Origin of the sequence: Streptomyces sp. NPDC047130 (genome assembly GCF_040643475.1) — a bacterium.
Classification (GTDB): Bacteria; Actinomycetota; Actinomycetes; order Streptomycetales; family Streptomycetaceae; genus Streptomyces.
In genome coordinates this window covers 267893-324153 of record NZ_JBEYUK010000001.1, presented here as the reverse complement: position 1 = coordinate 324153, position 56261 = coordinate 267893, and the positions used below count along the sequence as shown (strand labels likewise).

General features: G+C 73.6%; 48 protein-coding genes, 2 pseudogenes and 1 riboswitch (2 of these 51 running past the window's edge). Of the genes and pseudogenes, 15 read left to right on the top strand and 35 right to left on the bottom strand.

What is annotated here, in order from left to right:
- Nucleotides 1–210 carry the start of an adenosine deaminase gene (locus ABZ836_RS01445; protein ID WP_361138249.1) on the bottom strand. The gene continues 906 nt to the left of window position 1, outside the view, so only the first 210 of its 1116 coding nucleotides appear in the window; it begins with the start codon at nucleotides 208–210; the stop codon falls past the left edge of the window.
- Nucleotides 211–296: 86 nt separating this feature from the next.
- On the opposite strand from ABZ836_RS01445, the gene ABZ836_RS01440 reads away from it, so the two are divergent.
- On the top strand, nucleotides 297–1091 hold the full coding sequence (locus ABZ836_RS01440; protein ID WP_361138247.1) for an alpha/beta hydrolase: 795 nt from the start codon (nucleotides 297–299) through the stop codon (nucleotides 1089–1091).
- Nucleotides 1092–1129: 38 nt separating this feature from the next.
- On the opposite strand, the gene ABZ836_RS01435 is transcribed toward ABZ836_RS01440, so the two are convergent.
- Entirely contained in the window at nucleotides 1130–2083 is a 954-nt protein-coding gene (locus ABZ836_RS01435) for a LysR substrate-binding domain-containing protein (RefSeq protein WP_356129009.1), read from the bottom strand.
- A gap of 63 nt (nucleotides 2084–2146) precedes the next feature.
- On the opposite strand from ABZ836_RS01435, the gene ABZ836_RS01430 reads away from it, so the two are divergent.
- Nucleotides 2147–3439 carry an MFS transporter gene (locus ABZ836_RS01430; RefSeq protein WP_361138245.1) on the top strand — a complete coding sequence of 431 codons (1293 nt, stop codon included), beginning with the start codon at nucleotides 2147–2149 and terminating at the stop codon, nucleotides 3437–3439.
- Between the two features lie 126 nt (nucleotides 3440–3565).
- Nucleotides 3566–4609, top strand: a complete 1044-nt coding sequence (locus ABZ836_RS01425; RefSeq protein ID WP_361138243.1) for a sigma-70 family RNA polymerase sigma factor — start codon at nucleotides 3566–3568, stop codon at nucleotides 4607–4609.
- A gap of 30 nt (nucleotides 4610–4639) precedes the next feature.
- On the opposite strand, the pseudogene ABZ836_RS01420 reads toward ABZ836_RS01425, so the two are convergent.
- From ABZ836_RS01420 to ABZ836_RS01380, 9 genes and pseudogenes are all read right to left on the bottom strand, one after another.
- Nucleotides 4640–4849: pseudogene (locus ABZ836_RS01420) on the bottom strand (hypothetical protein); the annotation flags it as partial.
- Between the two features lie 44 nt (nucleotides 4850–4893).
- On the bottom strand, nucleotides 4894–5481 hold the full coding sequence (locus ABZ836_RS01415; RefSeq protein WP_361138241.1) for a Uma2 family endonuclease: 588 nt from the start codon (nucleotides 5479–5481) through the stop codon (nucleotides 4894–4896).
- A 116-nt stretch (nucleotides 5482–5597) separates the two neighbouring features.
- A complete protein-coding gene (locus ABZ836_RS01410) occupies nucleotides 5598–6875 on the bottom strand; it encodes a thymidine phosphorylase (RefSeq protein ID WP_356128997.1) in 1278 nt (425 codons plus the stop codon).
- A 71-nt stretch (nucleotides 6876–6946) separates the two neighbouring features.
- A complete protein-coding gene (locus ABZ836_RS01405) occupies nucleotides 6947–7375 on the bottom strand; it encodes a cytidine deaminase (protein ID WP_356128994.1) in 429 nt (142 codons plus the stop codon).
- Nucleotides 7372–8637, bottom strand: coding sequence for an ABC transporter permease (locus tag ABZ836_RS01400; RefSeq protein WP_356128991.1), 1266 nt, complete (start codon nucleotides 8635–8637; stop codon nucleotides 7372–7374). The genes ABZ836_RS01405 and ABZ836_RS01400 overlap by 4 nt, the downstream gene beginning before the upstream one ends.
- Nucleotides 8634–9779 carry an ABC transporter permease gene (locus ABZ836_RS01395; RefSeq protein WP_356128988.1) on the bottom strand — a complete coding sequence of 382 codons (1146 nt, stop codon included), beginning with the start codon at nucleotides 9777–9779 and terminating at the stop codon, nucleotides 8634–8636. Before ABZ836_RS01395 ends, ABZ836_RS01400 begins: the two co-directional genes overlap by 4 nt.
- Nucleotides 9776–11383 carry an ABC transporter ATP-binding protein gene (locus ABZ836_RS01390; protein ID WP_356128985.1) on the bottom strand — a complete coding sequence of 536 codons (1608 nt, stop codon included), beginning with the start codon at nucleotides 11381–11383 and terminating at the stop codon, nucleotides 9776–9778. Before ABZ836_RS01390 ends, ABZ836_RS01395 begins: the two co-directional genes overlap by 4 nt.
- 355 nt (nucleotides 11384–11738) lie before the next feature.
- On the bottom strand, nucleotides 11739–12767 hold the full coding sequence (locus tag ABZ836_RS01385) for a BMP family ABC transporter substrate-binding protein (RefSeq protein ID WP_356128982.1): 1029 nt from the start codon (nucleotides 12765–12767) through the stop codon (nucleotides 11739–11741).
- 354 nt (nucleotides 12768–13121) lie between these two features.
- Nucleotides 13122–14393, bottom strand: coding sequence for an amidohydrolase (locus ABZ836_RS01380; protein ID WP_356129218.1), 1272 nt, complete (start codon nucleotides 14391–14393; stop codon nucleotides 13122–13124).
- Between the two features lie 401 nt (nucleotides 14394–14794).
- Here ABZ836_RS01380 and ABZ836_RS01375 point away from each other — a divergent pair, with 401 nt between their 5' ends.
- Nucleotides 14795–16138: an APC family permease gene (locus ABZ836_RS01375; protein ID WP_356128979.1), complete on the top strand. Its 1344-nt coding sequence runs from the start codon at nucleotides 14795–14797 to the stop codon at nucleotides 16136–16138.
- Nucleotides 16139–16205: 67 nt separating this feature from the next.
- On the opposite strand, the gene ABZ836_RS01370 is transcribed toward ABZ836_RS01375, so the two are convergent.
- The 4 genes and pseudogenes from ABZ836_RS01370 to ABZ836_RS01355 form a co-directional block, all read right to left on the bottom strand.
- Nucleotides 16206–17258: a hypothetical protein gene (locus tag ABZ836_RS01370; protein ID WP_356128976.1), complete on the bottom strand. Its 1053-nt coding sequence runs from the start codon at nucleotides 17256–17258 to the stop codon at nucleotides 16206–16208.
- 41 nt (nucleotides 17259–17299) lie between these two features.
- Entirely contained in the window at nucleotides 17300–18229 is a 930-nt protein-coding gene (locus ABZ836_RS01365; protein ID WP_356129216.1) for an N-acetylneuraminate synthase family protein, read from the bottom strand.
- Nucleotides 18230–18583: 354 nt separating this feature from the next.
- Nucleotides 18584–18967, bottom strand: a pseudogene (locus ABZ836_RS01360) (NTP transferase domain-containing protein); the annotation flags it as partial.
- Nucleotides 18968–19047: 80 nt separating this feature from the next.
- Nucleotides 19048–20355: a DUF6716 putative glycosyltransferase gene (locus ABZ836_RS01355; protein WP_356128973.1), complete on the bottom strand. Its 1308-nt coding sequence runs from the start codon at nucleotides 20353–20355 to the stop codon at nucleotides 19048–19050.
- Between the two features lie 248 nt (nucleotides 20356–20603).
- On the opposite strand from ABZ836_RS01355, the gene ABZ836_RS01350 reads away from it, so the two are divergent.
- Nucleotides 20604–21584: a glycosyltransferase family 2 protein gene (locus ABZ836_RS01350; RefSeq protein ID WP_356128970.1), complete on the top strand. Its 981-nt coding sequence runs from the start codon at nucleotides 20604–20606 to the stop codon at nucleotides 21582–21584.
- On the top strand, nucleotides 21581–22918 hold the full coding sequence (locus ABZ836_RS01345; RefSeq protein ID WP_356128967.1) for a polysialyltransferase family glycosyltransferase: 1338 nt from the start codon (nucleotides 21581–21583) through the stop codon (nucleotides 22916–22918). The genes ABZ836_RS01350 and ABZ836_RS01345 overlap by 4 nt, the downstream gene beginning before the upstream one ends.
- A gap of 120 nt (nucleotides 22919–23038) precedes the next feature.
- On the opposite strand, the gene ABZ836_RS01340 is transcribed toward ABZ836_RS01345, so the two are convergent.
- The 3 genes from ABZ836_RS01340 to ABZ836_RS01330 all read right to left on the bottom strand — a co-directional run bounded on the left by ABZ836_RS01340 (nucleotide 23039) and on the right by ABZ836_RS01330 (nucleotide 28730).
- Nucleotides 23039–25405, bottom strand: a complete 2367-nt coding sequence (locus ABZ836_RS01340; protein ID WP_361138236.1) for a glycosyltransferase — start codon at nucleotides 25403–25405, stop codon at nucleotides 23039–23041.
- Nucleotides 25402–26883, bottom strand: coding sequence for a glycosyltransferase family 29 protein (locus tag ABZ836_RS01335; protein WP_361138234.1), 1482 nt, complete (start codon nucleotides 26881–26883; stop codon nucleotides 25402–25404). Before ABZ836_RS01335 ends, ABZ836_RS01340 begins: the two co-directional genes overlap by 4 nt.
- Before the next feature lie 266 nt (nucleotides 26884–27149).
- Nucleotides 27150–28730 carry a methylmalonyl-CoA mutase family protein gene (locus ABZ836_RS01330; RefSeq protein WP_361138232.1) on the bottom strand — a complete coding sequence of 527 codons (1581 nt, stop codon included), beginning with the start codon at nucleotides 28728–28730 and terminating at the stop codon, nucleotides 27150–27152.
- 230 nt (nucleotides 28731–28960) lie between these two features.
- On the opposite strand from ABZ836_RS01330, the gene ABZ836_RS01325 reads away from it, so the two are divergent.
- Complete coding sequence (locus ABZ836_RS01325) at nucleotides 28961–29899, top strand: L,D-transpeptidase family protein (RefSeq protein WP_361138230.1); 939 nt, start codon at nucleotides 28961–28963, stop codon at nucleotides 29897–29899.
- Between the two features lie 264 nt (nucleotides 29900–30163).
- Here the strand turns inward: ABZ836_RS01325 and ABZ836_RS01320 are convergent, their stop codons facing one another.
- From ABZ836_RS01320 to ABZ836_RS01300, 5 genes are all read right to left on the bottom strand, one after another.
- The gene (locus tag ABZ836_RS01320; protein WP_356128949.1) at nucleotides 30164–30937 is read right to left on the bottom strand and encodes a succinate dehydrogenase iron-sulfur subunit; all 774 of its coding nucleotides are present in this window, start codon (nucleotides 30935–30937) and stop codon (nucleotides 30164–30166) included.
- Nucleotides 30937–32691, bottom strand: coding sequence for a succinate dehydrogenase flavoprotein subunit (gene sdhA / locus ABZ836_RS01315; protein ID WP_361138228.1), 1755 nt, complete (start codon nucleotides 32689–32691; stop codon nucleotides 30937–30939). Before sdhA ends, ABZ836_RS01320 begins: the two co-directional genes overlap by 1 nt.
- A gap of 19 nt (nucleotides 32692–32710) precedes the next feature.
- Entirely contained in the window at nucleotides 32711–33205 is a 495-nt protein-coding gene (sdhD, locus tag ABZ836_RS01310) for a succinate dehydrogenase, hydrophobic membrane anchor protein (RefSeq protein WP_356128943.1), read from the bottom strand.
- 8 nt (nucleotides 33206–33213) lie between these two features.
- Nucleotides 33214–33594, bottom strand: a complete 381-nt coding sequence (gene sdhC / locus ABZ836_RS01305) for a succinate dehydrogenase, cytochrome b556 subunit (RefSeq protein WP_356128940.1) — start codon at nucleotides 33592–33594, stop codon at nucleotides 33214–33216.
- Between the two features lie 137 nt (nucleotides 33595–33731).
- Nucleotides 33732–34379, bottom strand: a complete 648-nt coding sequence (locus ABZ836_RS01300) for a 2-oxo-4-hydroxy-4-carboxy-5-ureidoimidazoline decarboxylase (RefSeq protein WP_361138529.1) — start codon at nucleotides 34377–34379, stop codon at nucleotides 33732–33734.
- 348 nt (nucleotides 34380–34727) lie between these two features.
- On the opposite strand from ABZ836_RS01300, the gene ABZ836_RS01295 reads away from it, so the two are divergent.
- From ABZ836_RS01295 to ABZ836_RS01285, 3 genes are all read left to right on the top strand, one after another.
- Complete coding sequence (locus ABZ836_RS01295; protein WP_361138526.1) at nucleotides 34728–36296, top strand: glycoside hydrolase family 20 protein; 1569 nt, start codon at nucleotides 34728–34730, stop codon at nucleotides 36294–36296.
- A 271-nt stretch (nucleotides 36297–36567) separates the two neighbouring features.
- Nucleotides 36568–37314 (top strand): RNA polymerase sigma factor, encoded by a 747-nt coding sequence (locus ABZ836_RS01290; RefSeq protein WP_361138226.1) that lies wholly within the window; start codon nucleotides 36568–36570, stop codon nucleotides 37312–37314.
- Entirely contained in the window at nucleotides 37314–38474 is a 1161-nt protein-coding gene (locus ABZ836_RS01285) for a hypothetical protein (protein WP_361138224.1), read from the top strand. Before ABZ836_RS01290 ends, ABZ836_RS01285 begins: the two co-directional genes overlap by 1 nt.
- Before the next feature lie 102 nt (nucleotides 38475–38576).
- On the opposite strand, the gene ABZ836_RS01280 is transcribed toward ABZ836_RS01285, so the two are convergent.
- Nucleotides 38577–39056 (bottom strand): NUDIX domain-containing protein, encoded by a 480-nt coding sequence (locus tag ABZ836_RS01280; RefSeq protein ID WP_356128931.1) that lies wholly within the window; start codon nucleotides 39054–39056, stop codon nucleotides 38577–38579.
- A 131-nt stretch (nucleotides 39057–39187) separates the two neighbouring features.
- Between ABZ836_RS01280 and ABZ836_RS01275 the strand changes: the two genes are divergently transcribed.
- On the top strand, nucleotides 39188–39961 hold the full coding sequence (locus ABZ836_RS01275) for a TetR family transcriptional regulator (protein ID WP_356128928.1): 774 nt from the start codon (nucleotides 39188–39190) through the stop codon (nucleotides 39959–39961).
- Nucleotides 39962–40039: 78 nt separating this feature from the next.
- On the opposite strand, the gene ABZ836_RS01270 is transcribed toward ABZ836_RS01275, so the two are convergent.
- The 3 genes from ABZ836_RS01270 to ABZ836_RS01260 form a co-directional block, all read right to left on the bottom strand.
- The gene (locus ABZ836_RS01270; RefSeq protein WP_361138221.1) at nucleotides 40040–41593 is read right to left on the bottom strand and encodes an ABC transporter substrate-binding protein; all 1554 of its coding nucleotides are present in this window, start codon (nucleotides 41591–41593) and stop codon (nucleotides 40040–40042) included.
- Between the two features lie 131 nt (nucleotides 41594–41724).
- Nucleotides 41725–43179 carry a metallophosphoesterase gene (locus ABZ836_RS01265; protein ID WP_361138219.1) on the bottom strand — a complete coding sequence of 485 codons (1455 nt, stop codon included), beginning with the start codon at nucleotides 43177–43179 and terminating at the stop codon, nucleotides 41725–41727.
- Nucleotides 43180–43223: 44 nt separating this feature from the next.
- On the bottom strand, nucleotides 43224–43466 hold the full coding sequence (locus tag ABZ836_RS01260) for a hypothetical protein (RefSeq protein WP_356128920.1): 243 nt from the start codon (nucleotides 43464–43466) through the stop codon (nucleotides 43224–43226).
- A 139-nt stretch (nucleotides 43467–43605) separates the two neighbouring features.
- Here ABZ836_RS01260 and ABZ836_RS01255 point away from each other — a divergent pair, with 139 nt between their 5' ends.
- Nucleotides 43606–45378: a serine hydrolase gene (locus ABZ836_RS01255; protein ID WP_361138217.1), complete on the top strand. Its 1773-nt coding sequence runs from the start codon at nucleotides 43606–43608 to the stop codon at nucleotides 45376–45378.
- A gap of 136 nt (nucleotides 45379–45514) precedes the next feature.
- Here the strand turns inward: ABZ836_RS01255 and ABZ836_RS01250 are convergent, their stop codons facing one another.
- The 4 genes from ABZ836_RS01250 to ABZ836_RS01235 are packed head-to-tail and all read right to left on the bottom strand — an operon-like array spanning nucleotide 45515 to nucleotide 48432.
- A complete protein-coding gene (locus tag ABZ836_RS01250) occupies nucleotides 45515–46381 on the bottom strand; it encodes a YihY/virulence factor BrkB family protein (RefSeq protein WP_361138215.1) in 867 nt (288 codons plus the stop codon).
- Nucleotides 46369–46869 carry a GtrA family protein gene (locus ABZ836_RS01245; protein ID WP_361138213.1) on the bottom strand — a complete coding sequence of 167 codons (501 nt, stop codon included), beginning with the start codon at nucleotides 46867–46869 and terminating at the stop codon, nucleotides 46369–46371. Before ABZ836_RS01245 ends, ABZ836_RS01250 begins: the two co-directional genes overlap by 13 nt.
- On the bottom strand, nucleotides 46866–47846 hold the full coding sequence (locus ABZ836_RS01240; RefSeq protein ID WP_356128909.1) for a decaprenyl-phosphate phosphoribosyltransferase: 981 nt from the start codon (nucleotides 47844–47846) through the stop codon (nucleotides 46866–46868). The genes ABZ836_RS01245 and ABZ836_RS01240 overlap by 4 nt, the downstream gene beginning before the upstream one ends.
- Nucleotides 47839–48432 (bottom strand): phosphatase PAP2 family protein, encoded by a 594-nt coding sequence (locus tag ABZ836_RS01235; protein ID WP_356128907.1) that lies wholly within the window; start codon nucleotides 48430–48432, stop codon nucleotides 47839–47841. Before ABZ836_RS01235 ends, ABZ836_RS01240 begins: the two co-directional genes overlap by 8 nt.
- Nucleotides 48433–48572: 140 nt before the next feature.
- Here ABZ836_RS01235 and ABZ836_RS01230 point away from each other — a divergent pair, with 140 nt between their 5' ends.
- Together ABZ836_RS01230 and ABZ836_RS01225 are read left to right on the top strand one after the other, a co-directional pair.
- Nucleotides 48573–49955: an FAD-binding oxidoreductase gene (locus tag ABZ836_RS01230; RefSeq protein ID WP_361138210.1), complete on the top strand. Its 1383-nt coding sequence runs from the start codon at nucleotides 48573–48575 to the stop codon at nucleotides 49953–49955.
- Nucleotides 49956–49974: 19 nt separating this feature from the next.
- Nucleotides 49975–50736, top strand: coding sequence for a decaprenylphospho-beta-D-erythro-pentofuranosid-2-ulose 2-reductase (locus tag ABZ836_RS01225; protein WP_356128902.1), 762 nt, complete (start codon nucleotides 49975–49977; stop codon nucleotides 50734–50736).
- Nucleotides 50737–50785: 49 nt separating this feature from the next.
- Here ABZ836_RS01225 and ABZ836_RS01220 read toward each other — a convergent pair whose 3' ends face one another.
- The 3 genes from ABZ836_RS01220 to ABZ836_RS01210 all read right to left on the bottom strand — a co-directional run bounded on the left by ABZ836_RS01220 (nucleotide 50786) and on the right by ABZ836_RS01210 (nucleotide 54137).
- Nucleotides 50786–51358, bottom strand: a complete 573-nt coding sequence (locus ABZ836_RS01220; protein ID WP_361138208.1) for a 2'-5' RNA ligase family protein — start codon at nucleotides 51356–51358, stop codon at nucleotides 50786–50788.
- 223 nt (nucleotides 51359–51581) lie between these two features.
- On the bottom strand, nucleotides 51582–52595 hold the full coding sequence (gene trpS / locus ABZ836_RS01215; RefSeq protein ID WP_361138206.1) for a tryptophan--tRNA ligase: 1014 nt from the start codon (nucleotides 52593–52595) through the stop codon (nucleotides 51582–51584).
- Nucleotides 52596–52694: 99 nt separating this feature from the next.
- Nucleotides 52695–54137, bottom strand: coding sequence for a glycine hydroxymethyltransferase (locus tag ABZ836_RS01210; RefSeq protein ID WP_361138204.1), 1443 nt, complete (start codon nucleotides 54135–54137; stop codon nucleotides 52695–52697).
- A gap of 25 nt (nucleotides 54138–54162) precedes the next feature.
- Nucleotides 54163–54252: riboswitch (ZMP/ZTP riboswitch) on the bottom strand.
- A gap of 295 nt (nucleotides 54253–54547) precedes the next feature.
- Between ABZ836_RS01210 and ABZ836_RS01205 the strand changes: the two genes are divergently transcribed.
- Complete coding sequence (locus ABZ836_RS01205; protein WP_361138202.1) at nucleotides 54548–55786, top strand: acyltransferase family protein; 1239 nt, start codon at nucleotides 54548–54550, stop codon at nucleotides 55784–55786.
- Here the strand turns inward: ABZ836_RS01205 and ABZ836_RS01200 are convergent.
- Nucleotides 55776–56261 carry the end of a glutathionylspermidine synthase family protein gene (locus ABZ836_RS01200; protein WP_361138200.1) on the bottom strand. It continues 705 nt past the right edge of the window, so the window shows 486 of its 1191 coding nt (coding positions 706–1191); its start codon lies off the right edge, out of view; its stop codon occupies nucleotides 55776–55778. The genes ABZ836_RS01205 and ABZ836_RS01200 overlap by 11 nt on opposite strands.

Genomic DNA, 56261 nt, shown 5'->3' with positions numbered 1-56261 from the left:
CCGCTCCAGGGAGCCGGAGTCGGCGGCCTCCCGGAACCAGGAGCCCAGCTTGTCGACGTCCTCGTACGGCAGGGCCCGGTACCCGTTCTCCCGGGCGAGTGCCACGACGGTGCCGGGGCGCAGGCCGCCGTCGAGGTGGTCGTGCAGCACGACCTTCGGGGCCCGGCGGATCTGTTCCACGGTCGGGGTGTTGATGGTCTGGCGATTCATCGCTGAACCATAACGCGCAATTCCCTACGCGCGTAGATCCCGCGCGGAAGGGTGGCGTGGGCGCGGTGTTCTGCCAGTGTGGGCGCATGGCACACCAAGGGACCCCGGACCGCCCGGCCCGGCTCGGAAAGCCGTTCGCCGCGCACGCCCTGCGGCGGCCGGACCAACGGGGCGCGCCGGCCGGAGTGGTGCTGCTGCTCCCCCGGGGCAAGGAGGTGTCCGGCCGGCCGCCCTCCCCGGTGGCGGGGTGGGCCTCGATGCGGGCCCTGGGCCGCCGGCTGGCCCGCGCCGGGGAGCCGCACGGGCTCGCGGTCCACCTGGTGCGCTACCGGCGCGGCGGCTGGAACGGCGCGGAGGCGGCGCTCGCCGAGGAGGCGACCCGGGCGGTGGAGGAGGCGGTGCTGCTCCACGGCGACGTGCCGGTGTGCCTGGTGGGCGTCGGCATGGGCGGCCGGGCGGCGCTGCGGGCGGCCGGGCACCCGGGGGTGGTCTCGGTGGTGGCCCTCGCGCCGTGGCTTCCGGCGGGCCCGGAGCACGGGGCGGCGGGGCCGGAGCCGGAGCCGGTGAAGCAACTGGCGTCGCGTCAGGTGCTGATCGTGCACGGGACGGACGACGCGCGGGTCGCGCCCGACCGGTCGTTCCGGCTCGCCGAGCGGATCAAGAAGACGAACCGCGAGGTGTGCCGGTTCGAGGTGCACACCGACGGGCACGCGCTGCGCGGGTACCGGTGGGAGGTCCACACGCTGACCGCCGACTTCGCCCTCGGCACGCTCTTCGGCACGCCTCTGCCGCGCGCCGTCCGCGACGCGCTCGCCGCGCCGCCGCCGCTGGGGCTCCGGATGCCGCTGGCGTCCGGCTTCGGACGGGTCCGCGAACGCTGACGGGCCCCGGACCCGTCCCAGGGCGCGCGGGCCCCCGTTCAGTGCGGCAGGAGGTGGCCGCGGCGGGAGAGGAGGAACTTCTTGAAGGCGGCCACCGGCGGGGTGTCTGGGTGCCCGTCGAGCCAGGCGACGCCGATCTCCCGGACCGCGCGGGGCGCCGTGACGGTGAGCTCGGCGACCCCGGGCCGGGGGAAGGCGGGCGGCGGCAGCAGCGCGACCCCCAGGCCCGCGGCGACCAGGCCTCGCAGGGTCTCCGCCTCCTCGCCCTCGAACGCGATCCGCGGCCGGAACCCCGCCTGCGCGCACAGGTCGTCGGTGATCCGCCGCAGCCCGTACCCGGCCTCCAGCGTCACGAAGGTCTCCTCCGCCGCCTCCGACAGCCGGATCCGCCGCCGGGTGGCGAGCCGGTGGCCGGCCGGCACCACCAGCCGCAGCTTCTGCTCGTCCAGGCGCCGCGCCACCAGGTCCGGCGCGTCCGGCACCGGGGAGGTGAGGCACAGGTCCAGCTCGCCGCGCCGCAGCCCCTCCAGCATCGCCTCGCCGTAGTTCTGGACCAGGCTGAACCGGATCCGGGGATGGTCCTCGCGGAAGGCGTGGATCAGCCCCGGCACCGTCTCCGCGCCCATGGTGTGCAGGAACCCGAACGCCACCTTGCCCACCGCCGCGTCGGCGTCCGCGCGGACCTCCTCGGCGGCCCGCTCCAGGTCGGCCAGCGCCCGTTCCACGGAGGCCAGGAACGTCCGCCCGGCGGGCGTCAGGGAGACCGTGCGGCCCCGGCGGGCGAAGAGGTCGACCCCCAGGTCCTCCTCCAGCCGGGCCACCGCCCGCGACAGCGTCGACTGCGGCACCCGCATCTCCTGCGCGGCCCGGGTGACGTGCTCGGTCCGGGCCACCCCCGCGAAGTAGGCGAGCCGCGGGACGAGCACGGTGACAATGTCTTCCACGTCACCGGTCTGTGACAGCCACTCCCGTGACCTCTGCTGATGCGCCATGGGAACGATTATGGCGAATCCATGCATTGGACGGATGAGCCCGGCCGTCCCTACGGTCGAACCATGCCTGCCAGTACCGGGGCGTCCACCCGCGTGGGCGCCGGAACCCCCGTCACCGACCACTCCCCCGCACCCGCCGCCGCCTCCCGTGCCGCCGACTCCCGTGTCGACCTCGGCACCCCCGCGTACCGCCGGATGAGCCTCGCGCTCTTCCTCGCCGGTGTCGCCACCTTCGCCCTCCTCTACTCCACGCAGGCCCTCCTCCCGCTGATCTCCGCCGACTACGGCTCCTCGGTGAGCGACGTGTCGTGGACGGTGGCCGCCGCCACCGGCGGGCTCGCGCTGTTCGTCATCCCGATGAGCGCGCTCTCCGAGCGGTTCGGCCGGCGCGCCACCATGACCGGCGCGATCGCCGTCGCGGTCGGCATCGGCCTGGTGGTGCCCTTCGCCCCCTCGCTGGGCGTGCTGGTGGCGCTGCGCGCGGTCCAGGGCGCGGCCCTGGCGGGCCTGCCGGCCTCCGCGACCGCCTACCTGGCGGAGGAGGTGCGGCCGCGGGCGCTGGTCACCGCGATCGGGCTGTACGTGGCCGGCAACAGCGTCGGCGGCATGAGCGGCCGGGTCATCACCGGCTGGGTGGCGCAGGAGTGGGGCTGGCGCGTGGCGCTGGCGGTGCTGGGCGTGCTCGCGGTCGCCTGCGCGGTGGCGTTCCGGATGCTGCTGCCGGCGCCGCGGCACTTCACCCGCGGCTCGCTGCGCCCCGGCGTGGTGGCCCGCACCGTCAAGGACCACCTGGGCAACCCGCTGCTGCGCCGGCTGTACGCCATCGGCGCGCTGTTCATGACGGTGTTCGGCGGCGTGTACACGGTGATCGGCTACCGGCTGACCCAGGAGCCGTTCTCCCTGCCGCAGGGCGTGGTGGGCTCGATCTTCCTGGTCTACCTGGTGGGCACCGTCGCCGCCTCCGGTTCCGGCCGGCTGGTCGGGCGGTTCGGCCGCCGGGGCACGCTCTACCTGTCCGGCGCGCTGACGGCGGCGGGTCTGCTGGTCTCACTGTCGGACCGGCTGCCGCTGGTCCTGCTCGGCCTGGTCCTGGTGACCGGCGGGTTCTTCGCCGGGCACTCGGCGGCGTCCTCCGCGGTGAGCGGCACGGCCCGGCACGGGCGGGCGCAGGCGGCGGCGCTGTACCAGTCGGCGTACTACATCGGGTCCAGCGTGGGCAGCACCGCCGGCGCGGTGGCCTTCCACGCCGCGGGCTGGGGCGGCACGGTCGCCGTGGGGCTGCTGGCCGTGGCCGGCGTCGCCGGGATCACCCTGCTGGGCACCCTGGCCGCCCGCCGGACCGCCCTGGCGGCCTGACCTCCGCGCCGGCCCGGGCAACCCGCCCACCCGCCTTTTCCCCCGATCACCGGCTGGCTGTCGGTGCCCTGCGGTAGCTTCCGAAGTGAGGACCGAGCAGGCGAAGAGGCCGAGGGGCGGGTTGCCATGACCGACGTATCCACCGCGACCGGGGCGGCGGGGGCCGACGCGGCCATCGAGAGGTACCGCACCGAGCTCACCGGCTACTGCTACCGCATGCTGGGCTCCTCGTTCGAGGCCGAGGACGCGGTGCAGGACACGATGATCCGTGCCTGGCGGAGCCGGGACAAGTTCGAGGGCCGCTCCAGCCTCCGCTCCTGGCTCTACCGCATCGCCACCAACGTCTGCCTGGACATGCTGTCGGCGGGCAACAAGCGGGCCAGGCCGGTGGACCTGACGGCGTCCACCCCGCTCGCGCAGGCCGCGCTCACGCCCCGCCCCGACCACACCTGGCTGGAGCCGATGCCGGACGCCCGGGTGCTGCCGGACGTCTCCGACCCCGCCGAGCGGGCCGTCGCCAAGGAGTCGGTGCGGCTGGCGTTCATGGCGGCGCTGCAGGAACTGCCGCCCAAGCAGCGGGTGGTGCTGATCCTGCGCGAGGTGCTCGCCTGGAAGGCCAGTGAGGTCGCGGAGCTGCTCGACACCACGGTCGCCTCCGTCAACAGCGCCCTCCAGCGCGCCCGGGCCACCCTCTCCGAGCGCGCGCGGGAGCGGCCCGGCGAGGTCTCCGACCCGCTGGACGAGGAGCAGCAGAAGCTGCTGGAGCGCTATGTCGCCGCCTTCGAGGGCTACGACATGGCCGCGCTGACGGCGCTGCTCCACGAGGACGCCATCATGACCATGCCGCCGTTCGACCTGTGGCTGCGCGGCCCGGGCGACATGGCCGGCTTCATGACCACGATCGGCGCCGCCTGCGCGAACTCCCGGCTGCTCCCGGTGGAAATCAACGGCCTGCCCGGGTTCGCGCACTACAAGCCGGACCCGGAGAACGGGGGCTACACCCCGTGGGCGGTGCAGGCGCTGGAGATCTCAGAGGGGCGGATCACCGGGATGCACTGCTTCCTGGACTCCTTGGAGATGATGCCCGCCCTGCGCTGGTTCCCCCTCTTCGGCCTCCCCGCCCACCTCGACGAGGACGGGAAGCCCGACGAGGTCCAGCAGGGCGAGTAGGCCGGGGTCGGGGCCGCGCAGCAGGACGCGGCCCCCGGCCCGCCGGGCGGTGAGCCGGAGCCGGGCGATCAGGTCGACGGCGGCGAGCGTGGGCCGCCGCAGTGCGCGGACGTCGCAGACGACGACCGCCGCGCCGCCCTCCAGCCCGCCGCGCGCCACGTCGCAGAGCCGGGCGGTCACGTCCTTCCCGACGACCTCGCCCGGCACGCGCACGACGACGACTGCCTTCGCGTCCCTCATGAACGGATGGACCGCGCGCGGGCGCGGAACTCATCGGGCGGGCGTCACTCGGTCGGGTAGTCCGCGGTGTCCAGCACGCACCCGAAGGGCTCGGGAAGGTCGACCGGGTCACCGAACTTGCCGGCGCTCAGCACCCGGTAGGTGTCGCCCTGCGGCTCCCCGTAGAGGATGATCGCGGGACCGCCGGGCGCCCACCGGTCGATGAGCAGGTAGAGCGGCACCCCGGCCTGCGCGTAGCCGGCGGGCTTCTTCAGCCGGTCGTGCGCGGCGTTGCCCGGCGAGGTGATCTCCACCACGAGTTCCGCCACGGACGCCAGGACGTACGGGTCCCCGTCCGTTCGCAGTTCGCCCTCCGGCACGACCACGAGGTCGGGGATGTACAGACCGCTCCGGGACGGAACGGCCGTGCCCAGTGTCTGGCAGACCGCCCACTCCGTGGGAACGCCACGGAGCAGGCTCCGGTGAACCAGGTGGGCGATGAGGTTGTGGGTCTTGGACGGCGGTGGAGCCACGGTGACGATGCCCTCGATGATCTCCACCTTGCTGCCCTCGGGCCCGCATGTGCCCTCCCAGGTCCGGACGAGTTCGTCCCAGTCCGGGGAGAGGTCGTGGCTCACGGTGAGTGCGCTCATGGCGGTTCTCCTATCGGTGCGTCACCGATCCCAGCATGCCGAACCGGACCGGCGGGGGTCCACCGATCCGGTTCCCCCGGACGGATGACCGGGGATGACGCAGGAGAACGCGCAGGTCAGCCGATCCGCTCCAGCACCACCGGCGAGGCGGTGAACTCCGTGCCCGCGGCGGCGACCTCGTACGCGCCCTCCAGGGACTCCAGGGCGTAGGCGAACCGCTCCGGGGTGTCCGTGTGGAGGGTCATCAGCGGGGCGCCCGCGGTGACCGTGTCGCCGGGCTTGGCGTGGAGTTCCACGCCGGCCGCCGCCTGCACCGGGTCCTCCTTGCGGGCGCGGCCCGCGCCGAGACGCCATGCGGCGACGCCCACGGCGTAGGCGTCCAGGCCGGTGAGCACGCCGGAGGACGGCGCGGTGACCACGTGCTGCTCGCGGGAGGTGGGCAGCGGGGCGTCCGGGTCGCCGCCCTGGGCGCGGATCATGCGGCGCCAGGCGTCCATCGCGGAGCCGTCGGCGAGCGCCTTGGCCGGATCGGCGTCGGGGAGGCCTGCCGCGGTGAGCATCTCGCGGGCCAGGGCGAGGGTCAGCTCGACCACGTCGGAGGGGCCGCCGCCCGCCAGCACCTCGACCGACTCGCGGACCTCGAGCGCGTTGCCGGCGGTGAGGCCGAGCGGGGTGGACATGTCGGTGAGCAGCGCCACCGTGTTCACGCCGTGGTCGCGGCCGAGGCCGACCATGGTGGTGGCCAGTTCGCGGGCGTCGTCCAGGGTCTTCATGAAGGCGCCGGAGCCGACCTTGACGTCCAGGACCAGGGCTCCGGTGCCCTCGGCGATCTTCTTGGACATGATCGAGGAGGCGATCAGCGGGATGGCCTCCACGGTGCCGGTGACGTCGCGCAGCGCGTAGAGCTTGCGGTCGGCGGGGGCGAGGCCCTCGCCGGCGGCGCAGATCACGGCGCCGACGTCGTCGAGGACGGCGAGCATCTCCTCGTTGGAGAGCGCGGCGCGCCAGCCGGGGATCGACTCCAGCTTGTCGAGGGTGCCGCCGGTGTGGCCGAGCCCGCGGCCGGAGAGCTGCGGGACGGCGGCGCCGCAGGCGGCGACCAGCGGGGCGAGCGGGAGGGTGATCTTGTCGCCGACGCCGCCGGTGGAGTGCTTGTCGGCGGTGGGGCGGGACAGGGAGGAGAAGTCCATCCGCTCGCCCGAGGCGATCATCGCGGCGGTCCAGCGGGCGATCTCTCGGCGGTTCATGCCGTTGAGGAGGATCGCCATGTTGAGGGCGGCCATCTGGTAGTCGGCGACCTCGCCGCGGGTGTAGGCGTCGACGATCCAGTCGATCTGCTCGTCGGTCAGCTCCGCGTGGTCGCGCTTGGCGCGAATGACGGTGATGGCGTCCATGACGCCCCCTTCTTCTCGCTTCGTTGCTGTGGTGGTGCCCGTCCCGGCGGGGTGGCCGCCCCGCCGGGACGTCAGGCTCCGGGTCCCTGGGTGAGGTGACCGGGGCCGAAGGCCTGGGGGAGCATGGCGGACAGGGGCAGGACGCCCTCGGGGGTCTCCAGCAGCATGCCCGGGCCGCCGAACTCGTACAGGAGCTGCCTGCACCGTCCGCAGGGGACCAGCACGGCCCCCTCCCCGTCGACGCAGGTGAAGTGGGTGAGCCGCCCGCCTCCGGTCCGCTGGAGTTCGGACACCAGCCCGCACTCGGCGCACAGCCCGAGGCCGTACGAGGCGTTCTCCACGTTGCAGCCGGACACGATCCGCCCGTCGTCCACCCGGGCGGCGACCCCGACGGGATACCCCGAGTAGGGGGCGTACGCGCGGGTCATCGCCTCGTGCGCCACCCTCCTCAGGGCGTCCCAGTCGTGGCCGGCCCCGGCCGCCGGGGCCGGGCCCGTCATCCGCCCTGGCCCTTGCGGTAGGGCAGGCCGTCCGCCTTGGGCATCCGCAGGTGCTGCGCGGACAGCGAGAGCACCAGCAGGGTGACCAGGTACGGGGTGGCGGACACCAGCTGCGAGGGCACCTCGTTGGTGTTGGCGTACCAGGCGAACACCACCGCGGCGATCACGGCCGTGACCAGCGCCGGCAGGTACCGCTTGCGCCACACCAGGTAGACCACGCCCACCAGGAGCAGCAGGGCGACCAGCAGCAGCAGCGCGTGCACGTTGGTGGTGCCGCCGCGCAGGTTGAGGCTGTCGGTGTAGCCGAACAGGCCCGCGCCGAGGGCGAGACCGCCCGGCATCCAGTTGCCGAAGATCATCGCCGCGAGGCCGATGTAGCCGCGGCCGGCGGTCTGCCCGTCGAGGTAGACGTTGGACGCCACGATCGACAGGAAGGCGCCGCCCATGCCGGCGAGGCCGCCGGAGATGATCACCGCGATGTACTTGTACTTGTAGACGTTGACGCCCAGCGACTCGGCGGCGACCGGGTTCTCGCCGCAGGACCGCAGGCGCAGGCCGAAGGCGGTGCGCCACAGGATGAACCAGGTCAGCGGGATCAGCGCGACCGCGACGACGGTCAGCGGCGACAGGTTGGTGATCATGCCGCCGAGCAGGCCGGCGACGTCGGAGATCACGAACCAGTGCTTCTCGTTGAGGGTCTGCAGCCAGCCGGACAGGCCTGGCACGTCGAAGGTGCCCAGCGACTCGATCGGCGGCGACTGCTTGGAGGTGCCGCCCTCGACGCCCTCGAAGGCGTACTTCGACAGGTAGCGGGCCAGGCCGAGGGCCAGGATGTTCAGCGCCACACCGGAGACGATGTGGTTGACGTTGAAGGTGACGGTGGCGATGGCGTGCAGGATGCCGCCGAGGCAGCCGCCGATGACGCCGAAGGCGACGCCGACCCACGGGCCCCACTGGTAGCCGGCCCAGGCGCCGAACCAGGTGCCGAGGATCATCATGCCCTCGAGGCCGATGTTGACCACGCCGGCGCGTTCGGCCCACAGGCCGCCGAGGCCGGCCAGGCCGATCGGCACGGCGAGCCGCAGCGCGGTGGACATCTGGCCGGTCGAGGTGATGCCGTTCACCCCGGTGATCATGCGGACGACGGAGACCAGGACCAGGGCCCCGGCGATCATCAGCAGCACCACGGGCAGCGACATCCGGCGGCGGCCGGGCTTCGCGGCCTTGGCGGGCCGGGACTTGGCGACGGTCGCGGTACTCATCGGGCCGCCACCTCCTTCTCGGTCGTGTCACCGTTGTCGGACTTGGCGGTCGCGGCCGCCGCGGCGAGCTCCTCGCCGACGCGCCGCTGCTGGCGGCGCAGACCCCAGACGCGGACCACCTCGTAGGAGATGACGACCGCGAACACGATCACGCCCTGCATGATCATCGCGATCTCCTTCTCGTACGGCTTCGGCTCGGCGTAGTCGAGCGCCTGGGAGGCCTTGTCGAGGAAGGCCCACAGCAGCGCCGCGAGCGCGATGCCGCCGGGGTGGTTGCGGCCCAGCAGGGCGATGCCGATCGCGGTGAAGCCGAGGGTGGCGGGGAAGCTCAGGTCGTAGGTGTGGGCGTCGCCGAGCAGCAGCGGCAGGCCGGAGAGGCCGGCCACGCCGCCGGAGATCAGCATGGCCATCAGCGTCATCCGCTTGGCGTCGACGCCGGAGGCCTTCGCGGCGTCCGGGGACTGGCCCGAGGCGCGCAGGTCGAAGCCGAACCGGGTGCGGTTGAGGACCAGCCAGTACAGCAGGCCGAGCACCACGGCGAGGAAGACCAGGCCGTAGACCTCGCCGACGTCGGGGCCCAGGTCGATGCCCGGGATCCAGCCGGAGGGGTGCATCTCGCCGGTGGTCCGGTTGTTGCTGATCTCGACGCCCCAGTTGTCCTTCTGGGTGAGGTAGAGGATCAGCGCGGTGGCGATCGAGTTCAGCATGATCGTCGCGACGACCTCGCTGACCCCGCGGGTCACCTTCAGCACGCCCGCCACGCCGGCCCAGAACGCGCCGGTGAGGACGGCGACCAGCAGCAGCAGCGGCACCTGGAGGAACGCCGGCAGCGCCACGTGGGCGCCGACCACGGCGGTCATCATGGCGGCGAGGCGGTACTGGCCGTCGACGCCGATGTTGAACAGGTTCATCCGGAAGCCGAGGGCGACCGCGAGGGCGGCGATGTAGTACAGCGTCGCCTGGTTGACGATCTGCACCTGGACGTCGGAGAAGACCAGTTGCTCGCCCATCAGGACGTACGGCTCGATGGGGCTGCGGCCCGAGGCCAGCAGGACCACCGAGGTCAGCAGGATCGCCGCGACCAGGGCCATGACCGGCCCGGCCAGGGCCAGGAGCAGCCGCTCCTTGTCGAACTTCTTCATCGTGCCTCGTCCTCCGGGGCGGCGGGGGCGGCGGAGTCCGCAGGCTCCGTGTGTTCCAGGTGGCCCGAGGCCGCGCCGGTCATCGCGGAGCCCAGTTCCTCCGGGGTGACGGAGGCGGGGTCGGCGTCGGCGACCAGGCGGCCGTTGTAGATCACCCGCAGGGTGTCGGACAGGCCGATCAGCTCGTCCAGGTCGGCGGAGATCAGCAGCACCGCCAGGCCCTCGCGGCGGGCCTCGCGGATGACGTCCCAGATCGCGGCCTGCGCGCCGACGTCCACGCCGCGGGTGGGGTGGGCGGCGATCAGGAACCGCGGGCCGTGGCTCATCTCGCGGCCGACGATCAGCTTCTGCTGGTTGCCGCCGGACAGGGAGCCGGCCGTGACGTCGATTCCGGGGGTGCGGACGTCGTACTGCTCGACGATGCGCCGGGTGTCGGCCTGCGCGCCCTTCGGGTCCAGCCGGACGCCCTTGGCGTTGGGCCTCTCGGTGACGTGGCCGAGGATGCGGTTCTCCCACAGCGGGGAGTCCAGCAGCAGGCCGTGCCGGTGGCGGTCCTCCGGGATGTAGCCGATGCCGGACTCGCGGCGGCGGCGGGTGGCCCAGGAGGTGATCTCCTCGCCGTCCAGCGTGATGGTGCCGGAGTCGGCGTGCTCCAGGCCGATCAGGGCCTCGATGAGCTCGGTCTGGCCGTTGCCCTCGACGCCCGCGATGCCGAGGACCTCGCCGGCGTGGATGGTGAAGCTGATGTCGTCGAGGACGGCACGGCCTCCCTCGGCCTCCAGCCGCAGGCCCTCCACGGTCAGGACCGGGCGGTCGGTGACGGTGGACTCGGCGGTCTCCGGGGTGGGGAGCTGGCTGCCGACCATCATCTCGGCCAGCTTGCGCGGGGTGGTGGTCCTCGGGTCGGCGGTGCCGACGGTGGTGCCGCGGCGGATCACGGTGATCTCGTCGGCGACCGAGAGGACCTCGCCCAGCTTGTGCGAGATGAAGATGACGGACAGGCCCTCGGAGGTGAGCTCGCGCAGGTTGTCGAAGAGCGCGTCGACCTCCTGCGGGACCAGCACGGCGGTCGGCTCGTCCAGGATCAGGATGCGGGCGCCGCGGTAGAGGACCTTGAGGATCTCCACGCGCTGCCGGTCGGCGACGCCCAGGTCCTCGACCAGCGCGTCCGGGCGGACGCCCAGGCCGTACCGCTCGGAGATCTCCAGGATCCGGCGCCGGGCCGCGCCGCCGATGCCGTGCAGCTTCTCGCTGCCCAGCACCACGTTCTCCAGCACGGTGAGGTTGTCGGCCAGCATGAAGTGCTGGTGCACCATGCCGATGCCTCGGGCGATGGCGTCGGCGGGCGACGAGAAGGCGACCTCCCGGCCGCCGACGGTGATGGTGCCCTCGTCCGGCTTCTGCATGCCGTAGAGGATCTTCATCAGCGTCGACTTGCCGGCGCCGTTCTCGCCGACGAGGGCGTGGACGGTGCCCTCGTGGACGCGGAGCCGGATGTCGTGGTTGGCGACGACGCCGGGGAACCGCTTGGTGATGCCCGCCAGCTCGACCGCGGTGGCCCGCTCGGTCTGCGGAGGGCTGCTGGACGCGTCGATGGCGCACACTCCTTGGAGAAAACCTGGGGGAGAAGGGCGTCCGCCGCGCGCTGCGTCCGGCGCCCCTGCCGTTCCGGGTGGTACCGCGGCCCGGGTACGGGGCCGAGGCTGCCCGCACTCCGTTCCGCGGCCGTAACGCTGCCATTACAGCGCTCTTTTGGCCATGCCTCCCGGTACCGCTGTGTCCGGGAGGCGTACCGGGTGGTGTTTCGCGCGCAAGGGTAACGCGCGTAGACCCGCCGGTGAACCGGTGCTCCCGGTGCGCTCGCGCACCGTCCGGCGTGGCCGGGGAGCACCGGTCGGGTTCACAGCGCTGCGCCCCTCACCGGGGGCGAGGGGCGCAGCGCACGCGAGTGCCCGTGCGTCAGGAGGTCTTGACGGTGACCTTGCCGTCGACGATGTCCTTCGATGCCTTCTCGACGGCCTCGACGACCTCGGTCATCTCCTTGTACTTCGGGTTCGTGTCGGAGAAGCCGACCGCGCCCGACTTCAGGTCGCCGCGGATGACGCCCGACAGCGGCTTGCCGTCGTGGACGGACTTGGCGAGGTCGTACACCGCGCCGCCGACGTTCTTGGTGGCGGAGCCGAGGATGTAGTCCTTGTACTCCTTCAGCGCGTCCTGCTGGTACTGGTCGGAGTCGACGCCGATGGCCCAGACCTTGTTCTTGGCGGCCTCGGAGATGACGCCCTGACCGGAGAGGCCCGCGGCGTGGTACAGCACGTCGGCGCCCTGCTCGATCTGGCCGTTGGCGGCCTCACGGCCCTTGTCGGGGCTGTTGAAGCCGCCCTCCTGCGGGGTGGAGGTCAGGATCTTCTTGATGACCTTGACGTCCGGGTCGGCCGCCTTGGCGCCCTGCTCGAAGCCGGCGCCGAACTTGTGGATCAGCGGGATGTCGACGCCGCCGATGAAGCCGACCGTGCCGGACTTGGAGGCCTTGGCCGCGGCGACGCCGGCCAGGTAGGAGGCCTGCTCCTCGCTGAAGACCATGGAGGCGACGTTCGGGGCGTTGACCGACTCGTCGTCGATGATGCCGAAGGTGGTGTCGGGGTACTTGGCCGCGACCTCCTTGATCGCCGGCGCGTAGATGAAGCCCACGCCGATGACCGGGTTGTAGCCCTGCTTCGCCAGGTTCTCGATGCGGGTGACCTTGTCGGCCTCGCCCTCGCCGTCGGCGGGCTCGAAGGTCTGGCCGCCGATGCCGAAGTCCTTGTCCGCCTTCAGGAAGCCGGCGTGCGCGGCGTCGTTGAAGGACTGGTCGCCCTCGCCGCCGATGTCGTAGGCCAGGCCGATGCCCTTGCCGGACTTGCCCGTCTCCTTGTCACCGCCCGTGGAGGCGGTCTTGCTGCTCTCACCGCAGCCCGCGGCGGCCAGCGCCACGACGGCCACGGTCACCGCCGCACGGGTGATCCTGTTCCTACGAGAAATGAGACGCACTGTAAGCACCCCTTCGACTCACGGCACCGTCTCCGGCCCGCTTTCCCCTGCCGGCCCGCTCCCATGGCGAAACCGCAGCGACAGTAACGCGCGTAGAAACCCGAGGGGAACGGCAGCCCCCCGGCTGTTATCGATTCGTGCCGACACGGGCCGAAACCGGTCACCTGAGGGTTACGGTGCAGTAACAGGAGCGTCCGTTTCCGGAGGTAACGGACATCGGCGTCGGGTGCCGGCGTCGGGTGCCGGGGGCGGGTGCGGCGCGGGTACCGCTTCCCCGGCGCGGAGGTGCGCCGGGGGAGGGGTGACCGTCGGTCAGCGCGCGGCGTCCAGGAGGGCGGCGGCGGTGAAGAGTTCCACGCCGACGGTGATGGCGTGCTCGTCGACGTCGAAGTCGCCCTGGTGCAGGTCGCGGACCAGCCGGTCGCCGGGGGCGCGGACGCCGAGCCGGGCCATCGCGCCGGGGACCTCCTCCAGGTACCAGGAGAAGTCCTCGCCGCCGAGGCTCTGCTCGGTGCCCTCCACCGCGTCCGTGCCGCGGCGCGCGGTCATGGCGTCCCACAGCAGGTCGGTGACGGTCGGGTCGTTGACCACCGGCGGGACGCCCCGCACGTAGGTGATCTCCGACTTGGCGCGGTGCAGGGCGGCGACCTCGTCGACCGCGGCGTGCACCAGGTCGGGGGCGTCGCGCCAGGACACGAGGTCCAGGCAGCGCACCGTGCCGGACAGCTCGGCGCGCTGCGGGATGACGTTGGGGGCGTGCCCGGACTCGATCCGGCCCCAGGTGACGGACAGGCCGCTGCGGGCGTCGACCCGGCGCGCCACCACGGCCGGCACGTCGATCGCGATCCGCGCGGCGGCGGTCACCAGGTCCGTGGTCAGGTGAGGGCGGGCGGTGTGGCCGCCGGGGCCGTCCAGGGCGATCTCGAGCCGGTCGCAGGCCGAGGTGATGGCGCCGGTGCGCAGGCCGATCTTCCCGGCCTCCACCTTGGGGTCGCAGTGCAGGGCGACGATCCTGCCGACGCCCTCCAGCACCCCGTCGCCGATGGCGTCCACGGCTCCGCCGGGCAGGACCTCCTCGGCGGGCTGGAAGATCAGCCGCACCGGGCGCGGCAGCCGCCCCTTGCGGTGCAGTTCGGCCAGGACCAGGCCGGCGCCGAGCACCACCGTGGTGTGCACGTCGTGGCCGCAGGCGTGGGCGCGGTCGGGGACCGTGGACCGGTAGGCGCAGTCGGTCTTCATGTCTGGGATGGGCAGCGCGTCGATGTCGGCGCGCAGCGCCAGCATCCCGCGCAGTCCGGCCTCGACGGGCGCGACGGCCCCCTCGTAGGCGGCGGTGTCGCCCTCCACGCCGATGTCGCAGATGAGTCCGGTGCCGCTCGCGAGCACCCGCGGCCGCAGGCCCGCACGCTCCAGGCGGGTCTTGATCGCCTTGGTGGTGCGGAACTCCTGGTTGCCGAGCTCGGGGTGCATGTGCAGGTCGCGGCGGAACGCGATCAGCTCGGCGCGCAGGTCGTCGGGGAGCGTGCCCGGCAGGGCGGCGCCGGGCAGGGCGGCCCCGGAGACGGCCACGGCGACCTCCGCCACCCGGGCCTCCTCGGCCGCCGCGACGGCGGCCTCGCCGGAGGCGGTGACGGCGTCCTCGGCGGTGTCCGCCGGGTCGGCCTCGGACTCTCTGGACTTCAACTGGTTCACCCTCTGCAGGGTAGGGCTGGTGGACGGCTCTCCGCCCGTCGATCGGCAAAAGATCAGCCCGCCGGGGGACGGGAATGCCGCCGCTCGACGGTTGTGCGACTTCTCCTGTGGGTAGACTCCGCCGCCGCTCGAGCGATCGGGCGGAGCCACCGCGAACCGGACGTTCCGGCACGGTGATCCCTGCACCACGGTTACCACGCACGGGCGAAATCACGCCGTGTCGTCCGTCCATCGGGACGCAGCCGGGTCCCCCGCCAGGCGTGCGGGGGGCGGTTCGGGGGACATGGAGGGGCATGTCGACCGTCTCCCCAGCTCAGCCCACCGCGCCGGACACCCCGCTGAAGCGGGCGCTGACCACGCCGCTGCTCTACTTCTTCATCCTCGGCGACACCCTCGGGGCCGGTGTGTACGTCCTGGTCGGCGAGATCGCCGCGGACGCGGGCGGCGCCGTGTGGGCGCCGCTGCTGCTGGCGCTCGGCCTGGCGCTGCTCACCGCGGCGTCCTACGCCGAACTGGCGACGAAGTACCCGCGGGCCGGCGGCGCCTCCCACTACGCCACCCGGGCGTACGGGCCGTTCGCCGGCTTCGTCACCGGGTTCTGCATGCTGGCCGCCGGCATCGTCTCGGTGGGCGCGCTGGCGCGCGGCTTCGGCGGCGACTACCTCTCCGAGTTCGTGACGCTGCCGGTGGCGCTGGTCGCCGTGGTGTTCCTGCTGGTGCTGGCGCTGGTCAACGCGCGGGGCATCAAGGAGTCCACCCGGGCCAACGTCGTCGCCACGGTGATCGAGGTGGGCGGGCTGCTGCTGGTCGTGGCGCTGGGCGCGTGGGTGATGCTGCGCGGCGACGCCGAACCCTCGCGGCTCGGCAGCCTCGGCACCGCCGAGCAGGGGGCCTGGGCGGCGCTCCTCACCGGCGCGGTGCTCGCCTTCTACTCGTTCGTCGGCTTCGAGACGTCGGTGAACGTCGCCGAGGAGACGCGCGACCCGCGGCGGTCCTACCCGCGGGCGCTGTTCGGCGCGCTCGCCACGGCGGGTGTGGTGTACCTGCTGGTGGGCGTGGTCGCGTCGGCGACCGTCCCGACCGGGACGCTGGCCGGATCCAGCGGGCCGCTGCTGGAGGTGGTGAAGGCGGCCGGCGGGGTGCCGGGGTGGCTGTTCAGCGCGATCGCGCTGGTCGCGGTGGCCAACGGCGCGCTGCTCACCGGGATCATGTCCTCCCGCCTCGCCTACGGGATGGCGCGGGACGGCCTGCTGCCGTCGGCGCTGGCGCGGGTGCTGCCGCGGCGGCGGACGCCGTGGGCCGCGATCGCGGCGACGACGCTGCTGTCGATGCTGCTCGCGGTCACCGGGAGCGTGGCGACGCTCGCCTCCACGCTGGTGCTGCTGCTCCTCGTCGTGTTCCTCGTGGTCAACACGGCGGCGCTGGTGCTGCGGCGGCGGGATCCCGAGGGGGAGTCGACGGTGGGGCACTTCCGGGCGCCGGCGGTGGTGCCGGTGCTGGGGGCGGTGTCGTGTGTCGTCCTCGCCACGCAGGTGGAGGCCGAGGTGTGGGCCCGCGGCGGCGTCGTCCTCGCCGCCGGCGCGGCCCTCGCCGCGATCGCCGCGACCCGCCGCCACCGCCGCACCGCCACCGCGTGACCCGCCCGCCCCGTGGAAGAGGTGGGGGCCTTCACCGTGCGGGGGCGGCGGAGGGATGTGGCGGAGGTCAGAGGGGGGTGGGGCCGGGGGTGAGGCGGTGGATGTCGCGGGCGGCGAGGGTGACGCCGCTGAGGAAGCCCTGGGCGCGGGGGGAGGCCCGGTGGGTGAGCCACTCGGGGTCGATGTCGCACCCGACGACCCGCGCCCCCGTGCCGGCGAGCGCGAGCGGCAGCGTGTGCAGCACCGTGGACGGGAAGGACAGCACCGTCCGCGCGATCGGCCCGCGCCGCGCGATGAGCTCCAGCGGCAGGTCCGGGCGCACCACCTCCAGCTCCGCCTCCCCGGCGAGCCGGTGCAGTTTCTCGGTGCTCTCGCGCCGGTGCGCGAAGTACCGCCGCACCCCGTGTTCCCGCGCCAGCCGCCCCACCGCCGCGAGGTACGCGTCGACGTCGACGACGCCGGTCTCCACCAGCGAGGTCCCCACCAGGTCGGCCCCGGAGGTGACGGCCGGCGGCCCGAAGGCGGCGCGGGTCCACGCGAAGTCGTTCGCGGTGACGACGGCGTCGGCCGGGATCTCGGCCAGCGGCATGGAGGTGAAGATCTCCACCTGCCGCCGGTCCCCCGGCGTCAGCCGCCGCCGCGCCGAGCGGGAGACCGGCGCCAGCACCATCTCCCGCGGCGAGGGCCGCGCCCCGCGCCGGTGCCACCGCACCAGGGGCTCGCGCCGCGCGACCTGCGCGGTGAACTCCATGGTGGCGGTGCCGTCGTCGACGACCACCAGGTCCCGTGTGGGGGTGATGGTCAGCAGCAGCTGGACGTACCGCGAGAACGGGTCCCCTATGACGATCCGTTCGGCCCGCCGCAGCGGGCCGGCCAGCCCCCCGACGGTCCGGAAGGGGGCCGAGGCGCCGCCCCGGGCCTCCTCCCAGCGGACCTCGTGACCCTCCCGCCGGGCCAGCTCGGACATCCGCCGCAGCTGGCCCCGGCTCATCGGGTCGGTGGGCGACAGGACGACGAGGCAGATGCCCCTCTCCTGGGCGTGGGCCGCCCATTCGAGGGTGTTGAGCAGCTGAACGGGGCTCTCGACGAAGGCGAGAGTGCGCGGGCTCACGGTGCTCATGGGCGTTCCGCCGTCCTGTCGGTGGGGGGTTGGGGGTGCGGTCAGACCGCGGCCGGGACCTGCTCGGCGGCGGCCTCGGCGATCACGCCGGGGACGCGGCGCAGCTTCTTCATGGGGCCGATCTCGGACTCGTAGACCTTCTTGACGCCGTCGCCGAGGGAGGCCTCGATGGTGCGGATGTCGCGCACCAGGCGGGTCAGGCCCTGCGGCTCCACGGAGGCGGCCTGGTCGGAGCCCCACATGGCGCGGTCGAGGGTGATGTGGCGCTCGACGAAGACGGCGCCGAGGGCGACCGCGGCGAGCGTGGTCTGCAGGCCGGTCTCGTGGCCGGAGTAGCCGATCGGGACGTTCGGGTACTCCTGCTGCAGGGTGTTGATGACCCGCAGGTTGAGCTCCTCGGCCTTGGCCGGGTAGGTCGAGGTGGCGTGGCAGAGCACGATGTTCTCGGAGCCGAGGACCTCGACGGCGTGGCGGATCTGCTGCGGCGTCGACATGCCGGTGGAGAGGATGACGGCGCGGCCGGTGCCGCGCAGGGCGCGCAGCAGCTCGTCGTCGGTGAGGGAGGCGGAGGCCACCTTGTGGGCCGGGAGGTCGAACTTCTCGAGGAAGGCGACGGCCTCGGTGTCCCACGGGGAGGCGAACCAGTCGATGCCGCGCTCCTCGCAGTGCGCGTCGATGGCGCGGTACTCGTCCTCGCCGAACTCGACGCGGTGGCGGTAGTCGATGTAGGTCATCCGGCCCCAGGGGGTGTCGCGCTCGATGTCCCACTGGTCGCGCGGGGTGCAGATCTCCGGGGTGCGCTTCTGGAACTTCACCGCGTCGCAGCCGGCTTCCACGGCCGCGTCGATCAGCTTGATGGCGTTGTCGAGGTCGCCGTTGTGGTTGATGCCGATCTCACCGGTGACGTAGACCGGCTGGCCGGGACCGACGAGCCGCGAACCGAACGAGCGCAGGCGGGGGTTGGTGCTCATGAGGGGGAACTTCCTTACGTGGTTGGGGTGGTGCTGACCTGCCGTGTCCGGTGCGGTGCCGCCGTCCTGGTCGAGGAGCGGGGCCAGCGCGCGGGCGCGGGCGAGGTCGTGCGGATCGTCGATCTCCAGCACCCGTGCCGGGTCCGTGCGGACCAGGTCGGTGCGGCCGAAGAAGCGGTGCCGGTGGGCGCGGAACCCGGCCGCGTCCATGGCGTAGGCGGCGCCGGTCTCCAGGAGGTCCTGGGGACGGTCCTGGCGGCGCGGCCGGAAGGACTTGTCGTGGTTCACGCCGTGTCCCCCCGCGTCCTCCCCGGCGCCGTCGCGCCAGACGAAGCCGTGGAAGGCGGCGACGGTGACCGCGGTGTCGGCGCCGTTCTCCACCACCGCGGCGGCGACGCCGTCGACGTCGGCCGGGGTGAGGAACGGGCTGGTGCACTGGACGAGGAGGACCACGTCGGCCGGGTGGCCGGTGAGCGCCTCGTGGGCGTCCAGGGCGTGCAGGACGGCGGACTCGGAGGTCGCCGTGTCCCCGGCGATGGCGGCGGGGCGCATGACCGCCACCGCTCCCGCGGCGCGGGCCGCGGACGCTGTGGCGGGGTCGTCGGTGGAGACCGCCACGTCGGTGACCAGGCGGGCGGCCAGGCAGGCGCGGACCGCACGGGCGACCAGCGGGACGCCGGCCACCTCGGCGAGGTTCTTGCCGGGGACCCCCTTGGAGCCGCCCCGGGCGGGGATCACGGCGAGGACGCGGCGCCCCCGGGCGGTGGAGGCGGCGGTCGCGGAGGCGGCGGTCGCGGAGGTGGTGGTGGTCGCGGAGGTCACAGCTCCCCCAGTCGTCGGATCAGCGGGGCCACGCGCTGCACGCCGTGCCGGTACGCGCCGCGGGCGGTCTGCCGGACGACCCGGCGGACGGGGCCGGGCCCGCGGTCGGCGACGGGCGCGCCGGGCAGCGGGGCGCCGTCGGGGGCCAGGTGGTGGCGGGCGAGGATGCCGGGCAGGTAGCCGGGCGCCGTGTGGTGCGTGTAGTACGGGGCGAGGGGCGGCAGCTGCGGGGCCCGGAGCAGCTTGCCCAGGCGCTCGCGGGCGGCGTCGAAGGCGTGCTCGTAGCCGCCGTCGGCGGCGACGCCCTGGCGGGCCAGCCACTCCTCGTCGGGCACCGGCAGGTGGCCGGCGTCGAGCTGGTCGAAGGAGGCGAGGATGCCGGAGCCGGTGAAGTGGTGGTTGCCGAGCGCCTCGCGCACGCCCAGGTCGGTGAGGACCGCGGTGGGGATGCGGCGGTGCAGGGACTCCAGCGCTGCCGTGGAGGAGACCGTGACCAGCAGGTCGGTGCGGTCCAGGACCTCGCCCATGTGCCCGTAGACCAGGCGGAAATTGGCGGGGAGTTCCAGGCGCTGGGCCAGCTTCTGGTAGGGCAGTTCCTCGATGTGGGTGGTGTGCTCGCCCGGCCGGGAGCGCAGTTTGAGCAGCACCTCGCGCTCGGGGTGCCGGCGGGCGTGGCCGACGAGCCGCTCCAGCAGGTACGTCCGGTCCTTGCGGGACTCCGGGACGGAGGGCTGGGCGGCGAACACCACGGTGTACGGCCGCTCACCGCTCCCGCCCGAGCCCCCGCTGTACCGCTCGCCGCCGAGGAAGGGCAGGGCCACCTCGGTGACGGCGTCCGGGTCGGCGCCCACGCCCTCGTAGACGGCGCGGAAGCGGTCCGCGTCCTGGCGGGAGTTGGCGAGCACCAGGTCGGCGCCGTGGCGCAGCAGCAGGCCGTCGGCGAGCTTCTCGTAGACGATCCCGACGTACCCGGTGATCACCACCGGCCGGCGGCTCCCGCCGCCGGCGCCCCAGGCGTGGCGCAGTCCGTGCAGCATGGCCTGGACACCGCCGCCCACCAGGGCGAGCACCACCACGTCGTACGGCTCCTCGGAGACCGCGCGGAGGAACTCGACCGCGCTCACCTCGCGGAGCGAGTCGGCCTCGACGCCGACCTCGGCGAGCTGGCGGGGCGTGGGGGTGGCGCGGCCGCGCAGGAGGTGGCCGTCGAGGCGGATCTCCCGGCCGGCGGGCGCGAGGCGCCGCGCGGTGAGCGCGCCCCATTTCCACCGGGTGTCGGAGTCCGCGACGACCGCGACCCTCAAGGCCCCGGCGGTTGCGTTTTCTGCGGTACTTGCTGGCACGCCGGAAACGCTAGGAACGCATTCCGAGGCGCGGCCCAACCGCACGGCAACAAAGGGTGAACAGAAGGACGACGAAAAACCAATCGGCCGGTGGGAGGCCGGTATGCGGCATTCCGGAAAACGTGGTTCACATGATTTCCGGTCCTCGTTCACCCGTTGGACATCGAGGGGTAAGGGGCCGTGCCGGGCGAGCGCCTAGCGTCGGGGGCGTGGTCAAGCTCTCTGTGATCGTCCCCTTCTACAACGTGCGGCAGTACGCGCCCGACACCCTGAGGAGCCTGCAGGCCAACGCCCGGTCCGACGTCGAGTTCCTCCTGGTCGACGACTGCTCGACCGACGACACCCCGGCGCTGCTCGAGAGGGCGGAGCGCGACCTGCCGGGCGCGCGGCTGCTGCGGCACGAGCGCAACCGGGGCATCGCCGCCGCCCGCAACACCGGCCTGGAGGCGGCGCGCGGCGAGTACCTCACCTTCCTGGACGGCGACGACTGGCTCGCGCCCGGCCACTACGGGCGGCTGATCGCGGCCATGGACGAGCTGGGCTGCGACTTCGTGCGCACCGACCACGTCCGTTCCACGGGCCGCGAACGGGTGGTGCAGCGGGTGCCGCACGGCCCGCGGAACGTGGTGACGAGTCCGCGGGAGGCGATCCTGCCCGCGGACCGCTCCACCTCCGTCGACTACCCCTTCGTGTGGGCCGACGTCTACCACCGCCGGCTCGACGACCGGGGACTGCTGCGTTTCGTGGAGGGTCTGCACACCTGCGAGGACCGGCTGTGGACCTGGCGGCTGCACCGGGAGGCGGAATCCTTCGCGGTGCTCGACATGTACGGCGTCTTCTACCGCCGCGGAGTGGCCTCCTCGCTCACCCAGATCGGTGACGAGCGGCAACTCGATTTCCTGCGCGCATTCGACCAGGTGATCGCGGAGACCTCCGAGGACCGGGACGCGGACCTTTTCCTTCCGAAAGTCGTCCGCACGTATTGCGCGATGATGTGCCACCACCTGACCTCCGAGGCGGAGGGCAGATACCAGCCGGCGGTGGGACGGAAACTGAAGGCGCTGAGCGCCGCGGCGCTGCGCCGCATGCCGCAGGACGTACTCGACCTGACCCTGGACTCCATGGACGCCGAACGCGCCACCCGGCTGCGCCGGCTGCGCCGCCGTCCCGCCGTGGGAGCAGCCGCATGACCACCCAGATCTTCCTCGCCTCGACCCTCTACGGCACCGCCACCCTGGCCGCCGCCCTGGACGCGGGCTGCTTCGGCACGGCCCGCCGCCGGATCCTGCTGGTCTCCAACAACGCCGCCGTGCCGGAGACCACCCCCGCGCCGAGCGAGGCGCCCGGCTTCGGGAAGCTCCGCGAGCGCTTCGACGAGGTCGTCTCCTGGAACGGCGCCATCTCCCCGTTCCACCCGTCCGGCTGGGCGCCCCGCCCGGAGGACACGGTCCTGTGGGAGCGCCACCTGCGCCTGGCCTGGCGGCTGGGCGACGACGACGTCGAACTGGCCGTGGAGTCGATCCAGGCCCAGCCCGCCCTGGGCATCGCCCAGATCTTCGGCGCCGCTCCCCTGACCGTCTACGCGGACGGCCTGATGAGCTACGGGCCCACCCGGATCAAGCTGGACCCGCTGGTCGGCACCCGGGTCACCCGGCTGCTCCACCTGGACCTGGTCCCGGGGCTGCGCCCGCTGCTGCTCACCGAGTTCGGGGTGCCGGCCGAACTGGTGCCCACCGACGCCTTCCTGAAGGTGCTCGACGAGCTGGCCACCGGCCAGGACGCGCCGCCGGAGGCGGCCGGGTCGCCGGCGCTGCTGCTCGGCCAGTACCTGGCGGCCCTGAACATCCTCACGCCGGCGGAGGAGGAGCAGCTGCACCTGCGGATGGTCCGCGGCGCGGTGGCGCTCGGCCACCGGAGCATCGTGTTCAAGCCGCACCCCACGGCCCCGGCCTCCTGGAACCAGGCCCTGGTGGCGGAGGCCGAGCGCCTGGGCGCCGAACTGACGGTGCTGGACGAGCCGATGCTGGCCGAGGTGCTGTTCCGGCGGCTGCGCCCGGCGCTGGTGGCCGGCTGCTTCTCCACCGCCCTGTTCACCGCGTCCGCGCTGCACGGCCTGCCGGTGGCCCGCACCGGCACCACCCTGCTCCTCGAACGGCTCGCCCCCTACCAGAACAGCAACCGGGTCCCGGTCACCGTGGTCGACGCCCTGCTGCCCGACCTGGAGGACGCCGAGGCGGTGCGCGAGCAGCGGCCCGGCATGACGGTCGAGCAGCTCGGCGAGCTGGTGACGGCGGTGGGGTACGCGATGCAGGCGCGGATCCACCCCTCGCTGCGCCCGGCCGCCGAGGCGTTCCTGCGGGAGCACCAGGACCCGCGCTGGATGCGCTACTTCAAGCGCCGCCGCCTGACCAGCCTGGGCCTGCCCGGTGGCGTCCCGGACCAGCTCGCCTTCCTCGCCCGCAACCGCGCGCTGCGGCGGGCGGTGCGGCGGGCCAGGTCGCTGAGGCGGACGCTGCGCCGCTGACCGGCCGCCCCCCCTGAACGCGGGCCGCCCCCTCGCGAGGAGAGGGGGCGGCCCGTTCTTCGTGCCGTCGCGCGGCGCGGCTCGCCGGTGCGGCGCGGCCGGCCCGGCGGTGCGGCCGGTTCAGCGGTCCAGCAGCGCCTTGATCTCCGCGGCGTTGCTCCGGGTGATCTCCCACAGCTCGTTCTGGCGCCCGTGCACGTCGGCGACGGCGGCCCCGTGGTCGTCGAGGATGCCCAGAGCCCGCTCGGTGAGGACCGCGCCGAGGTTCCGGTCGTGGACGGAGACGCCCCACTCGGGCCGGCCGATGTCGGCGAGGAAGTACGCCATCTTCGGGTGCGAGATCAGGCTGACGATCGGGGTGCCGAGGCCGAAGGGGATCATCCCCGCGTGGCCGCGCATCCCGACGACCAGCCGGGTGGCCGCGTAGGTCTCCCTGATCCCGTCGTTGTCGAAGTCGTACAGGGGGACGACCGGCAGCGAGATGCCGTGCTCGCGGCGCAGGTCGAAGGCGATCCGCTCGTCGTCCAGCGAGTGCGCCGCGCACCGGACCTCGGCCCGCTCGCCGATCGCCCGGACCGCCTTGGCCATCTCGGCGAGGAAGTGGCCGTAGTCGTGGCCGAACCGCAGCCCCGCGCGGTCGTAGGCGGCGTTGAGCAGGACGGTGTCCTCGCGGCGCGCCGGGTCCGTCCAGCCGGGCAGGACGTGCCGGGTGACGGTGGTCGGGCAGGGCTGGAACCGCACCTTGTCCCGCAGTCCGGCCGGCAGCATCGCGCGGACCTTCTCGATGGAGCCGTGGTTGCGCAGGCCGAAGAAGGCCGAGCGTTCCACCAGCAGGCGCAGGCTCTCGGCGAACCGGCGGGCCCGGTAGGACTGCCCGTCGAAGGCGTTGAACCCGACGGCGTACACGACGACGGGCACGTCGATCGCGCGGAGCGCCTCGTCGGGGACGTTCCACTGCCAGCCGCTGGCGCCGTTGGGCATGGTGTCGGGGATGAACAGGCCCCCGCCGCCGATGACCAGGCCGCGGCGGGCGTTGACCCGCTCCAGGGCGGCCCGGTCGAAGAGCCGGTGGGCGTGGACGGGGTGCCAGCGCCGGGCGGTGGTGTCCGCGCCGAAGGCCAGCCGCACGCTTTCCGGGAGCAGCTTGTCGCCCGCGTTGCCCTGGCGCTCCATGTAGAAGGCGACGTGCGCCAGCTGGTCCTCCGGGGCGCCCTGCTGCTGGCCGGGGAGCGGGGCGGAGGGCCGGGAGCGCTGCGCCCACAGGCGGCAGGACCGGTGGGTCGGGTCGACGGACAGCCCGAGCAGCGCGTACCGCCGGGCCTCCGCGTCGTCGCCGTGCACCCAGGCGATCTGCGCCAGCCGGGCGTGGGCGACGGCGGCCCTGCCGGGGTCGGCGGTGGCCAGCAGCAGGTGGGTGCGGGCCTCCTCGTACCGGGAGACGCTCATCAGCGCCTGGCCCAGCACCTCGTGGCTCCAGGCGTCCCGCACGGGGAACTCGACCCGGCCGAGGACGTCCACGGCCTCCTGGTACTCCCCCGCCGCGATGTGCGCGAGGGCGACCTTGCGGGCCGTCTCCACGTCACCGGTGCGGGCCACGTGCGCGGTGCCGAGGTGGACCAGCAGGTCGTGGTGGGTCTCGGCGGCCGGCAGCGCGGCGAACGCGGCGCGGAACTCGTCGTCGCCCATGTCGTAGGCGTGCCAGCGCTCCTCCCCCCGCCCGTAGCCGGCCTCGCCGCCCTGCCAGGGCTTGTGGCGGCCGGTGAAGTGGAGGACCGCCACGTCCTCGGGGACCTCGAGGTCGCCGGAGAGCCGCCGCTTGACGAAGTTGTAGCGGGCGTCGAGGCGGACGAAGCCGCCGTCGAGGACGGCGTTGAGGATGCCCTGGTCGTGCTTGTCCAGCTCGTAGGCGCCGGTGCGGCCGGTCTCGTCGAGCCGGGCGCAGAACGCGTCGGACAGGTACTCCCGCTGGACGACCAGGAGGCCGGAGTTGAGCTTGTGCCGCCCGTGGAAGAACTGCGGGACGGCGGCGATGCCCTCGCGCAGCCGCAGCAGCTCGCCCAGGTCCCCGAGCACCACCATGTCGGTGTCCAGGGTGATCACCGTGTCGTAGTCCCGGATGCGGAACACGTCGAGGATGAAGTACGCCTTGCGGACGAGGTAGTTGTGCTGGTCGCCCTTGGCGTAGGAGTCGTAGTGGTCCGCGTTCACCCGGCGCAGCACGATCCGCGGGTGCAGGGCGCGGATCCGGGCGACGGAGGCGGGCCGCAGGTCGTCGTGGAGCACGACGAAGTCCTCGCACACGCCCGGGTTGGTCAGGGCGAGGCTGCGCAGCAGGGTCAGGAACCCGGGGAGGTAGTTCTCGTCCACGTACGAGGCGAAGGCGATGCGGCGCCGGCCGGTGAGGGCGTGGGCGGCGGTGTCGGGCGGCGCGAGGGTCTGCGACGGCTGGGCGGACGCGGCGGCCCGGTCGGGGAAGGTGGCGGTCATCGCAGGGAGATCCTCATGTCGGTCACGCGCCGGGCCCGCTCCAGGACCCAGTCCTTCTCGCTGGTGTACTCGTGGACGGTGGTGATCGGCAGCTTCATCGCGGCCTCGACCCGGTAGGCGCCGCTCTCGTAGAAGTCGAAGCCGATCAGGTCGATCACCGGGTTGACGTCCAGGAAGTCCAGCAGCCACAGCATGTTGAAGCCGCTGGTGGGGATGGCCGGCCAGGCCTCGGGACCGACCTTGCCGACGTTGCGCAGCGGCCAGCGCAGCGACTCGTCGCCCAGGTACTGCTGGGCGCCGGGCACCAGGCGGTTGCGCAGCGAGTACTTCCACTCGTGGGAGAGCCCGCCGAGGACCAGGCGGGTGGTCACCGGCTTCTCCCAGTTGAAGCCGTGCTTGTGGATGCTGACGTGGATGTCGGTCCGGGTGCCGGTGTGGGCGGGCTCCAGCCGGAAGGAGTTGAACCGCACGACCAGGTCGTAGTCGTCGATCTCCCGGCCGAGGGAACCGGTGGCCACCCGGCCGGAGTTGGCGACCAGGCACACCGAGCGTCCGGCGATCATGTTGCGGAACTCGCCGAGGCCGATCCACTCCACGTCGCCCATCGTGGGGTCGGCGACCGGGCCGCGGCGGCGCGCGCGGTGCTGGTCGGCCCACAGGCGGGCCGTCGTGGCGAGGTGGCCGACCGCGGCCGGGTCGCCGTCGGCACGGGCGTCCCGGACCCGCAGGTCCAGGTACTGGGCGAGCAGGTCCTGCCGGTCGGCGACCGGCGCCCCGGACCGGGCGTGCTCCAGCAGCGCGGCGACCAGCAGCGGCCTCGCCTCCTCCTCGCCGCCTCGGGCGCGCAGTTCCAGGCCCTCGTCCCACAGCTCGGTGACGGGCCGGGCCGGGACGTCCTTCGCGGCCGGGCAGTCACGGCCGAGGAGCTCCAGCAGCTCCCCCTCGCGCTCGGCGGCGAACCGCATGCCGGCGATCTTCGCGGCGACGCCGGTGCCGTCGTTCGCGGTGAGCGACAGGTAGCGCTCGAACGCCTCCACGGCGGCGGTCTCGTCGCCCATGGCCTCCAGCACCCGGGCGCGCAGCCGCCAGCCGGCCCGGGAGTTCTCCCGCAGGCCCACCACGGTGCCGCTGATCAGCTCGGCGAGCCGCCGTTCGTCGTCGTAGCCGCAGTGCAGCGCCTTGTCGGCCACGGAGACCAGGGCGTCCAGCACGTCGTTGCCGAGCCGGGTCCCGCCGCCACCGCCCTTGACCACCCGCTTGAGCACCGCGGCCGCGCCGGACGGTCCCTGCGGCGCCGTTCCGGCCGCGGGCCGCGTGCTCCACAGGGCCATCAGCCGGCGCAGCCGCTCGGCGAGTTCGACCCGCCGGGGGTCGACGGTGCCGACCAACTTGCCGCTGTGCACCGCGCAGGCGGCCAGGCAGTCCTCCAACCGCCCCGCGCCCCGGGTGCCCGGACGTCTCTCCTCGACCACCGTCATGCCACTCCCGCTCGCTGCCGCGCCCTCGAAGGTCTCCGGGGCGGATGGGTCCTGTGAGCAAGCTAGGAAGGAAAAGCGGCGCGGAGGTGAATGAGTCCCGGCGGGAGGGCGAATGATGGGAACTCAGGACGACGGCCGGGTGACGGGAGGACGAATCCGCCGCTCCCGTCACCCGGCCGTCGTGCGCCGTCGTGCGCCGTCGTGAAGGCCGTCGTGGAGGCCGTCGTGGAGGCCGTCGTGAAGTTCCCGCCGAGGGGCCGGGCCCGTCAGAAGGCGTCGGTCGGGACGTAGGCGCCCCAGACCTCGCGCAGCGCGTTGCAGACCTCGCCCACGGTGGCGCGGGCGCGCAGGGCGTCCTTCATCGGGTAGAGCACGTTGTCGTCGCCCTCGGCGGCCTTCTTCAGGGCCGTCAGCGCCGCGTCGACGGCCGGCTGGTCGCGCTCGGCGCGCAGCCGGGCCAGGCGCTCGGCCTGCTGGGCCTCGATGGCCGGGTCGACGCGCAGCGGCTCGTAGGGCTCCTCCTCGTCGAGCTGGAAGCGGTTGACGCCCACCACGACCCGCTCGCCGGAGTCGGTCTCCTGGGAGATCCGGTAGGCGCTGCGCTCGATCTCGGACTTCTGGAAGCCGCGCTCGATGGCGGCGACCGCGCCGCCCATTTCCTCGACCTTGCCCATCAGTTCGACGACCAGCTCCTCCAGGTCGTCGGTCATCCTCTCGACGACGTACGAGCCGGCGAACGGGTCGACGGTGGCGGTCACGTCGGTCTCGTAGGCCAGCACCTGCTGGGTGCGCAGGGCGAGGCGGGCCGACTTGTCGGTGGGCAGCGCGATGGCCTCGTCGAAGGAGTTGGTGTGCAGCGACTGGGTGCCGCCGAGGACCGCGGCCAGGCCCTGCACGGCCACGCGGACCAGGTTCACCTCGGGCTGCTGGGCGGTGAGCTGCACGCCCGCGGTCTGGGTGTGGAAGCGCAGCATCATCGACTTGGGGTTCTTCGCGCCGAACTCCTCGCGCATCACCCGGGCCCAGATCCGGCGCGCGGCACGGAACTTGGCGACCTCCTCGAGGATGGTCGTGCGGGCCACGAAGAAGAACGAGAGCCGGGGCGCGAAGTCGTCCACGTCCATGCCGGCGGCGACGGCGGTGCGGACGTACTCGATGCCGTCGGCGAGGGTGAAGGCGATCTCCTGCGCGGGCGAGGCGCCGGCCTCCGCCATGTGGTAGCCGGAGATGGAGATGGTGTTCCACTTCGGCATCTCGGCCTTGCAGTACTTGAAGATGTCCGCGATCAGCCGCAGCGAGGGCTTGGGCGGGAAGATGTACGTGCCGCGGGCGATGTACTCCTTGAGCACGTCGTTCTGGATGGTGCCGGTGAGCTTGTCCGCGCTCACGCCCTGCTCCTCGGCGACGAGTTGGTAGAGCAGGAGCAGCAGCGAGGCGGGGGCGTTGATCGTCATCGACGTGGACACCTTGTCCAGCGGGATGCCGTCGAACAGGACCCGCATGTCGTCGACGGAGTCGATGGCGACGCCGACCTTGCCGACCTCGCCGGAGGCGATCGGGGCGTCCGAGTCGTGGCCCATCTGGGTGGGCAGGTCGAAGGCGACCGACAGGCCCATGGTGCCGTTGGAGATCAGCTGCTTGTAGCGCTGGTTGGACTCCACGGCGGTGCCGAAGCCGGCGTACTGCCGCATGGTCCAGGGACGGCCGGTGTACATCGAGGGGTACACGCCGCGGGTGAACGGGTACGATCCCGGCTCACCGAGTTTCTCCTCCTGGTCCCAGCCCTCCAGGGCGCCGGGCCCGTAGACCGGCTCGATGGGCAGTCCGGACTCCGACTCGCGCGCCATGGAATGTTCCTCCGCGTCCTTGCTGGGATGGGGCCGTTGGGGTGGTTACTCGCTGGTAAAGGGGGGTCCTGCCACGGACTGTAGCGGCGCCCCCTCGAGCGGTGGAGGGGCACACGCTGGGAGCTTGCTCACAAACCGCTGGAGCGGGTCCTGGTTCGGCGGGGCCCCGGGGCGGGGAGCATGACGGAAACGGCACGGAACTGGGCGCGGGAGCGACGGGGGTCGGCAGGATGGGAAGACGCGGAACGACGACGTGGGGCGCGGCCGCGCTGGCCGTGACGGCGGCGCTGGCGGGGTGCACGGTGCAGCCGGGCAGCGAACCGGCGTGGACCCGGGTCACCGCGGACGACAGGAACACCGGGACCGGCGCCCCCGCCGCTCCCCCGCCCGCCGGGTCCTCCCCTGCGACGACCGCTCCCGGGCCCTCGCCGACCCGGAGCGCCCTCCCGCCGAACTCCCCGGCCCCCTCCGGCCCGTCGTCCCGCCCGTCGGGGCCGTCCGGGCCGGCGACGCCGTCCGCGCCCCCGCCCGCCCCGGCGAAGGTCCTGTGGTCCCCCGGCGACCGGGGGCGCGACGTCCGGGAGGTCCAGGCCCGGCTGCGGCAGATCGCCTGGCTGTTCGAGGGGCCCACGGGGGTGTACGACCGGGCCACCGAGGAGGCGGTGAAGGGCTTCCAGGACAAGCGCGGTCTGCCCAGCACCGGGCGGATGGACTCCGTCAGCTGGCAGCGGCTGCTGGACATGACCGCCGAACCGGGGCAGTGGGACCTGTATCTGATGGGCGGCCAGGAGCCGGGCCCGCCCGACGAGCGCTGCAGGAAGGGGCGGGTGCTGTGCATCGACAAGACGACCCGCACCCTGCGCTGGATGGTCGACGGCCGGACGCTCTCCCACATGCCGGTCCGCTTCGGCTCGGTGGCGACGCCGACCCGTGAGGGCGTGTTCAGCGTCTACTGGAAGTCGCGGCACCACGTCTCGACGCTCTACGACTCGCCGATGCCCTACGCGATGTTCTTCAGCGGCGGCCAGGCGGTCCACTACTCGCCGGACTTCGCCGAGCGGGGCTACGCGGGCGCCTCGCACGGCTGCGTCAACGTGCGGGACGAGGACCTGATCGCCCGGCTGTACGCCGCGGTGCGGGAGGGCGACAAGGTCGTCGTGCACGGCTGACCGGCACCGCCGGCGGCACCGCGGGGCGGGGAGGGGTGCGCGGGCGGGGCAGGGGGAACGTGCCCCGCCCGCGCGGGATGCGCGGCCGGGTGTACGGGGGGGAACACCGGCCCGCGCGACAGCCGATGACCAGTCGGCCCACTTCCTTCAGCGCCGCGGCCCGCGAAAACGTCACACCCCGCACGACGAGGGCCCCGTACCCGGTGGTCGTCCCACCCGGTACGGGGCCCTCGTCGTGCGCGTTCCGCCTCGCGGCGGCGGGGGTCAGATGCGACGCGTGATCAGCGCGCGCTTGACCTCCTGGATCGCCTTGGTGATCTCGATGCCACGCGGGCAGGCGTCCGTGCAGTTGAAGGTGGTGCGGCAGCGCCACACGCCGTCACGGTCGTTGAGGATCTCCAGGCGCTGCTCGCCCGCCTCGTCACGGCTGTCGAAGATGAAGCGGTGGGCGTTCACGATGGCGGCCGGACCGAAGTACTGGCCGTCGTTCCAGAACACCGGGCAGGACGACGTGCACGCGGCGCACAGGATGCACTTGGTGGTGTCGTCGAACCGCTCGCGGTCCTCGGCGGACTGCAGGCGCTCGCGCGTCGGCTCGTTGGTGTCCTTCGTGATCAGGAAGGGCATCACGTCGCGGTAGGCCTGGAAGAACGGCTCCATGTCCACGACGAGGTCCTTCAGGACCGTCAGACCCTTGATCGCCTCGATGGTGATCGGCTTCTCGGGGCTGATGTCCTTGATCAGCGTCTTGCACGCCAGGCGGTTCTTGCCGTTGATCCGCATGGCGTCGGAGCCGCAGATGCCGTGCGCGCAGGAGCGGCGGAAGGTCAGCGTGCCGTCCAGGTCCCACTTGATCTTGTGGAGACCGTCGAGCACGCGCTCCTTCGGGTCCATCTCGATCTGGAAGTCCTGCCACTCGGCCTCGGCCGAGACCTCCGGGTTGAACCGGCGGACGCGGAAGGTGACCGTGATGAAGGGGGAGTCGCCGAAACCGGCCTCGGGGGCGTCGGAGGACTTCTCCATGGTCGGGGTTGCCATCAGTACTTACGCTCCATCGGCTGGTAGCGGGTCTGGACGACCGGCTTGTAGTCGAGACGGATGCTCGTCGAGCCGTCCTCGGCCACCTCTCGGTACGCCATGGTGTGGCGCATGAAGTTGACGTCGTCGCGGTTCGGGTAGTCCTCGCGGTAGTGACCGCCGCGGGACTCCTTGCGGGCCAGCGCGGAGGTGGCCATGACCTCGGCCAGCTCCAGCAGGTTGCCCAGCTCGATGGCCTCGAGCAGGTCGGTGTTGAACCGCTTGCCCTTGTCCTGGATCGCGACGTTCTTGTAGCGCTCGCGCAGCTCCTGGATCTTCTCCAGCGCCGCCTTGATCGTCTGCTCGGTGCGGAACACCATGACGTTGGCGTCCATGGTGTCCTGCAGCTCGCGGCGGATGTCGGCCACCCGCTCGCCGCCGGTGGCGTTGCGCAGGCGCTCCACCTCGGACTGCACGAACGCGGCCGGGTCCTCCGGCAGCGGCGCGTAGTCGGCGGAGTGCGCGTACTCGGCGGCCGCGATGCCGGACCGCTTGCCGAAGACGTTGATGTCGAGCAGCGAGTTGGTGCCCAGGCGGTTGGCGCCGTGCACGGACACGCAGGCGACCTCGCCGGCCGCGTACAGGCCCGGGACCACCGTGGTGTTGTCGGCGAGGACCTCGCCCTGCACGTTGGTGGGGATGCCGCCCATGGCGTAGTGCGCGGTGGGCTGGATCGGGATCGGGTCCGTGTAGGGCTCGATGCCGAGGTAGGTGCGCGCGAACTCGGTGATGTCCGGGAGCTTCGCGTCCAGCTGCTCCGGCGGCAGGTGGGTGAGGTCCAGGTAGACGTGGTCGCCCTCGGGACCGCAGCCGCGGCCCTCGCGGATCTCCGTGTAGATGGAGCGCGAGACGACGTCACGCGAGGCGAGGTCCTTCATCACCGGCGCGTACTTCTCCATGAAGCGCTCGCCGTGCTTGTTGCGGAGGATGCCGCCCTCGCCGCGGGCGCCCTCGGTGAGGAGGATGCCCATGCGCCAGATGCCGGTCGGGTGGAACTGGAAGAACTCCATGTCCTCCAGCGGGATGCCCCGGCGGTAGACGGCCGCCTGGCCGTCACCGGTGAGGGTGTGCGCGTTGGAGGTCACGCGGAAGAACTTGCCGGTGCCGCCGGAGGCGTAGATGACCGACTTGGCGTGGAAGACGTGGATCTCGCCGGTGGCCAGCTCGTAGGCGACGACGCCGGCGGAGACCTTCTTGCCGTCGACCTCGGCCAGCAGCTGGTCCAGGACGTAGAACTCGTTGAAGAACTCCACGCCCTCCTTGACGCAGTTCTGGTACAGCGTCTGGAGGATCATGTGGCCGGTGCGGTCCGCGGCGTAGCAGGACCGGCGGACCGGGGCCTCGCCGTGGTTGCGGGAGTGACCGCCGAAGCGGCGCTGGTCGATGCGGCCCTCGGGGGTGCGGTTGAACGGCAGGCCCATCTTCTCGAGGTCGAGGACCGAGTCGATGGCCTCCTTCGCCAGGATCTCCGCGGCGTCCTGGTCGACCAGGTAGTCACCGCCCTTGACCGTGTCGAAGGTGTGCCACTCCCAGTTGTCCTCCTCCACGTTGGCCAGCGCGGCGGCCATGCCGCCCTGCGCGGCGCCCGTGTGGGAGCGGGTGGGGTAGAGCTTCGTCAGCACGGCGGTGCGGCTGCGCTTCGTCGCCTCGATGGCGGCGCGCATGCCGGCGCCGCCGGCGCCGACGATGACGGTGTCGTACTTGTGGATCTTCATGAAGTCTGCAGCCCCGGATCTAGCGGATGTTCGGGTCGAAGGTGAAGATCACCAGCGTGCCCAGCAGGATGGTGAACACCGTGGCGGTGTAGAGCAGGCCCTTGAGCCACACCCGGGTGTTCGCGCGCTCCGCGTAGTCGTTGATGATCGTGCGCAGGCCGATGGTGCCGTGGAGCATGGCGAGCCACAGCATCAGCAGGTCCCAGACCTGCCAGAACGGCGAGGCCCAGCGGCCGGCCACGAAGGCGAAGCTGATCTTCTGCACGCCGCCGTCCAGCACCAGCTGCACCAGCAGGTGGCCGATGACCAGGACGACGAGCACGACGCCGGACAGGCGCATGAAGAGCCACGCGTACAGCTCGAAGTTGCCGCGGGTGGAACGCCCGGTCTTCTTCGTGCGCTTGCGCGGGGGCTCGATGACGGGAGCCGGGTTGTCGACGGAGTAGAGGGAGGCGCCCTCCACCGGGCCGATGCCCGGGGCGGCGGTGTCCGTCTTGGCGGTGTTGTTCGACATGCTTGGCGTCAGCTCCCGAAGACTTCAGCAGCGGCGTGGCCGAGGACGGGGTACAGGGCGCCGATCATCAGCACGACCCAGACGCCGACGACGGCCCAGAGCATCTGCTTCTGGTAGCGGGTGCCCTTCGACCAGAAGTCGACGGCGATGACACGCAGGCCGTTGAGCGCGTGGAAGAGGATCGCGGCGACGAGGCCGTACTCCAGCAGCGCGACGATCGGGGTCTTGTACGTGGCCACGACCTCGTCGTAGGCCTCGGGGGAGACACGCACGAGAGCGGTGTCCAGCACGTGGACGAACAGGAAGAAGAAGATCAGCACGCCGGTGACTCGGTGAGCCACCCACGACCACATTCCTTCCCGTCCGCGGTAAAGCGTTCCAGCCGGCACGGAAGAACCCTCCGGGAGCGGGGATTGGGGCCTCGCCGGCTTTGTCTGTCGGACGGGCCCGGCCGGGTACGGTCCACCGGCCCCGGCCATCGTAGCGACGTGCTGTCGGAACCTTTAGCGCAGCCCTGCCGATGTGATCAAACCGGTAGCCCCAGCGGGGGTGCGAATGGGGGGAATTCGGCACATTCCGTACCGAAATCAAGGGCACGATCGGAACGAATCAGTCGGGTGAGTCGTTCGCGCGCCAGTTGCCGGAGCTCCTCGGCGGCGACCACCCGCTCGTCCTCCGCGGTCAGGGCCAGCCGGCTGCGGACCGTGGTGAGGACGTGGTTCAGCGCGTCCTCCGGGTCCACGCCCTCCAGCGAGAGCACGAAGCCGTGGCCGAAGCGCTGCTCGTACGCCACCCAGGCCGCCCGCACCGCGGTCCGCGCCGCCCGCGGCATCGAGCGGACCACCCGCAGCTGCGCCTCGGACCACAGCCCTCCCCCGTCTCCGGCGCGCCGCGGCCCGGCCCCTGCCCCCGCCGCGGGGGTGGAGGGCTCGTCGGCGGCGAGGAAGGCGCGGGCGAGTTCATCCGTCCGGAGCAGCCGGCACTCCTCGCGCACGGCGGCGAGCAGCTCCTCGGGCGGGAGGTCGTAGGCGGCCTCGTCGGAGGCGGCGAGCAGGGCCGCCGCGTCCGGGTACGGACGGTGCGCCGCCATCCGGGCGGCCCAGCGGGAACTGCGCAGGCAGCGGGAGAGCAGGTGCCTGGCGGCGGTCTCGGATGTCCGGTTGAACCGCTCCAGGCCGTCGGGCGTGTACGAGCCCTGTTCCGGGATACGTGGCGATGGCAGCGGGAGTCCTCGGCGGGTCCGGGGGCGCCGTGCGGCGGCGCCGGTCGTGGTCGGCGGGAACGTTGCGCGGACGGTGCGGGAGTTGTGGACACACGGTAGCGGGGCGACCACGGAGGCGGTAGCCGAATATCCGTCTTTCACCCGCAGGGGAGAGAGGACCGGCCAGGGGTGGACGCCGCGCGTCGGCAGGCGAGGGGGACGAAACGCTCTTACGTTGGCAAGGTGAGCCAGCACAGTCGTCGTACCGCAAAGAACCCGAAGCACGGCAGGTCCGGACCTTCCGCCGACCGGCTGCGGCGGATGAGGCAGGCCCGGTGGGCCGCGGCGGCGGTCCTCACCGCCGGCTCGGTGGTCCTGGCCTACAACCTCTGGCCCGCCGGGGACGGCGGGTCGCCCGGCAGCCGCACGCCGGCCGGCACCCGCGCCGCGCCCAGCACCTCGCCGGTCACCGGACCGCCCCGGACCATCCCCGCGGTCCGCGCGTTCACCGCCGCGTCCGGCCCCGGCTGGAAGCCGCGGGAGGGCGCGCGGGTGGTGGTCGACGACGACTCCCTCGCCGACGAGGGCCGCCTCGTCGCCCAGGAGCTCGGCATGTCCTACGCCGGGAAGAAGGGCGCCGGCGACGCCGAGGACGGTGACCTGCGGCTGGAGACCGGCGGTGGGCAGGGCGGCAACCCGGAGGCGTACCGGCTGACCGTCCGGGACGGGCGTGCGGTGATCGACGGGCCGACCGACGCCGGGGTCTTCCTCGGCACCCGCACCCTGAAGCAGCTCGCCGCCGCCGGCGGCGCGCCCGAGGGCGAGATCCGCGACGAGCCGGCCAAGCCCAAGCGGGGCCTGATGCTCGACATCGCCCGGAAGTTCTACTCCGCCGACTGGATCGAGGACCGGATCCGGGAGATCGCCGACCTGAAGTACAACGAGTTCGGTCTGCACTTCTCCGACGACCAGGGCTTCCGCATCGAGTCGAGCGGCCACCCGGAGGTCGTCTCCGAGCGCCACCTCACCAAGGCCGAGGTGCGGCGGATCGTCGACCTCGCGCGCAGCCTGCACGTGCGGATCGTCCCGGAGATCGACTCCCCCGGGCACCTGGGCGCGGTGCTGGAGGCCCACCCGGACCTCCAGCTGTACAACGCGAACGGCCGTCCGGCCGCCGGGGCGATCGACATCTCCAAGCCGGCCTCGGGAAGGATCGTCGACGAACTGATCCAGGAGTACTCCGAGGTCCTGCCCGGCACCGAGTGGCACCTGGGAGCCGACGAGTACCTGGCCCTGATGGCCGAGGACCCGGAGGCCTCCTACCCGAACCTGGCCACCGCCGCCCGGGAGAAGTACGGCCCCGACGGCACGGTCGAGGACCTCACCACCGAATGGCTCAACGACCGGGCCGCCACCGTGAAGAAGCTGGACCGCACCCCGCGGGCCTGGAACGACGGGTTCTTCGACGGGGGCGCGGTGGCCCCCGCGAAGGACATCCAGGTGGCGTACTGGACGGGCAAGGAGATCGGCGCCCGGGAGCCCGTCGAGTTCCTGGAGGCCGGCCGCCAGGTGATCAACTACAACGACGAGTACCTCTACTACGTGCTCGGCGAGCCGCAGACCTTCGTCTACCCGACCGGCCGGCGGATCTACGAGGAGTGGACGCCGTTGGTGGTGCGCGGTTCCACGCCGGTGCCCGAGCGGTACGACGGCCAGATCCTCGGCGGCTCGTTCGCGGTCTGGGGCGACCGGCCGAACGCCCAGACGCAGGAGCAGGTGGCGGCGGGGCTGCGGATGCCGCTGCGGGCCACCGCCCAGAAGCTCTGGGACCGCCGCGACCCGGCGCTCGACTGGACGGAGTTCCAGCAGCTCGCGGAGCGCCTGGGCTGAGGACGGCCCTCGCCCCCGACGAGGCGACGGCCGGGGCCGCCACCCCCCACAGGAGAGGCCCCGGCCGTCGCTGCCGACGGACCGTCACCGGCCCGCAATGGTGTCAGCGTCCTTCCTCGCAGATTTGTCACACCAACCACACAAAAATCGTCGACTCCTCCATGGGAACGTGGACGTGGGCTCCCCGGCGCCGTAACGTGCCTGTCGCGACGGAGACGAATCCGGGCCGCGGCAGCGGCGCCGGTCTGGGCGCGAGAAAGGCACGCGTGGGGTGGGGGACGACGCGGAGCTGACCACCGCGGTGCACGCGGCGCAGGACGGGGACGAGACCGCGTTCCGGACTGTGTACCGCACGGTGCATCCGCGGCTGCTCGGTTATGTACGGACACTGGTGGGCGAACCCGACGCCGAGGACGTCGCCTCGGAGGCATGGCTGCAGATCGCCCGCGACCTCCACCGGTTCAGCGGCGACGCGGACCGCTTCCGCGGCTGGGCCGCCCGGATCGCCCGCAACCGGGCGCTCGACCACATCAGGATGCGGGGCCGCCGCCCGGCGACCGCGGGCGACGAGACGGAACTCGCCGACCGGCCGGCCGGCGCCGACACCGCGGCCGAGGCGATCGACGCCCTCGCCACGGACCGCGCGTTCGCGCTGATCGCCCGTCTGCCCGCCGACCAGGCCGAGGCCGTGGTGCTGCGCGTGGTGATGGGGCTGGACGCCAAGTCCGCCGCCGCGACCCTCGGCAAGCGGCCCGGCGCCGTACGCCAGGCCGCGCACCGGGGGCTGCGGAAGCTGGCCGAACTGCTGGCCGAGCCGGCGCCGGAGGCGGAGGCCGGGGCGGGGGCCGGGGCGGAGGCGGGAGGGGGGCCGGAGCCGGTCGCCGCCGCCTCGGTGGAGGCCGTCGCGGAGCGGATCGGCATACTCGGCCTGGTGCCGCCGCCGCGGTGGCCGCGCCAGAGGCTGGCGGCGTCCGCCGGAGTGACGTACGCGCCGACGCGGACGCAGAAGGACATGTGATGCCCGACGAGCACGACAGGTGGCTGGACCGCGACACGGCGGAACGTCTGCTGCGCGGTGAGCGCCTGGACGCGGGGGCCCCGGCGCCGGCCCGGGACCTGGAGCGGGTGCTGGACCGCCTGTCGGCCGGACCGGCGGTGGTCCGGGGCCGGGACGCGGCGGCGGACGTCGTGGGCGGCGCGTGCGGGACCGGCGGCGCGTGCGGGGCGGGCGAGACGTGCGGGACCGGCGATGCCCGCGGGACCGGCGGCGCGTGCGGGGCCGGTGGTGAGGAGGCCGCGGTGGCCGCCTTCCGCGCGGCACGGGCCGTCTCCCCCGCGGACGTGCCGGGCGCCCCGCGGCCGGTGCGCGGACGCGCCCGGGGCCGGGGCGCCGCCCGGCAGCGGTTCGTGCTGGCCGCGGTGCTGGTGACCGGTGTGGTCGGCGGCGGGGCGGCGATCGGCGGCGGACTGCACGCGCTGGGGTCCGCGGAGCGCGCCCCGGCCGGGGTGGCGGCCACCGCGATACCGGTGCCGGCGGGCACCTCCACCCCGGTGCCGCTGGGCTCGGAGACGCCCGGGACGGGTCTGCCGCAGGACGCGGCGTCCGGGCTCACCGGCCTCACGTCGGCCGCCCCGCAGGACGGCGGGACGAACCGCGGCGACCGGGACCACGACGACACCGGGACGGCGGGCACGGCGGACCGGCGCGACCGGGACGGCGGCGAGGCCTCCGCGGGCGACGGCGACCGGGCCGGGAAGCAGGGCCGCGCCGCGAGCGGGTCGCTGCGGGCCGTCTGCCGGGCCTACCTCGCGGGCCGTCCGCTGAGCGCGGAGCAGCGCCGGGGACTGGACACCGCGGCCGGCGAGGCGCGGCTGTCCGCCGCCGACTACTGCGCCCGCCTGGTGGGCGAGGACCGTTCCCCGGCCGACGGCACCGTCTGGCGCGACGACGACCAGGACGACGACCGCCGCGGCCGCCCCGACGACGGCGAACGCGGCGGCGGCCACTCCGACCGGGGCGGCTCCGACCGCCCGCTCCACCGGAACGACGCGGACACCCGCGACGACCGCGCCTCCGGCGGCGGCGAGCGCGACGGCAGGGGCGACGGCGACCGGGGTGCGGGCGGCGGCGACCGCGACCGGCGCGACCACCACCGCACCGGCGCCTCCGGCCGCTGACCCCTGTCCGGCGGCGCCTCCCACGGCGTGGAGGCCGGCTCGGAGGCCTGCGCGCAGCCGTTGGCGATTCACCCTGACGCCGGACGGGGCGGGGGGGCGGTGTCAGGCCGAGCCGTCCAGGCCCTCCGTCGCCCCGGCGATCAGCGCGCGGTGGGCCGGCTGGAGTCCCTCCGGCAGGTCGGCGGGGTCGCACCACCGCGCCTCGAGGATCTCGAAGTCGTCGACGACCAGTTCGCCGCCGACCAGCTCGGCCTCGTAGGCGACCTCCAGCCGCAGCCGGAACCCGCTCCGCAGCCGGACCAGCCGGCCGGGTCGCACGTCGAGGCCCGTCTCCTCCTTGACCTCGCGGACCACCGTCTGCCCGAACTCCTCGCCGCGCTCGGCGAATCCGGTCGGCAGCCCCCACGGCCGGTCCGGGTGCCACAGCCGGTGCCGCAGCAGCAGCACGCGCCCCCGGTCGTCCCGGACGACGCCGGTCACGCCGACCATGAAGGTCGCGTTGGCCAGCCAGAGGATCCGCCACTGCCACTGGCCGCGGATCCGCCGCCAGAGGGTGGCGATGAACCGGTGAGGAGTCGTCACCTCCCCAGCGTAGGCCGAGGACGGCCGGGCGCACCGCGCGGGAACCGGCTGGTGCCTCGGCGCCCCCGGCCCCCGCCGCCGCCCCGACGGGGCATGCGCCACGGGCCGACGGCACTGGTTAGGCTCGGGGCGTGCCCGAACCGAAGGAATCCAGAGCCCCCAGGCCCAAGAGCGAGCAGACCCGCACGCTGATCCTGGAGACGGCGATGCGCCTCTTCCAGGAGCGGGGGTACGACCGCACCACCATGCGGGCGGTCGCCCAGGAGGCCGGGGTGTCGGTGGGCAACGCCTACTACTACTTCTCGGGCAAGGAGCACCTGATCCAGGGCTTCTACGACCGGATCGCCGCCGAGCACCGGGTGGCGGTCCGGTCGGTCCTGGACCGGGAGACCGATCCGCAGGCCCGCCTGGCGGGGGTGCTCAAGGCCTGGCTGGACGTGGCCGAGCCGTACCACGAGTTCGCCGCGCAGTTCTTCAAGAACGCCGCCGACCCGGACTCCCCGCTGAGCCCGTTCTCCCCGGAGTCCAAGGGGCCGCGCGAGGAGTCCATCGGCATCTTCCGCGAGGTGCTGGCCGGTTCGAAGGCCAAGGTGCCGGCCGAGCTGAAGGACACGCTGCCGGAACTGATGTGGCTCTCGCTGATGGGTCTGGTCATGTACTGGGTCTTCGACCGCACCCCGGGCCGCGAGCGCAGCTACCGGCTCGCCGAACGCGGCGCCCGCCTCACCACCCTGGGCGTCTCGCTGGCCCGCTTCCGGGTGCTGCGGCCCCTGGTCCGCGAGGTGCACGAGCTGTTCACCGACTTCCTCCCGGGGCTGGCCGGCCCCGAGCCGGACGCGGAGGGCGACGGGACGGCGGGCGGCACGGCGAAGCCGGACGCGGAGGCGCCCGGCCGCTCGGACTGAGCGGCCGGGCGGCCTCGGGGACGGCACGGCGGCGTCAGGCGGTGTCGTGACGGCCCCGGACAGGGTCGCGGTCGGCCGTCAGAGCCAGCCGAGGCGCCAGAGGCGGTAGACGCCCGTGCCGTCGCTGAGGTACTGGCCACCGCCGACGTCCTTGCTGGTGACCGTGTACTCCTTGCGCTGCCAGAGCGGGATCATCGGCACGTGCTCGGCCGTCCGCCGCTGGATCTCCTCGAAGGTCCGCACCGCCCGCACGCGCTCGCCGAAGGACTGGCTCTGCAGGATGAGTTCGTCGATCCGCTTGTCGCTGAAGCCGTTCTTCATGCCGTTGTCGGTGCCGATCAGCACCGCGGAGAAGTTGTCCGCGTCCGGGTAGTCGGCGATCCAGCCGACCGTGTACGCGTCGAACTTGCCCTGCGCGTACTGCTTCTGGAAGTCGGCCCACTCGCGGCCCTCCAGCTGGACGAGGAACAGGCCGCCCTCCTCCAGCTGTTCCTTCAGCTCGTAGGCCTCCTGCTCGCGGGCGCCGGTCCGCGGGAAGCCGAGCTCGATGCGGACGGGCGTCTGCACGCCGGCCTGCTGCAGCAGCTCGCGGGCCTTGCCGGGGTCGCGCTCCGGGAAGGCGTCGAAGAAGGCGGTGTTGTGGCCGGTGAAGCCCGCCGGGATCAGCGAGTAGAGCGGCTCGACGGAGCCCTGCATCACCTTGGCGGCGATCTTCTCGCGGTCGATCATCCAGGCCATGGCCTTGCGCACGGAGGTGTCGGCGAGCGGCGACCCGTCCTGGACGTTGAGGACCAGGTTGTTGGTGGTGGAGCCGGAGCTCTCGGACACCCGGTAGTCGGGGTCGGTGGTCGACAGCCCGGCGATCGTGTCCGGCGGGAGCTGGCGGGAGGCCACGTCGATCCGCCCGGCCTTCCACGCCTTGTCCAGGGACTCGGAGTCGTGGAAGTACCGCAGGGTGACCGGTGCGGGCTTCTCCTCGACGGCCCCCCGGTAGTCCGGGTTGGGCTCGAGGACCGCCTCCTTGCCCTCCTTGTAGGAGGCCAGCCGGTACGGGCCGGTGCCGTCGGCCTTGTTGCCGCCGCGCAGCTCCTTCTCCGGGTACAGGGTGCTGTCGACGATCGCGCCCGCGCCGGTCGCGACCTTGAACGGGAAGGTGGCGTCCGGGCTGGAGAGCCGGAAGGTCACCTCGTCCCCGTCGGCCTTGACCGACTCGAGGGTGGTGAACAGCGAGGCCGGTCCCACCTCGGAGTCGATCGCGACGACCCGTTCGAACGAGTACTTCACGTCCTCGGCGTTCATCTCCCGGCCGCTGGGGAACTTCAGCCCCTCGCGCAGCGTGCAGACGTACTCGACCGCCTCGTCGCTGGTGAACGAGCACTCCTCGGCGGCGTCCGGCACCGGCTCGGTGCTGCCGAGCTGGTAGGTCAGCAGCGTCTGGTAGACGTTGGAGAACACTCCCCAGGACCCGGCGTCGTAGGCGCCGGCCGGGTCCAGCGAGGTCACCACGTCGCTGGTGCCGACCACGATGGGTTCGGCGTCCGCCGAGTCGTCCGGCAGCAGCTGCCACGCACCGACGCCGACCACCGCGAGGGTCAGCACAATCGCAAGAATCCGCACTCGAATCGAGCGCACAGGTCCCTCCCCAGGGCCCGACACATCACCTGTCGCCGATCTTCCTCGGACCTTCACATCGGCGGCCACACTGAACCACAGGAGTGACGCGTGGGGAAAGGGGGGTGCCCGAACCGGGGATTCCGGTGCGGTCAGGCCTGGAGGGAGGCCAGCTCCACGACGGTGATGTCGGACGGCGCCCCGACCCGGGTGGGCGGGCCCCAGGCGCCGGCGCCCCGGCTCACGTAGAGCTGGGTGTCGCCGTACTTCTCCAGCCCGGCCACCGTCGGGTTCGCCAGCCCCGCCAGGTACGGGCCCGGCCACAGCTGGCCGCCGTGGGTGTGCCCGGAGAGCTGGAGGTCGACGCCGTGCCGCACGGCCTCGTCGATGGTGACGGGCTGGTGGGAGAGGAGGACGACCGCGCGGGAGCGGTCGCGGTCGCCGAGCGCCTTGCCGAAGTCGGGGCCCTGGCCCTCGTCCTCGCCAGCGATGTCGTTGACGCCGGCCAGGTCGAAGTGGGCGAGCTCGGTGCGGGCGTTCTCCAGCGGGCGCAGGCCGAGGTCGCGGACCTCGTTCACCCACGCCTCGGCGCCGGAGAAGTACTCGTGGTTGCCGGTGACGAAGTACGCGCCGTGCCGCGCGCGCAGCCCGGCGAGGGGGGCGGCGGCCGGGCCCAGGTCGCGGACGGTGCCGTCGACCAGGTCGCCGACGACGGCGATCAGGTCGGGCTGGGTGCCGTTGACGGTGTCCACCACGCGCTGCGCGAAGGAGCGGCCCAGCACCGGGCTCAGGTGGACGTCGCTCACCACGGCTATCCGGAAGCCGTGCGCGGCGCGGGGCAGCCGGGCCAGCGGGACGGTGACCCGCTTGACGGTCGGGCCGTTCAGCACGCCGTAGGTGCCGGCGCCGACGGTGCCGAGGCCCGCCACGGCGGCCACGGCGCCGACCGTGCGGGCGACGAAGAGGCGACGGGACAGGCCCTCCGCGGCCTCCGTGCTGCCGCCGTCGGTGGGCGCGGCGGCGTCGGTGGGCGCGGAATCGCCGGCGGGCGCGGCGGCGTCCTCGGCGGTCGCTCCCGCGGGCCGCTCGGCGGGGTCCACGGCGACGGCGCCGGCCTGCGCCTCGGCCGCCGGAGCCTTCGCGGGCTCGGCGGTGGCACCGGCGCCCGCGGTGGCACCGGTGGCGGCACCCGCACCGGCCTCGGTGGCCTGCGCGGCGGCGGGGGTCTCCCGCGGCGCGGCGGCGTCGGCGGTGTCGGTTCCGGTCAGGCCCGCGCGGCGGGCGTCACGCCGGGCGAGCCGACGGCGCAGCAGGGGCCGCAGCGGCTCGGTGACGATCAGGGCCATCGGCAGGTAGATCATCACCGCCATCCACAGGAACCCCGGCCAGGCCACGGCCTGGCGCACGGAGAACGGCAGGGTCTCGCCCCGGCTGGACATGGCGCCGAACATCAGCACCACGCCGAGCAGGAAGACGGCGGTGCCCAGCCGCCGGGCCAGGCTCCGCGGCACGGTGGTGTCCCGCACCAGACGCCGCCACATGTACCAGTGGAGTGCCGCCAGCACGGCGAGAGCCAGCAGTGCGACGAGCACGAAAACGACGCCCACGTCCGGTAAGTCCCCTGTCCCTGTGTGTGGTTGAACGGTCGCGGCTATGAGTTGCGCCGCAATGCGCGAATTCCGCGCAACCCGATGACCCCTACGACCGTCCCCAGTACGAAGGAGACCACCGCGAGCAGCAGGTGGACCCAGAAGTACCCGGTCGGGTCCCCCGCGTCGTCGAACGCGAGACCGCTGCCGTCCTTGTAGAGGTTCTTGACGAAAGTGATCCAGATGACCCAGCTCCACACCCCGAAGGCGAGAAGGAACCAGGAGACGGGTCGGCTGAGCTTCATACCGCCAGTATCTCCGCAGGACGGGGCGGCCGACGGCCGGGGTGGCCGTCCGGGCGCGGAGTGCGACCGGAATCACGGCGGGGCGCGGGCGGGCACCGGGGCTACGCCCACGCCGGATTTGGCATGTACGTTTTCGTCCGTGCCCGCTTCGAAGAAGTCCACCGGACGACCCGCTCTGCTCGCGTCCGCCGCGCTGCTGTCGCTGGCGCTCGGCCTCGTCCTGCCGGTGTCCGGCGGTCAGGCGGAGGCGCAGCCGCTGCGGCCCGGCCCGAAGACGCCCGGCAGCCGCCTCTCGGACTCCTCCTCCACCGGGACGTCGACCTCCAGGCCCACGTCCCGGCCCTCGTCCACGCCGACGAAGGCCGCGGGCGGCGACGCCTCGAAGGCCCCCTCCGGGGCGGCCGGGAAGGACCCGCTCCCGACGTCGGCCTCGCGGGTGGGCGGCGCCCGGCTGGCCGCCGCCGGGGTCCAGGTCCAGCCTGGGGTGGGCGCGCCGGAACTTCCCGACGACCTCTCCGCCAAGTCCTGGATCGTCGCCGACGCCGAGACCGGCGAGGTCCTCGCCTCGTACAACGCCCATGTGCCGATGGCGCCGGCGAGCACGCTGAAGATGCTCTTCGCGGACACCCTGCTGGACCGCTGGCCCGCGTCCCAGACCCACAAGGTGACCGGCGAGGAGCTCTCCAAGGTCGGCGCCGGCTCCAGCCTGGTCGGCGTCAAGGAGAACGAGACCTACACGGTCCGCGACCTGTGGCTGGGCGTCTTCCTGCGGTCCGGCAACGACGCGGTGCACGTGCTGTCCGCGATGAACGGCGGCCTCGACAGGACGGTCGCCGACATGAACGCCCGCGCGAAGGAGCTCCAGGCGCTGGACACGCACGTCGTCAGCCCCGACGGCTACGACGCGAAGGGGCAGGTCTCGTCCGCGTACGACCTCACGCTGATAGCCCGGGCGGGGCTGCAGAAGGGCGGCTTCCGCGAGTACGCGGCCACGGTCAAGGCGCAGTTCCCCGGCGAGACGAAGAAGGGCGAGGACGGGAAGACGTCCCGCGGCTCCTTCGAGATCCAGAACACCAACCGGCTGCTCACCGGCGCGGGCATGGACCAGTACCGGGGCATCGCCGGCGTGAAGAACGGCAACACCACCCACGCGGGGGCGACGTTCACCGGCGTGGCCGAGCGGGGCGAGCGGGTGCTGCTGGTCACCGTGATGAACCCGCAGAAGAAGGAGCTCAACCGGGTCTACGAGGAGACGGCGTCGCTGCTGGACTGGGGGTTCGCGGCGTCGGGGAAGGTGACGCCGGTGGGCGAGCTGGTGCCGCCCGCGTCGCAGGTGGCGGCGGCCTCGCCGTCGGCCGCGGTGGCGGCGCCGGCGGGGGCGGACGCGAAGACGGACACCGCGGCGGTGGCCTCCTCCCGGGAGGGCGGGGCGGGGCCGGTGTGGATCCCGCTCGCCATCGTGGGCGGCGTGCTCGTCCTCCTCGCCGGCGGCGGCTACCTCGTCCACCGCCGCTGGCCGCTCCCCGGCACGACCCCGCGCCGCGGAACGCCCGCGGACGCGGAGGCGGCGGCCACGGCGGCCGAGTCCGGCGACGAGGCGGGCGACAAGGCCGGGACCTCCGCCGCGGCGGACGCGGACAGCAAGGCGGAGGTGCCCGCCGCGGCAGCCGACGCGACCAAGGCCGCGAGTGCCGCCGCGGACCCCGAGGCCGAGGGTGCCGCCGAGCCGGGCGAAGACGCGGACGCCCCGGACACGGCGAAGGCCCCGGCCGCGGCGAAGGGCACGGCCGCGGCGAAGGCCCCGGACACGGCCGAGGGGACCGTCGCGGGCGGGGGCGGCGCCGAGGCCAGGATGCCCCAGCAGGCGTCCTCCCCCCGCACCGCCGACAAGGGCGAAGGCCAGCCCGCCTGACCCACCACCCCACCGCCTCGCCGCACGTGCGTCCCGCTGCGCGCGGCGAGGCGTCGTCGGTTCACCGCGCGTCCACTGCCCGCGCGCACGGCTCGCACCACGGCCGTGCGGCGCCCGCGGACGGGTACGGGGCCGGTTACGGCGTCGCGGGGCGGGCGGATTTCTCGGTGGCGGTCCAGGAGGAGGCGTAGAGGAGGAGTTTGCAGGTGAAGTTGATCCACAGGAGGAGTGCGATCGGGACGCCGAACGCGCCGTACATGCTCTTCGCGGCGACCCCCTGGATGTAACCGCTGAGCAGCAGCTTCAGCAGCTCGAAGCCGGCCGCGCCGATCAACGCGGCCTGCGTCAGGAGCCGCCGCCGCGGATGCGCCCCCGGCACCACCGGCAGCACGAAGAGGAGCAGCAGGAAGTCCGCCAGGACGGCGACGGCGAACGCGGCGACGCCCAGCAGGACGCCGCCGATGCCGCCCTCCTCCAGCCCCATCGCCCGGGCCAGCCGCCCCACCATGCCGCTGGCGACCGTGGAGATCACCAGCGTGGCGAGCACCGCGCCGCCCAGCCCGAACAGCAGGCCGAGGTCCTTGGCCTTGGTGACGAGGAGGTTCTCGTCCGGGTCGGGCAGCTCCCAGACGGCCCGCAGGCAGCCCCGCATGGAGTCGACCCAGCTCAGCCCGGTGAACAGCAGCAGCGCACCGGCGATCAGGCCGACCGTGCCCGCGTTGGCGACCAGTTTCTCGATGTCGAGCTGGTCGGAGATCCCCGGCACCTGTTCGGCCAGCTTGTCCTGCAGCGTCCGCTGCTGCTCGGTGGTGAGCGTGGCCGCCCCGGCCGCGGCGGTGAGCGTCAGCAGCGGGAAGAGGGCGAGGAAGCTGGTGAAGGTCATGGCGGCGGCGAGCCGGGTCCACTTGACGCGGTCCAGCCGCTCGAAGGCGAGCCACGCGTGGGTGTCCATCAGCCGGGCCATCCAGGGGCCGACGACGGGCAGGTTCCTCAGCCAGTCCATCCCATGACCCCGTTCCCGTCGCCGGTCGCGTCGTCCCCGCGGCCTCGGCGGTCGCGGAACACGAGGGTTCTCGTACCCCAGAACCGGACGGCCGTGCCCAGGAGCATGCCGACTCCCGCTCCGGCGACCAGATCCGCCCGGTGCGAGGTGAGCCCGAGCCCGTAGTGGCTGACGGCCAGACAGGAGAGCTGCACCGCCGCCCCGGCGGCGTTGACGGCGGTGAACAGCAGGGCCTGGCGCAGCCGTCCGGCCGCCGCGGGCGGGCGGCCAGGACCGCTTCCCGGCGCCGCACCGCGGTACGTGCCCAGCGCGTTGCCCGCGTAGGCGACCGCGCAGGCGGCGAGGAAGGCGAGCGCCTTCGCCGGCAGCGGCGGCAGCCCGGCCGGCCCGAGGAGCGCGGTGAAGGCGGCCAGGTCCACCAGGTAGGCCGCCAGCCCGGCGGCCGCGAACCCGGCCAGCTCCCGCCGGGTGACCGGGGCGGCCGTCACCAGCCGGTCACCGCCAGCCCGTAGAGCACCGCCCAGGCGAGGGCGACCACCGCCAGCGGCCGGTCCCGCAGCACCACCTCCTCGGGTTCGCCGGCCGTGCCGCGGTCGGCGAAGACGGCATAGCGGAGGATGCCCAGGATGAACGCGATCATGGAGAGCTGCCGCCACGGCAGCAGCCCGGTCTGCGGCACGCCGCCGTGCTCCAGGGCCCACAGGCAGTAGCCGAGGACCGCGCCGCCCGCCGCGAGCTGCCAGACGAAGCGCAGGTAGCCGGCGGTGTACTCGGTGAGGAGCGCGCGGGTGGCGCCGCCCTTGCCCGCCATCTCCACGGCCTCCGAGTAGCGCTTGGCGGAGACCATGAAGAGCGCCCCGAACCCGGTGGTGATCAGGAACCAGCGGGAGAGCGGGATGTCCATGGCGATGCCGCCGGTCATGGCCCGCATCAGGAAGCCGGCCGCCACCACCGCCAGGTCGACCACCAGGACCCGCTTGAGGCGCAGGCAGTAGGCGAGCTGCATCACCACGTAGCCCGCCAGCACCGCCGCGGTCATCGGGGGGCAGAGCAGCACGGCGGCGGCCGGGGCCAGCACGGCGAGGGCGCCGCCTGCCGCGTAGGCGACCGGGACCGGCACCTGTCCGGCGGCGACGGGACGGTGGCGTTTGACCGGGTGGGCGCGGTCGGCCTCCGCGTCGCGGGCGTCGTTGATCAGGTAGACGGCGGCGGAGCACGCGGTGAAGAGGACCAGGACCAGCGGCAGCCGGGTCAGGGCGGCCGTGGTGAAGAGCTGGCCCGCGGCGGCCGGGGCGGCCACCACCAGGACGTTCTTGACCCACTGCCGGGGGCGGGCGGTGCGCACCAGCCCGGCGAACAGGGCGCCGGCCCCCCGGCGGCGGGGCGGCGAGGGACGCGGGGCGCCGCCGGGGCGGGCGCGCGGGCCGACCAGCAGGGGCCCGGTGGCGGCGACGCGCTCAGCCATGGCGCCTCCTCCGCAGCCCCCGCGCCCCCAGTCCGGCGGCGACCGCGCCCAGCGCCGCGCCCGCGGCGACGTCGGAGGGGTAGTGCACGCCGGCCACCACCCGGGACAGGCACATCGCGACGGCCACCGGGGCGGCGACCGCGCCCGCCGCCGGGAGCAGCACCCCGGCGGCGACGGCCGCGGCGGCGCTGGAGGCGGCGTGCGAGCTGGGGAAGGAGTGCGGCGCGAGGACGGGGACGCGGGCCGGGACGGCGGTGGGGCGCGGCCGGCGCACCAGCTGCTTGACGCCCACGCCGGCCAGGTGGGCGGCGGCGGTCAGGGCCGTTCCGCGCAGCCAGGCGGAGCGGCGGGGCCGGTCGACGGCGGCCGCGGCGAGGCCCGCGGCCAGCCAGAGCGCGCCGTGCTCCCCCGCGCGGGAGAGCGCGCGGGCCGCCGCGGCGGTGCGCGGGTCGTCGCCGCGGGCGTGCAGGGAGACCAGCAGCCGGGCGTCGAGCCGCCGGACGGCGTGGGCCGGGCGGAGGGAGGCGGGCGGCCCGGGGGCGAGGAGGGCCGGGGCGGGGGCAGCGAGGAGGGGGACACCGTGCATGCGGCCCACTGTTCACCGGGCCGGGCCCCGATCCTGGGCAATAACGCCCAAAGCCCCATCAATCACCCGTTCCGGCGAGACTCGCGCCGTACCGTCGCAGCTCTCCGCACAACGGACGCACCGCCGCTACCGTCGCGTCCATGCCGCCCACGCAGCCCTCCCCGACGACCGTCGCTCCCGCCGTCCCGGTCACCGGCTGGGGCCGCACCGCGCCCACCGTCGCCCGGCTGGTCCGTCCCCGCAGCTACGACGAGGCGGTCGCCGCCGTCCGCGGCTGCGGGGCGCGCGGCGGCATCCCCCGCGGCCTGGGCCGCGCCTACGGCGACGCCGCGCAGAACGCGGGCGGCGCCGTGCTGGACATGACCGCCCTCGACCGGATCCACGCGGTGGACGTCGCCGGGGGCGTGGTGCTGTGCGACGCGGGCGTCTCGCTGCACCGGCTGATGCAGGTGCTGCTCCCGCTCGGCTGGTTCGTGCCCGTCACCCCGGGCACCCGGTACGTCACGGTCGGCGGGGCGATCGGCGCCGACATCCACGGCAAGAACCACCACGTCTCCGGCTCCTTCTCCCGCCATGTGCTGTCGATGGAGCTGCTCACCGCGGACGGCTCCATCCGCACGGTCTCCCCTGGCGACCCGCTCTTCGACGCGACCTGCGGCGGCATGGGCCTCACCGGGGTGGTACTCACCGCCTCGCTGCGGCTCCAGCCGGTGCAGACGTCCCTCATGGCGGTGGACACCGAGCGGGCGACGGACCTCGACGACCTGATGGCCCGGCTCACCGCCACCGACCACCACTACCGCTACTCGGTCGCCTGGATCGACCTGCTGGCCCGCGGCCGCGCCACCGGCCGGGCGGTGCTCACCCGCGGCGACCACGCCCCGCTGGACGCGCTCCCCCGCTCCTCGCGCGCCCGCCGGGACCCGCTGGCGTTCCGGCCCTCCCGGCTGCCCGCCGCCCCGTCGTTCCTCCCCGACGGCCTGCTCGGCCGCACCACGGTCGGCGTCTTCAACGAGCTCTGGTACCGCAAGGCGCCCCGGCGCCGCACCGGCGAGCTGCAGCGCCTGCCCGCCTTCTTCCACCCGCTGGACGGCGTGCCGCACTGGAACCGGGTCTACGGCCGGGGCGGGTTCGTGCAGTACCAGTTCGTGGTCGGCCACGGCGAGGAGGAGACGCTGCGGCGCGTCGTGCGCCGGGTCTCCGACCACCGCTGCCCGTCCTTCCTGGCCGTCCTCAAGCGGTTCGGCGACGGCGACCCGGGCTGGCTGTCGTTCCCCACGGCGGGCTGGACGCTGGCCCTCGACATCCCCGCCGGGCTGCCCGGGCTCGGCGAGCTGCTCGACGGGCTCGACGAGGAGGTCGCCTCGGCCGGCGGCCGGGTGTACCTCGCCAAGGACGCCCGGCTGCGGCCCGAGCTGCTGCCCGCCATGTACCCGCGCCTCGACGAGTTCCGCGCGCTGCGCGCCGAGCTCGACCCGCGCGGGGTCTTCACCTCCGACCTCTCCCGCCGCCTCGGCCTGTGACGACTTCCAAGGAGTTCAAGTGAAGGACGCGTTCGGCGCACCCCAGTCGATGCTGGTGCTGGGCGGCGCCTCGGAGATCGGGCTCGCGGTGGCCCGCCGCATGCTCGCCCGGCGCTGCCGCACCGTCCGGCTGGCGGGCCGCCCCTCCCCCGCCCTGGACTCCGCCGCGGCCTCGCTGCGGGCCCTGCGGCCGGACGCCGACGTGCGGACGGTGGAGTTCGACGCGCTGGACACCGAGGCGCACGAGGAGGTGCTCGGCAAGGTCTTCGCGGAGGGCGACGTCGACCTGGTGCTGCTCGCCTTCGGCATCCTCGGCGACCAGCGGCGGGACGAGCGGGATCCCGCCGGGGCGGTCCGGGTCGCGCAGACCAACTACACCGGGGCGGTGTCGGCCGGGCTGGTCGCCGCGTCGGCGCTGCGGGGACAGGGGCACGGGTCGCTGGTGGTGCTGTCGTCCGTCGCCGCGGAGCGGGCGCGGCGCGGCAACTTCGTCTACGGCTCCAGCAAGGCGGGGCTGGACGCGTTCGCGCAGGGGCTCGGGGACTCGCTGTGCGGGACGGGGGTCCACGTCATGGTGGTGCGGCCCGGGTTCGTGCGGACGCGGATGACGGCGCACCTGCGGGAGGTGCCGTTGGCGACGACGGCGGAGGCGGTGGCGGGTGCGGTCGAGGCGGGGCTCCGGCGCCGCGCCTCCACGATCTGGGTCCCCTCTCCCCTCCGCCCCGTCATGGCCCTCCTCCGCCACCTCCCCCGGCCCCTCTTCCGCCGCCTGCCCCTGTGACCCGCGGGCGGCTCCCCCGCCGCCGCGGCGCCGGAGGGGAGCGCGGGCGTCAGTTGAGGGTGGGGTGGCGTTCGGTGGCGGACTGGGTGGGAAGGGTGAGGCCGCCGAAGGGGAAGTCCCGCAGGCGGCGCCAGACGCCGTCCGCCCCCTGCTCGTACAGCGCGAATCCCGTGCACGGCCACTGGGCCGCGTAGTCGGCGAGCTCCTCGTACGCCCGGTCCATCGCCTCCTCGGCGATCCCGTGCGCCACGGTGACGTGCGGGTGGTACGGGAACTGCAGCTCCCGCGCCACCGGCCCCGCCTCGTCGCGGATCCGCGCCTGCAGCTGCGCGCACTCCTCCGCGCCGGCCACCACCCGGACGTAGACCACCGGCGACAGCGGGCGGAACGTCCCGGTGCCCGCCAGCCGCATCGGGAAGGGTCTGCCCGCCGCGGCCACCTCCGCGAGGTGCGCCTCGATCGCGGGCAGCGCGGAGGCGTCCACCTCGGTCGGCGGGAGCAGCGTGACGTGCGTGGGAATGCCGAACGCCGCGGCGTCGCCGAAGCCCGCGCGGCGCTGCTGGAGCAGGGTGCCGTGCGGCTCCGGGACCGAGATCGACACGCCGATCGTTACGGTCCCCACGTCGTCTCCTGTCGTGTCGTCTTCCGTCACGCCCGGGCTGCGCCGGGCGGGTGCTGCCACCCGTCTCGCCCTCCGGCGTCGCCACTGACATCGACTGTACGGCGGCGCACCTCCGAACCGGGAGGATCGCACCTGTATCACCGGTGGCGCGAGGGGCGCTCGGAGGCCGGCGGTGTCCTGCCCCGCCGCGCCGGACGCGCCGGACGCGCCGCCGGCGGGCCGGTCAGTGCTTGGCCGCGACGAGGCCGATCCGCTCGTAGGTCGCGGCCAGCGTCTCCGCCGCGACCGCACGCGCCTTCTCCGCGCCCTTGGCGAGGATCTGGTCGAGGGTCTCCGGGTCGTCCAGGTACTCCTGGGTCCGGTCGCGGAACGGCGTCACGAACTCGACCATGACCTCGGCCAGGTCCGTCTTGAGGGCGCCGTACATCTTGCCCTCGTACTCCGCCTCCAGCGCCGGCACGGACCGGCCGGTGAGGGTGGAGAGGATGGTGAGCAGGTTGGAGACGCCCGGCTTGTTCTCGCGGTCGAAGCGGATCACGGTCTCGGTGTCGGTGACCGCGCTCTTCACCTTCTTCGCGGTGACCTTCGGGTCGTCCATGAGGTTGATCAGGCCCTTGGGGTTGGCCGTCGACTTGCTCATCTTGGCGGACGGGTCCTGCAGGTCGTAGATCTTCGCCGTCTCCCGGAGGATGTACGCGCTCGGGACGGTGAAGGTCGGGCCGTAGGTGGTGTTGAACCGCTCGGCCAGGTCGCGGGTGAGCTCCAGGTGCTGGCGCTGGTCCTCGCCGACCGGGACCTGGTCGGCCTGGTAGAGCAGGATGTCCGCGACCATCAGCATCGGGTACGTGAACAGGCCGACCGTGGTGCGGTCGCTGCCCTGCTTGGCGGACTTGTCCTTGAACTGCGTCATCCGGGAGGCCTCGCCGAAGCCGGTGATGCAGTTCATGACCCAGCCGAGCTGGGCGTGCTCCGGCACGTGGCTCTGCACGAAGAGGGTGCAGTGCTCCGGGTCCAGTCCGGCCGCCAGGAGCTGGGCGACGGACAGCCGGGTGTTGCGGCGGAGCTGCTCCGGGTCCTGGGGCACGGTGATGGCGTGCAGGTCGACGACCATGTAGAAGGCGTCGTGGGTCTTCTGCATGTCCACCCACTGGCGGACCGCGCCGAGGTAGTTGCCGAGGTGGAACGAGCCGGAGGTCGGCTGGATACCGGAGAGCACGCGAGGACGATCAGAGGCCATGCCTCTCATTGTCTCAGGTGCGGCCCCGCGCCCGGGAACGGGTCGGGGACGGGCGGGGCCGGTCCGGGGCGCCGGCGGGCGCCCCGGACGGCGGGCGGGTCAGCCCAGGTCGATCTGCGGGTACAGCGGGAAGCCGGCGACCAGCTCGGTGGCCCGGCGGGAGACCTCGTCGGAGACCTTCGCGTCGAGGACGTGCTGTGCCTTGGAGGGCGCGCCCTTGGCGGTGGTGCCCGGCACGGCCTCGGTGAGGACGCGGTCGATCAGGGCGGCGATCTCGTCCATCTCCGCCGTGCCCAGGCCGCGGGTGGTCAGCGCGGGGGTGCCGATGCGGATGCCGGAGGTGTACCAGGCGCCGTTCGGGTCGGCGGGGATCGCGTTGCGGTTGGTGACGATGCCGGAGTCCAGCAGCGCCTGCTCCGCCTGGCGGCCGGTGAGGCCGTAGGAGGAGGCCACGTCGATCAGGTTGAGGTGGTTGTCGGTGCCGCCGGTGACCAGCGTGGCGCCGCGGCTCGTCAGGCCCTCGGCGAGCGCCTTGGCGTTGTCCACGATGCGCTGCGCGTAGTCCTGGAAGGCGGGCTGCCGCGCCTCGGCGAGGGCGACGGCCTTGGCGGCCATCACGTGCGGCAGCGGGCCGCCGAGGACCATCGGGCAGCCGCGGTCGACCTGGTCCTTCAGCGAGTCGTCGCACAGCACCATGCCGCCGCGCGGGCCGCGCAGCGACTTGTGGGTGGTGGTGGTGACGATCTGGGCGTGCGGGACCGGGTCGAAGTCGCCGGTGAGCACCTTGCCGGCCACCAGGCCCGCGAAGTGCGCCATGTCGACCATCAGGGTCGCGCCGACCTCGTCGGCGATCTCCCGCATGATCCGGAAGTTCACCAGGCGGGGGTAGGCGGAGTAGCCGGCCACGATGATCAGCGGCTTGAACTCGCGGGCGGTCTCGCGCAGCGCCTGGTAGTCGACCAGGCCGGTGGCCGGGTCGGTGCCGTAGGAGCGCTGGTCGAACATCTTGCCGGAGATGTTGGGGCGGAAGCCGTGGGTGAGGTGGCCGCCGGCGTCCAGCGACATGCCGAGCATGCGCTGGTTGCCGAAGGCGGCGCGCAGCTCGGCCCAGTCGGCGTCGGAGAGCTCGTTGACCTGGCGGACGCCGGCCTTGGCGAGGGCCGGGGCCTCCACGCGGTCGGCGAGCACCGACCAGAAGGCGACCAGGTTGGCGTCGATGCCGGAGTGCGGCTGGACGTAGGCGTGGCGGGCGCCGAACAGCTCGCGGGCGTGCTCGGCGGCGAGGGACTCGACGGTGTCGACGTTGCGGCAGCCGGCGTAGAAGCGGCGGCCGACGGTGCCCTCGGCGTACTTGTCGCTGAACCAGTTGCCCATCGCGAGCAGGGTCGCCGGGGAGGCGTAGTTCTCCGAGGCGATCAGCTTGAGCATCTCGCGCTGGTCGGTGAGCTCCTGCCCGATCGCGTCGGCGACCCGCGGCTCGACGGCGCGGACGACGTCCAGGGCGGCCCGGTACGCGGCGGACTCGGGGGAAAGGTCTGACATGGCGGCCTCCGGCAGGGTGCGGTCACGGTGTGGCCCAGGCGCACGGCACGTGTCGTTCTGCGGGCCGCTCCCCGATGGTCCGTCCCATCCCAGCGCGCCAGTCACGGCCCGGAGCCACCCTACCGGGCGCCCCCACCCGCCCGCCCACCCGGCGGTGGCGCCCCCGGACCGGCCGGCACCCGCGCCGCCCGCGGCGGAAGGGGGGCTGCAGTCCATCCGGTGTTCACCCGGGCGATGGACGGCGCGCCTAGCCTGCACCGGCCCCGCACATCACCGCCGGCCCCGCCGTCGCCCCGCCGCCCCTCCGTCCCGCCGCCCCGCCGCCCCGCCGCCCCGTCGTCCCGTCGTCCCGTCGTCCCGTCGTCCCGCCGCCGCGCCGTCCGCGGCCCGTTCCAGGAGTCCGCCGCCCGATGACCACCGTCCCGAGAACGCCGCCCGCTCCCCTCCCCCTCGCCGACGCGGCGGCGGCCCCGTCGCCCCGTGCGGTCGCGGCGGGCAGCCGGGACCCGTGGTGGGACAACACCCGCTTCGTGGCCGCCACGCTGATCGTCGTGCTGCACACCGTGGGCAGCCTGCTCCCCCGGATCGACGCGCTGCACGCCTTCCAGCTCGGCGCCTGGGCGTTCCGCGTGCCGGCGTTCGTGCTGCTGGCCGGCGTGTTCAGCAGCGCGGAACCGCTCGGGGACCGCCGGCTGCGCTCCCTCGTCCGGTCCGTCGCGCTGCCCGGGCTGCTCTTCGGGCTGCTGTTCTCGCTGGAGAGCTGGGCGCTGGGCGCGGAGTTCCGGCTGCACGTCGCGCAACTCCCCTGGAACCTGTGGTTCCTGATGTCGCTGTTCTTCTGGCGGCTGCTGCTGCCCCTGGTGGCCCAGCTGCGGTTCCCGCTGGCGACCACCACGGTCGTGGCGCTCGGGGTGGGCTACCTGCCCGAGTTCGGCATGCAGTTCTCGGCCTCGCGGACCCTGGTCTACCTGCCGCTGTTCCTCCTCGGCTGGCGGATCGGGCAGGGCGGTCTCGCCTCCTGGTTCACCCGCCGCCGGACGCTGCCGGTGGCGGTGGCCGGCATCGCGGCGTCCGTCGCCGTCGGTCTGCTGTGGCACCGGGACGTCGAGGGCCGCTGGCTGTCGATGCGGCACGCGTACTCCCCCGACGACCCGATGGGCCTGGAGTGGGCCTGGCTGATCCGCCTGACGGTGCTGGTCTGCGGGGCCGCGCTGGTGCTCTGCCTGCTGCGGGTGATGCCGCGCCGGCGGCTGCCGCTGATCTCCTCGATGGGCGCCGGCGGCTTCACCATCTACCTGCTCCACCCGCTGGTGATCCTGCCGTTCCGCGAGAAGGGCGTGATCGCGCGGGTGGACCGGCCACTGGAGGTGGCCGGCCTGGTGGCCTGCGCGGTGCTGCTCGCCATGGTGCTCGGCTCGACGCCGGTGCGCCGCCTGGCCCGGCCGCTGACCCGGCCCCCGGTGGGCCTGCTCCTGCGCCCGGAGAACGCGGCGAAGGCCGGCCCGGCGGACGGCCCGGCGGACGGCCCGCGACGGGACGGCGCGGGGCGGAACGGCGCGGGGCAGGGCGGCGCGGGGCGGAACGGCGCGCGACAGAACAGCGCGCGGCAGAACAGCGCGGGGCAGGACGGCGCGGGGCTCAGAGGATGACGTGCGGCAGGAAGCGCGCGTAGCCGTCGGTCACCAGGCCGTCCGACTCCCGGATGCCGAGGCCGGCCGCCTCGCCCTGGACCACCCACGCCCCGAGCACCACCCGGTTGCCGTCGAAGGACGGCAGCGGCGCCAGCTCCTGGTAGCAGCAGGGCTGGTCCGGAGCGGGGGCCGGGGCCCCCGACCCCGCCTCGTGGACCGTCACGCCCGCGCCCTCGCGCCCGAGCAGCGGCTTGGCGACGTAGCCGGTGGTGCGGGCGAGTTCGCGCGGGCCGTCCACGTAGGAGGCGAGCAGGTTGGGGTGGCCGGGGTAGAGCTCCCAGAGGATCGCCAGCAGCGCCTTGTTGCTGAGCAGCATCTTCCACATCGGCTCGATCCACAGCGTCGAGCCCGTGCCGCCGCCGAGGTCGAGCGTGCTCATCGCCTGCGGTCCGAAGCGGTCGGTGGTCAGCCACTCCCACGGGTAGAGCTTGAA

Excerpts from the sequence above, each read along its gene's own strand:
- ABZ836_RS01210 (WP_361138204.1), bottom strand. The coding sequence starts at position 54,137 with ATGTCAGACCTTTCCCCCGAGTCCGCCGCGTACCGGGCCGCCCTGGAC.
- ABZ836_RS01370 (WP_356128976.1), bottom strand. The coding sequence starts at position 17,258 with ATGAGCACCGTGAGCCCGCGCACTCTCGCCTTCGTCGAGAGCCCCGTT.
- ABZ836_RS01335 (WP_361138234.1), bottom strand. The coding sequence starts at position 26,883 with ATGACGGTGGTCGAGGAGAGACGTCCGGGCACCCGGGGCGCGGGGCGG.
- ABZ836_RS01340 (WP_361138236.1), bottom strand. The coding sequence starts at position 25,405 with ATGACCGCCACCTTCCCCGACCGGGCCGCCGCGTCCGCCCAGCCGTCG.
- ABZ836_RS01400 (WP_356128991.1), bottom strand. The coding sequence starts at position 8,637 with ATGAGTACCGCGACCGTCGCCAAGTCCCGGCCCGCCAAGGCCGCGAAG.
- ABZ836_RS01205 (WP_361138202.1), top strand. The coding sequence starts at position 54,548 with ATGACCACCGTCCCGAGAACGCCGCCCGCTCCCCTCCCCCTCGCCGAC.
- ABZ836_RS01325 (WP_361138230.1), top strand. The coding sequence starts at position 28,961 with ATGGGAAGACGCGGAACGACGACGTGGGGCGCGGCCGCGCTGGCCGTG.
- ABZ836_RS01440 (WP_361138247.1), top strand. The coding sequence starts at position 297 with ATGGCACACCAAGGGACCCCGGACCGCCCGGCCCGGCTCGGAAAGCCG.
- ABZ836_RS01240 (WP_356128909.1), bottom strand. The coding sequence starts at position 47,846 with ATGGCTGAGCGCGTCGCCGCCACCGGGCCCCTGCTGGTCGGCCCGCGC.
- ABZ836_RS01260 (WP_356128920.1), bottom strand. The coding sequence starts at position 43,466 with ATGAAGCTCAGCCGACCCGTCTCCTGGTTCCTTCTCGCCTTCGGGGTG.
- ABZ836_RS01235 (WP_356128907.1), bottom strand. The coding sequence starts at position 48,432 with ATGCACGGTGTCCCCCTCCTCGCTGCCCCCGCCCCGGCCCTCCTCGCC.
- ABZ836_RS01435 (WP_356129009.1), bottom strand. The coding sequence starts at position 2,083 with ATGGCGCATCAGCAGAGGTCACGGGAGTGGCTGTCACAGACCGGTGAC.
- ABZ836_RS01405 (WP_356128994.1), bottom strand. The coding sequence starts at position 7,375 with ATGACGGGCCCGGCCCCGGCGGCCGGGGCCGGCCACGACTGGGACGCC.
- ABZ836_RS01395 (WP_356128988.1), bottom strand. The coding sequence starts at position 9,779 with ATGAAGAAGTTCGACAAGGAGCGGCTGCTCCTGGCCCTGGCCGGGCCG.
- ABZ836_RS01250 (WP_361138215.1), bottom strand. The coding sequence starts at position 46,381 with ATGGACTGGCTGAGGAACCTGCCCGTCGTCGGCCCCTGGATGGCCCGG.
- ABZ836_RS01330 (WP_361138232.1), bottom strand. The coding sequence starts at position 28,730 with ATGGCGCGCGAGTCGGAGTCCGGACTGCCCATCGAGCCGGTCTACGGG.
- ABZ836_RS01285 (WP_361138224.1), top strand. The coding sequence starts at position 37,314 with ATGCCCGACGAGCACGACAGGTGGCTGGACCGCGACACGGCGGAACGT.
- ABZ836_RS01365 (WP_356129216.1), bottom strand. The coding sequence starts at position 18,229 with ATGAGCACCAACCCCCGCCTGCGCTCGTTCGGTTCGCGGCTCGTCGGT.
- ABZ836_RS01425 (WP_361138243.1), top strand. The coding sequence starts at position 3,566 with ATGACCGACGTATCCACCGCGACCGGGGCGGCGGGGGCCGACGCGGCC.
- ABZ836_RS01375 (WP_356128979.1), top strand. The coding sequence starts at position 14,795 with ATGTCGACCGTCTCCCCAGCTCAGCCCACCGCGCCGGACACCCCGCTG.
- ABZ836_RS01320 (WP_356128949.1), bottom strand. The coding sequence starts at position 30,937 with ATGGCAACCCCGACCATGGAGAAGTCCTCCGACGCCCCCGAGGCCGGT.
- sdhD (WP_356128943.1), bottom strand. The coding sequence starts at position 33,205 with ATGTCGAACAACACCGCCAAGACGGACACCGCCGCCCCGGGCATCGGC.
- ABZ836_RS01415 (WP_361138241.1), bottom strand. The coding sequence starts at position 5,481 with ATGAGCGCACTCACCGTGAGCCACGACCTCTCCCCGGACTGGGACGAA.
- sdhA (WP_361138228.1), bottom strand. The coding sequence starts at position 32,691 with ATGAAGATCCACAAGTACGACACCGTCATCGTCGGCGCCGGCGGCGCC.
- ABZ836_RS01295 (WP_361138526.1), top strand. The coding sequence starts at position 34,728 with ATGAGGCAGGCCCGGTGGGCCGCGGCGGCGGTCCTCACCGCCGGCTCG.
- ABZ836_RS01345 (WP_356128967.1), top strand. The coding sequence starts at position 21,581 with ATGACCACCCAGATCTTCCTCGCCTCGACCCTCTACGGCACCGCCACC.
- ABZ836_RS01230 (WP_361138210.1), top strand. The coding sequence starts at position 48,573 with ATGCCGCCCACGCAGCCCTCCCCGACGACCGTCGCTCCCGCCGTCCCG.
- ABZ836_RS01430 (WP_361138245.1), top strand. The coding sequence starts at position 2,147 with ATGCCTGCCAGTACCGGGGCGTCCACCCGCGTGGGCGCCGGAACCCCC.
- trpS (WP_361138206.1), bottom strand. The coding sequence starts at position 52,595 with ATGGCCTCTGATCGTCCTCGCGTGCTCTCCGGTATCCAGCCGACCTCC.
- ABZ836_RS01410 (WP_356128997.1), bottom strand. The coding sequence starts at position 6,875 with ATGGACGCCATCACCGTCATTCGCGCCAAGCGCGACCACGCGGAGCTG.